General features: G+C 68.1%; 45 protein-coding genes and 3 pseudogenes (1 of these 48 running past the window's edge). 12 read left to right on the top strand and 36 right to left on the bottom strand.

The window, feature by feature from the left end; genetic code table 11:
• On the bottom strand, positions 1-562 hold the 5' portion of the coding sequence (locus tag DER29_RS29630; RefSeq protein ID WP_255421096.1) for a tryptophan 2,3-dioxygenase family protein. It extends 137 nt beyond the left edge of the window; 562 of the gene's 699 nt are visible here — the first part of the coding sequence; it begins with the start codon at positions 560-562; its stop codon lies beyond the left edge, outside the window.
• Positions 563-2547: 1985 nt separating this feature from the next.
• On the opposite strand from DER29_RS29630, the gene DER29_RS29620 reads away from it, so the two are divergent.
• Positions 2548-3054, top strand: a complete 507-nt coding sequence (locus tag DER29_RS29620) for a hypothetical protein (RefSeq protein ID WP_233600237.1) — start codon at positions 2548-2550, stop codon at positions 3052-3054.
• Positions 3055-3300: 246 nt separating this feature from the next.
• Complete coding sequence (locus DER29_RS33990) at positions 3301-5193, top strand: helix-turn-helix domain-containing protein (RefSeq protein ID WP_148710130.1); 1893 nt, start codon at positions 3301-3303, stop codon at positions 5191-5193.
• 40 nt (positions 5194-5233) lie between these two features.
• Here DER29_RS33990 and DER29_RS29610 read toward each other — a convergent pair whose 3' ends face one another.
• From DER29_RS29610 to DER29_RS29565, 10 genes are all read right to left on the bottom strand, one after another.
• Complete coding sequence (locus DER29_RS29610; protein WP_148710129.1) at positions 5234-9031, bottom strand: hypothetical protein; 3798 nt, start codon at positions 9029-9031, stop codon at positions 5234-5236.
• 683 nt (positions 9032-9714) lie between these two features.
• Complete coding sequence (locus DER29_RS36395) at positions 9715-9891, bottom strand: zinc-ribbon domain-containing protein (RefSeq protein WP_121400983.1); 177 nt, start codon at positions 9889-9891, stop codon at positions 9715-9717.
• Between the two features lie 262 nt (positions 9892-10153).
• Positions 10154-11269: a hypothetical protein gene (locus tag DER29_RS29600; RefSeq protein ID WP_121401432.1), complete on the bottom strand. Its 1116-nt coding sequence runs from the start codon at positions 11267-11269 to the stop codon at positions 10154-10156.
• Between the two features lie 436 nt (positions 11270-11705).
• Positions 11706-12887, bottom strand: a complete 1182-nt coding sequence (locus DER29_RS29595; RefSeq protein WP_121400982.1) for an ImmA/IrrE family metallo-endopeptidase — start codon at positions 12885-12887, stop codon at positions 11706-11708.
• The gene (locus tag DER29_RS29590) at positions 12871-13701 is read right to left on the bottom strand and encodes a hypothetical protein (protein ID WP_148710127.1); all 831 of its coding nucleotides are present in this window, start codon (positions 13699-13701) and stop codon (positions 12871-12873) included. The genes DER29_RS29595 and DER29_RS29590 overlap by 17 nt, the downstream gene beginning before the upstream one ends.
• 154 nt (positions 13702-13855) lie before the next feature.
• Positions 13856-15367 carry a UvrD-helicase domain-containing protein gene (locus DER29_RS29585; RefSeq protein ID WP_121400980.1) on the bottom strand — a complete coding sequence of 504 codons (1512 nt, stop codon included), beginning with the start codon at positions 15365-15367 and terminating at the stop codon, positions 13856-13858.
• Positions 15368-15381: 14 nt separating this feature from the next.
• Complete coding sequence (locus tag DER29_RS29580) at positions 15382-17361, bottom strand: ATP-dependent endonuclease (RefSeq protein ID WP_121400979.1); 1980 nt, start codon at positions 17359-17361, stop codon at positions 15382-15384.
• 227 nt (positions 17362-17588) lie between these two features.
• Positions 17589-18488 (bottom strand): hypothetical protein, encoded by a 900-nt coding sequence (locus DER29_RS34325; protein ID WP_158619098.1) that lies wholly within the window; start codon positions 18486-18488, stop codon positions 17589-17591.
• Positions 18489-18536: 48 nt separating this feature from the next.
• A complete protein-coding gene (locus tag DER29_RS33985; protein WP_148710126.1) occupies positions 18537-19031 on the bottom strand; it encodes a hypothetical protein in 495 nt (164 codons plus the stop codon).
• 150 nt (positions 19032-19181) lie between these two features.
• Entirely contained in the window at positions 19182-20012 is an 831-nt protein-coding gene (locus DER29_RS29565; RefSeq protein WP_121400976.1) for an SAM-dependent methyltransferase, read from the bottom strand.
• Positions 20013-20309: 297 nt separating this feature from the next.
• Between DER29_RS29565 and DER29_RS29560 the strand changes: the two genes are divergently transcribed.
• Positions 20310-21230: a DUF6545 domain-containing protein gene (locus DER29_RS29560; protein ID WP_158619097.1), complete on the top strand. Its 921-nt coding sequence runs from the start codon at positions 20310-20312 to the stop codon at positions 21228-21230.
• Here the strand turns inward: DER29_RS29560 and DER29_RS29555 are convergent.
• From DER29_RS29555 to DER29_RS29525, 7 genes are all read right to left on the bottom strand, one after another.
• Positions 21186-23558: an EAL domain-containing protein gene (locus DER29_RS29555; RefSeq protein WP_158619096.1), complete on the bottom strand. Its 2373-nt coding sequence runs from the start codon at positions 23556-23558 to the stop codon at positions 21186-21188. The two genes, DER29_RS29560 and DER29_RS29555, sit on opposite strands and share 45 nt — an antisense overlap.
• Positions 23559-24077: 519 nt before the next feature.
• Positions 24078-25172, bottom strand: coding sequence for a hypothetical protein (locus tag DER29_RS29550; RefSeq protein ID WP_121400973.1), 1095 nt, complete (start codon positions 25170-25172; stop codon positions 24078-24080).
• Between the two features lie 42 nt (positions 25173-25214).
• The gene (locus tag DER29_RS29545; RefSeq protein WP_148710125.1) at positions 25215-25814 is read right to left on the bottom strand and encodes a GNAT family N-acetyltransferase; all 600 of its coding nucleotides are present in this window, start codon (positions 25812-25814) and stop codon (positions 25215-25217) included.
• A gap of 47 nt (positions 25815-25861) precedes the next feature.
• Positions 25862-26704 (bottom strand): endonuclease/exonuclease/phosphatase family protein, encoded by an 843-nt coding sequence (locus DER29_RS29540; protein ID WP_121400971.1) that lies wholly within the window; start codon positions 26702-26704, stop codon positions 25862-25864.
• A 20-nt stretch (positions 26705-26724) separates the two neighbouring features.
• The gene (locus DER29_RS29535) at positions 26725-27603 is read right to left on the bottom strand and encodes a hypothetical protein (protein WP_121400970.1); all 879 of its coding nucleotides are present in this window, start codon (positions 27601-27603) and stop codon (positions 26725-26727) included.
• Positions 27604-28150: 547 nt separating this feature from the next.
• On the bottom strand, positions 28151-28897 hold the full coding sequence (locus DER29_RS29530; protein WP_158619095.1) for a helicase associated domain-containing protein: 747 nt from the start codon (positions 28895-28897) through the stop codon (positions 28151-28153).
• A gap of 179 nt (positions 28898-29076) precedes the next feature.
• Positions 29077-30165, bottom strand: a complete 1089-nt coding sequence (locus DER29_RS29525; RefSeq protein WP_148710124.1) for a hypothetical protein — start codon at positions 30163-30165, stop codon at positions 29077-29079.
• A 240-nt stretch (positions 30166-30405) separates the two neighbouring features.
• Between DER29_RS29525 and DER29_RS34320 the strand changes: the two genes are divergently transcribed.
• Positions 30406-30543, top strand: coding sequence for a hypothetical protein (locus tag DER29_RS34320; protein WP_158619094.1), 138 nt, complete (start codon positions 30406-30408; stop codon positions 30541-30543).
• A gap of 676 nt (positions 30544-31219) precedes the next feature.
• Here the strand turns inward: DER29_RS34320 and DER29_RS29515 are convergent.
• The 12 genes from DER29_RS29515 to DER29_RS29460 form a co-directional block, all read right to left on the bottom strand.
• The gene (locus DER29_RS29515) at positions 31220-32071 is read right to left on the bottom strand and encodes a hypothetical protein (RefSeq protein ID WP_233600236.1); all 852 of its coding nucleotides are present in this window, start codon (positions 32069-32071) and stop codon (positions 31220-31222) included.
• Positions 32072-32150: 79 nt separating this feature from the next.
• The gene (locus tag DER29_RS29510; protein ID WP_121400966.1) at positions 32151-32906 is read right to left on the bottom strand and encodes a class I SAM-dependent methyltransferase; all 756 of its coding nucleotides are present in this window, start codon (positions 32904-32906) and stop codon (positions 32151-32153) included.
• A 113-nt stretch (positions 32907-33019) separates the two neighbouring features.
• Positions 33020-33382, bottom strand: a complete 363-nt coding sequence (locus tag DER29_RS29505; RefSeq protein WP_121400965.1) for a hypothetical protein — start codon at positions 33380-33382, stop codon at positions 33020-33022.
• A 199-nt stretch (positions 33383-33581) separates the two neighbouring features.
• Positions 33582-35081, bottom strand: coding sequence for an ATP-binding cassette domain-containing protein (locus tag DER29_RS29500; protein ID WP_121400964.1), 1500 nt, complete (start codon positions 35079-35081; stop codon positions 33582-33584).
• Positions 35078-36070 (bottom strand): branched-chain amino acid ABC transporter permease, encoded by a 993-nt coding sequence (locus DER29_RS29495; protein WP_121400963.1) that lies wholly within the window; start codon positions 36068-36070, stop codon positions 35078-35080. Before DER29_RS29495 ends, DER29_RS29500 begins: the two co-directional genes overlap by 4 nt.
• On the bottom strand, positions 36067-36945 hold the full coding sequence (locus tag DER29_RS29490; RefSeq protein WP_121400962.1) for a branched-chain amino acid ABC transporter permease: 879 nt from the start codon (positions 36943-36945) through the stop codon (positions 36067-36069). The genes DER29_RS29495 and DER29_RS29490 overlap by 4 nt, the downstream gene beginning before the upstream one ends.
• Positions 36946-36976: 31 nt before the next feature.
• Positions 36977-37792: a trans-aconitate 2-methyltransferase gene (locus tag DER29_RS29485; RefSeq protein WP_121400961.1), complete on the bottom strand. Its 816-nt coding sequence runs from the start codon at positions 37790-37792 to the stop codon at positions 36977-36979.
• Between the two features lie 18 nt (positions 37793-37810).
• Positions 37811-39142: an ABC transporter substrate-binding protein gene (locus DER29_RS29480; RefSeq protein ID WP_121400960.1), complete on the bottom strand. Its 1332-nt coding sequence runs from the start codon at positions 39140-39142 to the stop codon at positions 37811-37813.
• Between the two features lie 36 nt (positions 39143-39178).
• Entirely contained in the window at positions 39179-39712 is a 534-nt protein-coding gene (locus DER29_RS29475) for a hypothetical protein (RefSeq protein ID WP_121401431.1), read from the bottom strand.
• A 23-nt stretch (positions 39713-39735) separates the two neighbouring features.
• Positions 39736-40149, bottom strand: coding sequence for a roadblock/LC7 domain-containing protein (locus tag DER29_RS29470; RefSeq protein ID WP_121400959.1), 414 nt, complete (start codon positions 40147-40149; stop codon positions 39736-39738).
• Positions 40149-42677 (bottom strand): ATP-binding protein, encoded by a 2529-nt coding sequence (locus DER29_RS29465; RefSeq protein ID WP_121400958.1) that lies wholly within the window; start codon positions 42675-42677, stop codon positions 40149-40151. The genes DER29_RS29470 and DER29_RS29465 overlap by 1 nt, the downstream gene beginning before the upstream one ends.
• A gap of 775 nt (positions 42678-43452) precedes the next feature.
• Positions 43453-44154 (bottom strand): phosphotransferase family protein, encoded by a 702-nt coding sequence (locus tag DER29_RS29460; protein WP_121400957.1) that lies wholly within the window; start codon positions 44152-44154, stop codon positions 43453-43455.
• 116 nt (positions 44155-44270) lie between these two features.
• Here DER29_RS29460 and DER29_RS29455 point away from each other — a divergent pair, with 116 nt between their 5' ends.
• On the top strand, positions 44271-44972 hold the full coding sequence (locus tag DER29_RS29455; protein ID WP_148710123.1) for an MFS transporter: 702 nt from the start codon (positions 44271-44273) through the stop codon (positions 44970-44972).
• Between the two features lie 141 nt (positions 44973-45113).
• Positions 45114-45889 (top strand): annotated as a pseudogene (locus DER29_RS29450) (transposase family protein).
• 50 nt (positions 45890-45939) lie between these two features.
• Here the strand turns inward: DER29_RS29450 and DER29_RS34315 are convergent.
• From DER29_RS34315 to DER29_RS35685, 4 genes and pseudogenes are all read right to left on the bottom strand, one after another.
• Positions 45940-46146 (bottom strand): annotated as a pseudogene (locus tag DER29_RS34315) (aminoglycoside phosphotransferase); the annotation flags it as partial.
• Entirely contained in the window at positions 46143-46421 is a 279-nt protein-coding gene (locus tag DER29_RS29440) for a hypothetical protein (RefSeq protein WP_121400954.1), read from the bottom strand. The gene DER29_RS29440 and the pseudogene DER29_RS34315, both read right to left, overlap by 4 nt.
• Before the next feature lie 54 nt (positions 46422-46475).
• Complete coding sequence (locus DER29_RS34310) at positions 46476-46676, bottom strand: hypothetical protein (protein WP_158619092.1); 201 nt, start codon at positions 46674-46676, stop codon at positions 46476-46478.
• 271 nt (positions 46677-46947) lie between these two features.
• A pseudogene (locus tag DER29_RS35685) lies at positions 46948-47255 on the bottom strand (transposase); the annotation flags it as partial.
• Positions 47256-47382: 127 nt separating this feature from the next.
• Here DER29_RS35685 and DER29_RS29425 point away from each other — a divergent pair.
• Positions 47383-50493 (top strand): orotidine 5'-phosphate decarboxylase / HUMPS family protein, encoded by a 3111-nt coding sequence (locus DER29_RS29425; protein ID WP_233600235.1) that lies wholly within the window; start codon positions 47383-47385, stop codon positions 50491-50493.
• A complete protein-coding gene (locus DER29_RS29420; RefSeq protein ID WP_121400953.1) occupies positions 50490-50969 on the top strand; it encodes a GNAT family N-acetyltransferase in 480 nt (159 codons plus the stop codon). Before DER29_RS29425 ends, DER29_RS29420 begins: the two co-directional genes overlap by 4 nt.
• A gap of 313 nt (positions 50970-51282) precedes the next feature.
• On the opposite strand, the gene DER29_RS29415 is transcribed toward DER29_RS29420, so the two are convergent.
• Together DER29_RS29415 and DER29_RS29410 are read right to left on the bottom strand one after the other, a co-directional pair.
• Positions 51283-51816: an NUDIX hydrolase gene (locus DER29_RS29415; protein WP_121400952.1), complete on the bottom strand. Its 534-nt coding sequence runs from the start codon at positions 51814-51816 to the stop codon at positions 51283-51285.
• Positions 51816-53147 (bottom strand): transcriptional regulator, encoded by a 1332-nt coding sequence (locus DER29_RS29410; protein WP_199729602.1) that lies wholly within the window; start codon positions 53145-53147, stop codon positions 51816-51818. The genes DER29_RS29415 and DER29_RS29410 overlap by 1 nt, the downstream gene beginning before the upstream one ends.
• A gap of 207 nt (positions 53148-53354) precedes the next feature.
• Between DER29_RS29410 and rfbB the strand changes: the two genes are divergently transcribed.
• From rfbB to DER29_RS29390, 4 genes are all read left to right on the top strand, one after another.
• Complete coding sequence (gene rfbB / locus DER29_RS29405; protein ID WP_233600234.1) at positions 53355-54431, top strand: dTDP-glucose 4,6-dehydratase; 1077 nt, start codon at positions 53355-53357, stop codon at positions 54429-54431.
• Positions 54432-54447: 16 nt separating this feature from the next.
• A complete protein-coding gene (locus tag DER29_RS29400; RefSeq protein ID WP_199729601.1) occupies positions 54448-55458 on the top strand; it encodes an ATP-grasp domain-containing protein in 1011 nt (336 codons plus the stop codon).
• The gene (locus DER29_RS29395; protein WP_121400950.1) at positions 55455-56579 is read left to right on the top strand and encodes a DegT/DnrJ/EryC1/StrS aminotransferase family protein; all 1125 of its coding nucleotides are present in this window, start codon (positions 55455-55457) and stop codon (positions 56577-56579) included. The genes DER29_RS29400 and DER29_RS29395 overlap by 4 nt, the downstream gene beginning before the upstream one ends.
• Positions 56580-56680: 101 nt before the next feature.
• The gene (locus DER29_RS29390; RefSeq protein WP_121400949.1) at positions 56681-57397 is read left to right on the top strand and encodes a hypothetical protein; all 717 of its coding nucleotides are present in this window, start codon (positions 56681-56683) and stop codon (positions 57395-57397) included.
• Positions 57398-57671 lie beyond the last annotated feature (274 nt).

Genomic DNA, 57671 nt, shown 5'->3' with positions numbered 1-57671 from the left:
GTACACCGTGGCCGATGATGCGGGTGGCGACGGTGTAGTGCTCGGTGCGCCACAACGCGATCTGCTCATCGAGGGTCACCAGCGTCTCGGCGAGCCGGTACAGCGGGTCGGAGGGTTCGCCGCGGTGAAGGTCAACCGGCGTGAGGTCGAGGGAGGCGAGCATCCGGCTGAAGGCGATGTCGAGTTCGGTGGTGGCGTCGCGCAGATGCTTCCAACCGGGGGATTCGAAGCCGGAGCCGTTGCCCAAGGCGCTGCGGAAGGCGGCGAACCGCGCCGGGTGCAGGTGCCTGAGAATGTGCAGCTGCTCGGTGACCAGCCGCAGGCTCAACGCCGCTCGCTGAATGAGGATGTCGGCCGCGCCAGGCTGGTCAGCGGCGATGTGCTGGAGCGCCCGCGCCAGGTCATCGTGGATCAGCTTGAACCACAGCTCGGATGCCTGGTGGACGACCTGGAACAGCAGCTCGTCGGGGTGGGCCCGCTCGGTGGGACCGCGTTGCAGTGACAGCAGTTCGTCGGTGCGCATGTAGCGGGCGTAGTCGGTGCGGCCCGGACCGGGCAGCACGGCGGGCAGAGATGTCGTGGACACGATGTGGTCCTCCGCGTTGATTGATTCGGCGCTGTCGCGGTGTGGCGGTGCCTGGGAGGTGTGCGCTGATCGGTGCGAGGGGTCAGGCGTGCCGCGAGGCCAGGGCGACGGCTGCCTCGTGTGGCATCGGCTCGGTATGAAGCGGCCTTGCCACGCAGGACCGCGGGCCTACACGGCGAGGCAGAGGTTGGTGTCGTAGGTGGCCCTCACGTCGTTGCGATGGGCGTCGGCGCCGAGGGTCGCGTTGTTCGTGACGGGTGGTTCTTTCGTGAGCGGGACGTTGGCGCCTGGTGGTCGCGTTCTTGCCGGGTCCATCACTTCGCCGGCGGGCCGGGAGTCCAGTACCGCGCACCACGCGTCGACGCGTCGGTAGGCAGCTTGCGGCTGGCCGCCGCCCGGCGGTGCCCGGCGAGGAGGCGGCAGACGTGCGTGCGGGTGCGGAGCGGGGCTTGGCGTCGACCCGTGCGCAGCCGATCAGGGCCAACACCGTGAGACTGAAAAGCACGAGCAGCTTGCCTGTAGCCCGGTGAAGAGGCGGGGCCGCGCGGTGTCGCCCGGTGGTGCCGACCGACACCAGTGCGGCGGTTGCCCGTTGTCGGCCGCGGCACCTCACATCCGCGGCGGGTTGAGTTACTCGAATCCTCATTCGTCGGCGATACCAATCTGGGGGCGCAGAACATCAACCCGACGCAGCAATACGACGAGCCACAGACCCACGTCCCTCCCCCCTTGTCGAGGACCGGGTCCAACCGGCAACGAATCCACCACAACACCCACGTTGGTGTCCATGAATGCGACTAAAGCTAGCCGCATATCAGGCGATGCCAACAACCTTCGAGAGACAGGTTGAGCTGCGGAAACAGCCGCCTCTCTAGCAGTTTCCGACGAAGAGCGAACTAGTGTTTAAGTCCAGGAGGCGCTAGCGTCCAACCGGCATTAGCGGTCGCGGCAGCAGCGAAACGAGCCCCACCGCATGACATTTCCGAGATGGAGAGGTACGAGTTCGTGAATTCCTATGCGTCCTGGGGGCGAGAACACCTGACTGCCGCAGCGGTCATTGCTTCTACTCTGACGGCCGTGGCGTTGTTCGCGTCACCTGCCTGGGCCGAGGCGACCCCACCGGCTGCCGCAGCCACGACCGTCGGCACCGATGAACCCACGCCGCGGCGATCCCCGGAGGAGACCAAGCCCTCTGCGGCGGCGGAGCCGACAGTCACCGAAGCTCCCGATCCGACGAACCCGCCGCCCGCGCCGGATCCCACCACTCCCCCGCCGGAGCCGACCCCTCCGCCAGGCCCCGATCCGAGCACCCCACCGCCCGACTCCCCTCCCCCGCCGGAGCCGACCTCGGCAAGCCCTCGGCCGTCAAACCAGCCGTCCCGAGGTGGGGACACAGGGCCTCAGCCAGGCGCGGGCACCGCGCAGAGCGGCGGTGGACGGGAGGCTCCCCGCGCAGACCCCGGACCGTCGCTGCCGGTCACGGGCGGCAGTGTCGCTCCGCTCGTCGGCACCGGAGGCGTGGCCCTGGTAGCCGGTGTGGGCTTGCTGATGGCCGGTCGCCGCAAGACCCGTTGAGCCGCGCTCACATCATCTGCGACAGCAAGGAGTAGCCGATGACGACGCCGCACCCGGACCGGGCAGTCTGGCCATCCTCGACCGAGGACGTCCCGGCAACCGCGCCCGGCCGGGTGCCTGCGCTCTCACCCGTACGCCCCGCGGCGTCGCCGCCACCCGACAACGGCATGGGCACAACGGCGGACCCACCGCGCCCCGACTGCCAACGCTCCGATACCTCCGCCCCTGGGCATGGCCGGCGCCGGCGGTGGGCGCGAGGAACTGCGGCACTCGCTCTGGCGGTTCTGCTAGCCGGCGCCACCATCGGATTCGGGCTCCACTCATGGGTACTGACTCAGGCCCGTCACACACCGGCGGCAACCGCACCCACCCCACCCGCCGGGGCGTTGTTCTCCCAACGTCAGGCAGCCGTCAACCGCGCCCGCCTGCCGACACCCGAAATCGCCGACTTCGCCAGCCCCTGGCTCGGCATCGGAGGCTGCTCGACCGACGCCATCAGCGAGGCCCAGCGCAGCAACGGCGAAACAACCCGCACACGCTGCACGGCCGGCATCGTCGCCAGCTACTGGATCACCTATCGCAACCTCACCGACAGGGATGCCGCCCACGCTCGATACCGCATCCAAGCGATGAGCACTCCGGGCCTGGCGGCAGGTGTGACGGCCCCGACGCAGCAGCAGATCGCCGCCGGCCGAAGGGTCCAGTACATCGAGTACGCCTATCGAATTCCCTCAGGCGATCGAGCTGGACACGTCGTGGCCGCGATCTGGTGGAGCGACCCCACGAAACCGCTCGCAGGAGTCTTCACCTGCTACTGGAATGATCTGGCATCCTCGTGGACGCCGCTTCGAGACCTGTGGACGCAGGCCGACACGGCACCCGGTCAGCGATAGCCGGCACGCGCCGGTGGCCTTACGTAGGCGATCTGACCAAATTTGCGCCGTGTCGTGTGATCGTCCGCGGTTGATCGTCGAGCGCAGTCTGGCCTGGCTGACCGCCCATGGCGACTGATCCGCAACTACGAACGCCACTCGACTTAAGTACAGGTTCAACGTCTCCCACTGTCGCACGGACATGCTGCTGCTACCCGCCCCGGGGCCCCTGCACCCGTCATCCGGCCGAGGATTCACACTGGTGCGGTGGAGACTGGTGGGATTGAGTCAGCTCGAACTTGGCTGTTGACAGGTCAGCTGGCTCGCTTTGTTGGCTTGCCCGAATCTGCCTGGCTCGATGTCAAGTCAGGGCCGTACCGGCTCGATGATCCCGGAAGCGCAGCAGAACTGGCCAAGGACGTTGCCGCGTTCGCGAACGGAAGCGGCGGCCTACTCCTAGTCGGGTTTTCAACCCGACGTGAAGGCGGCCGCGAAATCATCGAGAAGCTTCGGCCGGTGCCGAGCGGCCTCGTGGATCTTGACCGCTACCGCAAGCTGGCGCGGGAACGGGTCCAGCCGCACATCAGAGGACTCAACATCACCTTCGTTCCGATCGATGATGACAAGGGCGTGCTGGCCATCGATGTTCCGCGTCAGCACGAATCGGCCAAGCCGTTCATTGCGGACATTTTCGATGGGAGGAGAGCGCCGACTGCCGTCGGGGTGCCCATCCGGGACGGCGACGCCACGCATTGGCTCTCGCGCGGCGACCTTCAAAAGCTGCTCTCGGCAGGATGGAACGCGTTGGACGGCCCGCGGGAGAGCACCGTCCGGGCACTTCATGAAGCCGTCGCCTCAGCGCTACCGATGCGGGGGAAGCCACAGGTTCCGCTTGTCGGCGTTGGGTCAGGCGCGATGAGGCGAAACTTCGAGACCGCATATGCCGCAGCAGGCGGTGAATCAGTCCTCGGTCACCCAACCGAGGCCGTTACTCCGCTTGGCCCCGGCTTCATGCAGCCACTTTCGGGCAACAGCGAGCAACCCGGGGCAATCTTGTCCGCGTTACCCGGTCACGGCTGCGCGGTCGTGCCGGATCAGATCTGGGAGAGCATGTGCCGCGCCGGAGGCGATGCGAATCGAGAACTCAGCATCAGCAAGATCGGGTTGCCAAAAACGCCAGCCGACGGGACGCCGTTGATTATTGACCGTGATGCCACGGTAGTGGAACTCGACGGCGGAAGCTGGCGAGCAGGCCGCCTTAGCCGCTCATCGCCGCACGAGCCGTGGATGTGGCGCCCCATTCCGCAGCTTGACTTCCAAGTAGGTTACAACAGTCACTGGCCCAACGGCGGTCACGTAGACGTCGTCGTCCGTGCCGTGCTCGACATCTCGTGGCAAGGGTATCCGCAGCGCTCTCGTTCCTTGTCGAGGGCGGTTCGGGCGGACCACCAAGCTGTGCTGGCAGGCACCGGGTTCGCAGCGGTGCTGTCAAGCCTTTCCGCCCGTCGTGGCGCCAGGATCGCCCTACCGCCTTGGCAGCCAGCGGACGGGCAGCACACCTACCACTCCGGCACGACTTCACATATGCGCGCCCGCCTTGCCGCACCTGATGGCGCCCAAGCGCTGGCAGCAAACGCGATTCTCCAACTCGGCACCCTTCGCTCTTCATCGTCTGTGATCGGATATGTGGATCTGAGTATCGGTCTGGCTGCGTGGCGTAACGCCCTCATGGATTCGGGAGCCTCCTTAACAGAGGAAGCGGACATTAGGCTCTCGCTCCCAGAGGTCATCGAGGTGTTGACCTCGGCATGGAGCACCGCGCTTGCCCTGCCGACTGCCCTAGCAGTCTCCTACGACGATCTGCCACTGGCTGCACCGCCGTTCATCGAAATGCACCTGCGAGCAGGCACACGCGCCGACAGCGGTGGCGGCTATCGCCAACTGAGCCTGGCAGAGGCCGTTGATCTTTCGATCCTAGGAGAGACGTCGGAAGTATTCCGATCAGAGACAGGGCTGCGGGTCGTGGGCCCCTTCGGACTCAATCGAGCCTCACAGCGCCGAATTGTGGCCGAGGGTCTCGACGAGCTGGCCCTTGGGTGGGGACACCATAACATCGACTCGGAAGCCCTGTTCGCCGAGATTACTGACTGGCCGCTGTAACCGGCAGCCGCCGTCAGGACCTCTACGTCGCGCCTCGTCATCACTGACGCTTCGGCCAACTGACGTCGAGCACGTAGACGCTCACGTCGAACTGCGGCGCCACCTCCGCGGCCCAGCGCCGCATGTCGTCGAGGAGTTCCTCCTTGTCGGCGTACTTCCGAGAGCTGGAGCTCCGTTGTTCGGGTGGAAGCCAGTACACGAGATAGATGCCGTGCCGCTGGCCGGTTGCCGCGAGGTATCGCTGCACGAGCTGATCTCGTAGTGCGGTGGGTACCTCGGCGTTGCTGACCAGCTTCGCCTCGATGATCGCTCCAGCGACTCCGACGGGCGCTGTGTTGGTCGGGGTGCCTGCGGTCAGGTCGATGCGCGTGCCGGAGCCCTTGACCGCGATGCGTTCGACTTGAGGCTCCCGGGTGAGGATGACGCGGTCCCGACCGAGTTGGTCGGTCAGGCGGCGCCGCAACCAGTCGGTGATGTCGTCCTCGCTGCCGAGGTTTTTGCCGTTCGGTGACCACAGGTCGCGGAAGCCGTTGTTGCGCGAGAGTTCGTGCTGCAGGTCGTCGAGGTGGTCCATCAGGGCACCGATCAGGTCACCGGAGTTGCGGATGAGCCGTAGATCCGAGCGGCCGAGCAGGTCGAGCAGGCTGGTCGGGTTGAGGTGGGTCTGGGCATTGTCGGCCGCGATCTGGCGGGCCTTGCGCAGGTGGTGGCGGATGAGCGCCTGCGCTTGCGGCGGCTGCCCGTCGGCCAGCACCTTGAGCTCCGTGGCGAGGCCGCGCATGGCCAGCATCTCGACCATGTGGTTGAGCATGCGGGCTTCCCGCTGCGCCGGGCTGTCGAGCGAGTCCTCACTTTCCCGCGGGTCGTCAGCAAGCGGGAGCCGATCGAGCAAAAGGCAGATCAGGTCGGCCAGGCGGCCGTCGTCGACCGTGTCCAGCGGCAGACTCTCAAGGAGTTCTAGGAATGCGCCGGGTAGGGTCGGCTCGTTCAGCAGGCGGTTGATCGTACCGAGGCTGTCGATATGGGCGAGGTGTCGGTTCGCGGCGCGGGACAGCTGCGAGTCGTCTCCGTTCGCTACCGATCGGGCCCCGACAGTGGCCATCTGCGGGTCATGCTCGATCAGGAAGGCGAGAACGTCGGCGTTCTGGTCGTCAGGGTAGCGACGCTGCGGCAGGATGGCGGCCAGGTCGGGCGCCAGGTCCCGGGCGAAGTACTCGTAGAGGGGTGTGCGTCGCCATTCGACGCGGCTGTCGAGCGCGACCCGCACTGCGTTGCGGATCTCGGCCGTCGCCTCGGCGGGAGCGAGGTCGACGAGATCCCCGAGCAGGTCCTTATCGTCGTGGGCCCAGGCGTTGGCGATGGCAGGCGCCCATCGCGCCCACGCCGTCAGCGGGAGGTCGCCGAGGCGCTCTGGTGCGTGGCGGGCCAGCGTCGTTAGCAGGTACACCCCGGACCAGTCGCGGACGACGTCGAGCCCGATCGAGGCCCTGCCCAGCCACAGGCCCGGGTCGGGCGAACGCCCAGTCACGTACTCGATGCCCCGGTTGAGGACCTCTCGCTGCTCGTCGCTAGTCAGCAGCGACCAGCCCCGCCTGGCAGTGAGGTCGCAGGAGAACAGCGGTACAGGTTGTTCGTTATCTGGCATCAGGGCGATCGGGATGTCGGCCCACGCGGCGAGGTCCTGGCGGGCAGCCGAGATCGCTGTTCGCAGTGCCGTAGCGTCGGGCCGGTCCTCGGTTTCCTGCTCCTCGGTTTCCTGCTCGTCGTCTGTCGGGGCAGGCGGGGCAGTCAGCCGCTGAAGGCACCGCGCCAGGACATCCTGTCCGGTGGCTCGCTGATCGTTGATCGCGTCCGTCAGCCAGTCGATGTCGTCGGCGGTCACGAGACCGAGTTGGAGTAGGACGGTCCATCGTTGTTCGTCGAGTCGCGCCGCCGCGGCGAGGGCGAGATGCCGGCGCCGGGCGGTGTCTAGCACCCAGTGCGCGCCGACGCGTATGTGTCCGGCCAGGTCGACGACGAGTTCGGCCAAGGGTCCCAGCACTGCCGGGTCATCGGATGCGGCAACGGCTCGCTCCACGACCCGAATCGGCACGTCGCTCAACCATCGGCGGGACTCGACGGAGACCTGGGGCTGGAGGCTCGCACGCGCCCAGGCGAGAAACTCGGGCAGATCGGCGTTCGGAACCCTGGCGGAGAACTCCCAGAGGAATTTCCGATACGCGCCGATGAAGTTGACACGCCGCGGCCAGGTAACGAAAGGCAGCAGCCGGGTGGTGGTCATGTGCTGCGGGTAGAGCCCGTCAAGCAGTCCGGCCCGCAGCTCGTCGTCTGGGTCCGCGTCCGGGTCGAGCTTCAGGCCGTCAAGCAGGGCCGACCGCTCGGACGCTGAGCCCAGGTCGGTCACCACGGCGATCGCAGGCCTGCGGACCCAGGACGGAAGCCGATCGTCGAGCGCGATCGTCAGTGCCGCGGGGGCGACCGCCGAGATTCGTCCGGCCAGGGCAAGCCGGCAGAGCCACCACGCCTCGAGAGGCTGGTCGACCCCGGCCGCCAGCCGGTCGGTGAGCTGCCGCGCCAGGTCGGGGTGGACGACGACCGACAGGTCCAGGGACCACCGCGGTGGCGCGTCATGCTCCCGCGCGTCCGCGAGCAGCGCGTCCACGACCGCCGCCCGCGCGGCCGGCGGCAGGTCGACCTCGGACTCGACCAGGGCCGCTGCGTTGGCGGGCGCCACCAGGTCCGCGAATTCCGGACGCAGCGCCACCATCCACGCCGCGACCGCGACGATCGAGCGCGGCAGCACCCCATCGGTCAGGCCGAGCAGGGCGGTGACCTGGGACCGCGTGGGCGCTCGGTCCACCACGTACTTCGCGGCGAGATAGTCAACGTACTCCTGGTGTCGGAAGGCGACAGTGTCCCGCGGCGCGGTGTCGAACAACGCGCTGCCCAGCACCTCCGCGTAGACCCCGCCCCCAATCGTGGCGTCGGGACGGTCCGGCTCGGGCATGGTCGGCAACTCGGCAATCGCGACGGCGGCCGGACCCGCGCCAGTACGGAACGCGAACCGGCCGACCCCGCCGAACGCAGCGAAGACGGCCAGCCGGCCGGCCGTCCGGCGCCGCATGTCCGCGCCCGTCCGTAACGGCTGCCGAAGCTCCTCCCGCTCGGTCAGCAGCCGCTGGACCTCTGACTCCAGGGCGTCCGCGCGCTGGCCGGGAACACGACCCGCCTCCTGCCACTGTCGGGCCGCCGCGATGAAGTGCAACAACGAGGCGCTCAACCGGCTCCGGCCCGCCGCGGCCAGCACGTCCAGAAAGCCCTCGTCGACATCGAGGCAGGCGAGCAGGCGACGGGCCGCGTCACGCGTCATCGGCAGCAGGCGCAGTTTCTCGAAATTCTTGACGCCGTCGACAAATGCACTGGTCCAGGCCGAAGGGCGGCACGCGAGCCGCCACTTGACCCCATCGGTCCCGGGGCCGGACATCGCCCGGTTAACCAGCCGGACAAGGGCCGGCTCGGTAAGCATGGCCTCGTCCAGAGAATCGAGGTAAATCGGTTTCCCGGACGCGATCGCCGCACCGATCGCCCGGCCGATGTCAGCGCCCCGGAGCCCGACGAGGTCGACCTCGAAGCCGTCCTCCCGCCGCCGCAGACCGTCGAGGACGATCGACTTTCCGACGCCGCCTGGCGCGAGCAGGACAAAGCTTCCCGGCCGCCCGGCGAGGTCCCCCGCCAGCGTGATGCTGGCCGCCGCGCCGTCGAGAAAGCCGTCCCCGTCCAGCGGCGTGTGCTCCTCGTCCGCACCCTGGACATGGCGTTCGACTGCACCGATGGTCAACAGCCCCTCCGCTCCGCGTTGCCCATCCATCCTAGAAAGACGGCGATCGGCGGCCAAACCGAGGAATGGCCTCAGTCTCGGCAGTCGCCGCCAGTTGACTTGATCCTCGGCGGAATGGCCGCTTCATTCGTCATGGCCGGGCCGGCGGAGCCGACCCGACGAGAGCGATGCACAGGATCGGTTGCAGGCGCGGAGCTACGGGAGACGGGCTGCTTGGATGTGGGCTGGGCAGGCCCTAGCTGCCCGGCATGCCCTGACCCGATAGATGGGCAGCCGTCCGGCGCGAAGCTGATCAGTTAGCTGAGTGGCGACGGTCCATCGCAGGACTTTCGCGACGGTCTCGTCGGCGATGTCGAAGCCCAGCTGTCGCTCGCCGCATCAGCAAGCGCCGCCACATCCCCGGCGAACTGGCCGTCCTTGTCGGCTGACACGAGTATGGCCCTCCATCAAAGCGGGGGGACCTCACCCTGAGTTCGGCTGCTGACGGTGGCTTCCCAGACTGGTCTGGTCCGGCGGCGCACCGTCGCCATGCCTTCCTGATGCTGCCTGCCACCACCTCACCGGGGGTGAGCCCGTCGGTGAGCTCGGGATCCAGCTGGGCGGCGACCGCGGGGAAACCGTGTGGCGAGCGAGTTGGTCACCGACGGACGCAGTCCTCGGCAGCACGGGCAGCCGCTGGACATTTAGGTGCGGCCGGAGACGGGTGCCGGCCCGACGTGATGGGGCCCTTTCGGGCAGCGCCACCACACCTTGCGACCGCTGCCGGCCGAAAGCGCTGCGACGTCGAGATCGCCGTTCAGGTCGGGGTCAATCTGATCGAGAAGACGGGGATGGGTCTCACGCAGTGGCCTGCCGGTCATTTCCGGGCTACGGCGCGGGGCCGGCACTGATGTCACATGATCATATTTCCGAGCAGGTATGACACTCTACTGCAGATGATCCGCTCATATGCTCGACGGTCTGAGAGTTGCGGACGTGAATGCGTGATCGCGGCCCCGGAGGGCCGCCGGACCGGGACTTCGCGCAGCCGGAGCCGGCGCGCGCCGACCCGCACTACGCCATCGCCGACCCGAAGCCCGCAACCTCCAACGGTTCGCTCGGCGAGCCCGTGGGACCGTGGTGTCAGGTGCGCCGGCACCGATCCCGGACTTCGGCAAGGACCGCACGCTCCGAGCCGTTGGCCGGGCCATCGGCCACGGCGATCTCCTCCGCCATGGCGACGATGTCGCTCAAATCCCCCGGCGTGGCGTCCAGACGTTCCCACACGTCGCCGGGTCGGAAGTCAACAACGCTCCCGAGTTCGTCGACGGACATCTGGTGCTGATCACGGACCATCATGCCGAGGTACCGAAACAGCGTCTTTTCGGCGGCAGACGTATTCTGGTCTGCCCGGATAACCATCCACGCAACCCACAACATCAACTCCGGATGCCGGGTTCGCTGCGACAGCCGGCGCGCCAGTTCGACCAGCCGCGCTTCCTCCCGGAAGATCTTCTTCGCGTGCCGGCCCGCCGCCTTGGTCGTGCGATGGTTCATCACCACCGCAGTGGGCACCCCGAGCACCGGAATGCCGGTTTTGATAACGGTCCGCTGCAGGAGATGCTTCCCGACGATCGGAAAACTCTTCGCGGTGGTCAGCGCCGCACCGGAGTAGAAACGCTTGACCACCTGCCGAGCCGCTTCCGGGGCCGCTTTGATCACCACCGACCGGGTAACCTCGCCGGCTTTGACCGGCAGGATCGCCCGGACAAGCATCCACATGTCCTCAGGGTCCGACAGGTCCAGCGGAATCTGGTAGAGGACCGCGATGTCGTAGACCAAGCGGAGCTGCATCCTGGTGACGAACGCAACGTCGTAGATTAGCGACGCGGCTGCGGCTGGCAACGCGGCTCGGGATGCGCCTCCGCGGGATCCGATCGTGGTAACGACGGCAGCCGAGTACGCGCTAGCCGACAGTCCGCCTTTGATCGCCGCGTTCCGGGCCGCCGCCCTGATCCGCTCATCGACGACACCGTCGATCGGCATTCCCGGATATCGGTCCCGGAAATACTGCGCGTTGGCCTTCGCGGTGTAGGTATGCAGTGCGTGCGCGAGCAGCTTCGCGAACCAGTCACCTGACACGACGTCGTCCCAGGGCAGCCCTTGGGCGAACCTCTCAACCTCGGCCCGCTCGTACTCGACAACTGCGTGCTCAGCAGCGTCATCGTGGCCGGCAACCTCAGCCGTACCTTCGGTCATAGCGAGCTTCCCCACGTGTTCAGCACGAGATCCAATAACCTGCCGACATCTCAGCAGCGACCACCCGGGCCGGCACCTACTTCCACGATTACCGGTCGCGCGCAACGCTAGCCGGTCAGCGCCAACTGACACCGCGCGGCCACCGCACCTCACAGCAGGTCAGCACGACCATGGCCCCAATGCCAAGGAGCACCGCCCGGAAGCCCACCCTCGGGAGTGTCAAGAAGACGGCTTCGGCGAGGAGCGGTGGTCTGCGCTGCGTCCTACGTGACCGGTCGGTCCGCAATCATGACACTCGAGCGACTTGATCGGAACGGCGTGGCCTGGGTGGTGGAAGGGAAGGCGTCGCCGGGACCGCTGTCGACAGAGGCAGACAGCAGAGCAAGACCCGAGGTCGTCGCTCGGCTCCCTCACACAACCCGCGGCGGCGAGGATGTCAGGGAACCAGCCGCAGCACCGGACGCTGATGCACCAGCCCGAGGACTTCGCGGGTTCGTTCCACCGACCAGCCGAGTTCCTGAGCCAGCGCAGGAACGGTCAGCCCGGTCTCCTGTGCGGCGAGTTCGAACGCCTGCCGCAGCATGACCGGCTGTTCACCGGGATAACGGTCTACCGACTCGGTGGCGAAACCCGTCTCCTGCCGCAGCTGCGCCAGCCGGCGCCAGGCGCGGCCGGCAGCCTGATCGGACAGCAGACCGACCTCCCGGCAGCGATATAACAGGGAGTCGATGCTGACTCCCCAGATCCGCTGCAGTTCGGCGAGCCGACGCAGATCGGCGCGAGGGGGCAGTTCCGGCAGGATGCTGGAGCGGGGGGTCAGGAACTCTGCGGCGAACGTGTCGGCTTCCCGTTCATGCTGTGTGTCACCGGGTGCGGTGTCGCCGTGTAAGACCAAGTGCCCGAGTTCGTGGGCACCAGTGAACCGGTACCGGTAGATGTCGTCGGTGCGGTTCGCGGTGAGCACCATGATCGGCCTTAGGTAGGCGGTGGAGAACGCATCCACCTCCCGGTCGGCATGATCCGGCGGTGGAGTGTTGACCACGATGCCATGTGCCTCCAGGTGCCGGACCAGATGCGGTATCGGGCCCGCCCCCAGCCCCCAGTAGGCACGCAGCGCCCGGGCGGCCTCGACCGGGGAACGGGGAAGCTCGACACCGGAATGCATCTCCCCGCCGGCGAACCCAGGCAGGTCGACCAGAGGCAACTGCACGCGTTTCTCCAGCGCCAACGTGAGCTCACCCACCTGATTGACATGAGCGATCGCCTTGTCCCGCTGCCATGCCCGTGCGGTGCGGAGGCTACGGAAGTGCGCCCCCGACGCGTCGATACGGGCGTGCGGCCGGCCGGCGACGAAGAAGGCGATCGGCACGTTGAGCTCATCAGCGAGTCGCGGGAGCAGGTCTGGCCGAGGTTTGGTGACTCCGGCCTCATACTGACCCACTGCCGCGGGGGTCACCCCGACCGCCTCGGCGACCTCCTTCTTGGTCTTACCGGCCAGATGGCGTGCCTGGGTCAGCCGTGCCGGGTCGAACACCTGGGCGACCGCGCCCGGCGTCGGAGCGGCGTCGGCCTCCGCGCCGGGCAGCAGTGACAGCTGACGGTTACCGGTCCTCTTCATCAGCCTTGAGTGTTTCCGGAGCCCGCTCGATTACTGGCGGGAACACGTCGTTGTTGGCTCGCTCGACCGGGGGCCGCGCACTCAGCGGAACCGTCGGCATGGTGCCGTTGTCGAACCGGGTGTTGCCTACGGTGTCACCGGCGACGCGAGGCTCGGGAACCGATACCGGCGAACCGGTCACGGGGGCGCCGACCGGTAGCGGCTCGTAGCAGCCGGGCAGCCACCGCAGATGGCCTGCGCCGTCAACGAGTTCCCCCTCGCCCCAGGCGGCGTCGATCAAGCCGCTGTGCTCATTGCAGGCGAACGCGACCAGGATCAGTTTCGTCGTCGGCGGCAGCATGTCCAGCGCTGACCGGAACTCGTCGTCGTCGGCGCTGGGCTCGGGATCGGGGGCGAACAGCGGGAACGGATCGGCCTGGTGGGTGGGTTCGGGACCGAACCGCTGGAACAGTTCGGTGACCATCGCGCTGACCCGGCCGTCGGTTACCCGGGCGTCGCTCAGCGCGGTAGCGCCGTCCTTGGCGTACCGAAACGGATAGAACAAGTTGTCGCCGAACAGCACGAGATTGTGCGGCGATCCCGCCGGGCGGACCAACTGGACGTCGTCCATGTCCCGCAGCGCCTCGACCAGCCGTTCGTACTTGCGCACTGCGAGTGTCCAGCCGAAGGTGTAGAGCTTGTCGCTCTTGCCTTCCTTGTGGGCGTCCTGCGCGTCGATCACCGCCGCCCGCAATGCCTCTACCGCGGCATCGCGCATGTGTTCCGCGCGTTCACCGAAGCGTTGCCGAGCCCAACCGCCGATCGGATGATCCACTGTCGACCCCTTCACGTCACTTCACCGACATGCGGAAACCATAGCATTGACACTTTAGTTGATCGCGGATTTCGTTCACTTGGTTGGGCTCGGCGAGCCGTGCTCTTCGCGGTGGTCGTGCATGGCCGGTGTCGGGTGCTGACGGCGGACGTCGTCACAGCGCGACGATGGTCGACTTCGCGCGGGTCAGCGCGACGTAGAGGATGCGGTGATTGCTGTTGAGCGGGTCGAGACCGCCCGCGAGTGCTGCCTTCTCCGTGCCGGTCAGGCAGACTCCGACGGCCTCCCATTCTCGGCCCTTGGCCTGGTGCACTGTGAGGCCGGGGACAGGATGGGTGACGTTGCGGTGCAGGAACGCCCGCAGCCACTTCAGTGGTTCGGTGTAGGCGTGGTGTCGGGGCCGGAAGTGGCGGGTGGACTCGGTGCCGATCGCTGTCACGAGGGCGTCCCAGGTGTCGTTGACAGCTGTCATCGCGGGCGAACGCAGGATGTCCAGCACGTCGATCAGGTGTGGGCGCAGCCGGTCACGGGCTGCCGGGTCGGTGATGCCGAGCAGCCGGTAGGACTCCTCGGCGAACACGGCATGCTGACCGAACGCGGCGCTGGTCACCAGATCCGCCAGCAGAGTAGCGGCGGCCCGCTCGACGGTGTTGGGGCTGTTGAACGACATCGGCAGAACATCGCCGCCGGCGGTCCATAGGGTCTTCCACTCGTGGGCCAGGACAACGTCGAGGGCAGCGCCGTCACGAGGTGGCACGGCGACCGGTTTCCGGTCACGCAGATCCCGAGTGAGAGCGATGCAGTGCGGGCTGCGGAACCGGAACGAGCGGGTGAGTCGATAGGTGCGTAGTCCTTGGGCAATGACGAAACCGGTGATCAGGTGAGCGCGGGCGCCCCGGAACTCGTACAGTGCCTGCCACGGATCGCCGATCAGGGTCACTGTGACGCCGTGGTGCCTGGCCAGGCTGATCAGGTCGAGGTCGAGCTGGTTGGCGTCGAAGACCTCGTCGATGAGCAGGCCGCGGATGGTGGCCGCCAAATAGCCGCCGAGGAACGCAGCGAGGTGCCGGTCACTCAACGCCGCCGCGACGACGGCACGTACGTCGTCGTGGGTGCAGGTGCCAGCGAGGATGTTCTCCCAGTACGGCGGGCCGGTTATCCGCGCTTCGAGGGAGGCCTTCACCCGGGTCCGGACTATGGTTCGGTCACGTAGCGTCAGCGTCTGTTTCGTGGTGGTACGGGCGTGAGGGTGGGCGGTGCTCCATTTGTCGAGCACCCGCAGGTCGGCGTGTCCTTGCGGCCATGTCAGCTCCCCACGGCGCAGGAGATGATGTAGTAGTTCCACCAGCAGGGTGTCGATGGTGACGACCCGGTTCGGTGGCCGCAGAGCTCCGGGGCCCCAGGTACGTACGATGCGCTGGCGCAGTTCCCAGGTTGCGGCGCGGGTGAAGCTGACTGCGACGATCGCCCGAGGGTCGGCCAGGGTGCTGTAGTGCAGGAATCCGTACCGTTCGGCGGCCACCGTTGTCTTACCGGAGCCGGGCGCCGCCTCGATGAACACAGCCGGTTCAGTCGCGGCTGCGGCGAGCAGCTGTTCGCTGGTCAGCCCCTTACCCGTGGCCGCCGGCGTTACGGGTGTCGCGGATCCGGTCGCTGATGCGCCCATTGGTCGCCGCTCGGTCAGAACGGCAGGTCGGTGGTGACCGGGTCGGGCAGGGCGGCGTTCGGATCGGACAAGAAGTCGTAGAGCGCTGCGATGTGCCCGGGAACGGTGATCGCCGCCGGGTCGGTACGGACGCGGTGTTCCAGCAGTTGCGCCAGGTTGAGGGAGAACTGCGCCTTCAGCGCCTTGCCGGGGCCCTCCGGGCGGGTGCCGTCGGAGCTTCTGCTGGCGAACAGTCGGTAGACGCCGGCCACGTCGAGCGGCTCGGGCACGTCCAGGCCGGTCTCGTGCAGTGCGGCGGTGAACAGGTCCTCGTTGCCGGTGACGAGTGATGGTTCGAGGGTGGGATGGCTAATGAAATATCTCAGCGTGTCCTGATCGTAGCTGCCGACCCACGCGGGTGGGCCGTACGACGCGTCCGGCTGCTTGTCGCTGTCGGCGAGGACCGCGACCCGGGTCGCGAGTTCGTAGCCGGGTGTCGCGAGCAGCTGCGCCGGCCATTCGCCGACTTTCCAGCCCATCACCGTGATCGTGAGCGCGTCAACGAAGGCCGCCTTGTCGATATCGTCGCCGGCCCAGACCCGGCCGAACAGTCGTAGCACCGCGGCCTCGGTGACGCCTTCGACGAACAGGACCCGTTCGGAGAACAGCGCTGCTGACCGGGTCGCGTCCATGTGCAGCCGGGCGAACCGCAGTACCTTGTCACGGTCCCCGCGGGGCAGGAGCCCGACCGGCCGCGTCACGTGAGCACCACTGGCGGTACGGCGCACCACGACCAGTTCCTCGGGCAGGCAGGAGGCGACGATGTCGGTGGCGTGGCTCGACAGGATTACCTGCAGCTCCGGACGCTGCTCGACCACCTGGCGAAGATACCGGGCCAGGGCGTGCTGCAGCTGCGGGTGCAGGTGCGCCTCTGGTTCCTCGATCACGACGGTGGCGTGGAACGGCGTCGACGGGAAGAACGAGTCGTCCTCCGAGTCTCGCTCGGCTTTAGCCTGCGCCAATCTGGCTGTGGCAGCCGCCACCTGCGCGTCCGGATCATCCACGGGTTCCTGCACGCCCGAGACGTCTCCCTCCGGCGGAACCACCATCGGTGCATCGATGCCCGGTGTGACGGTTTCACCGCCGGGTGCAGTGCCGGTTGCCATGGCCTTGACGTCTGCGGCCGTGTCGGCCGCGTGCAGGGCTGTCGAATCCGGGATCGCGGCCAAGGTCACCGCGATGTGCAACAGGTTGACGTACCCGAGCCCGCTGATTTCGAGCTGACGGGCCTCGGCCCGGTCTGCGACCGTAGCGAGCATCAGCTCCAGCACCCGGGCCAGGTATTCGTCGTTGACCGCTTGGCCCCGCACGAACGGCCACTGCCGTGAGATCCCGGCGGTCAGATGCCGCAGATGTTCACCGACACGCTGCTCGATACTTTGCAAGATTTCGTGCTGGGCCAGCGTGTCCAGCAAGCCTGCCGCCATGCCCCGCAGCGTCCGCAAGTTACGGCTGCCGGTCAGCCGCTGCTGCTGTGCGCGCAGCAGTTCCACCAGCACACGGGCCTCTCGGCGGGCGAGGTCGTCGACTGGATTACGCCACGCCGGCAGATAGATCACCCGGACGTCGTTGATCAGGTCGGTGGCGTGTTCCAGGTTCGTGGCGACGCGCCCGAGGTCCCGGCGTAGCCCGTACGTCCAGGTTCCCGCGATGCCGGTGCTAACCGTTCCCGCTGCCACTTGCAGTTTGGTGCCCAGCGGCCCCTCGTCCATGGGGCTCGCGGCGTACGAGTACTCCACTGTGATGCTGCGGCCGCCGGGGCCGAGAGTTGTCGACGGAGGGTTGGGAAGGCGGGGAAACCGCAGCCGGTGGCCCAGGAAGACCGCATCGCAGATCGTCGACTTGCCGGCATTGTTGGCACCGAGCAGCACCGAGAACCGTCCTGGGATGGTGCACTCGAGGACGCCGTTGGCGCTGGCTCGGAACCCGGTTATCACCAACTTGCTGAGATGCATCGGCTGTATCCCCGTAACATAGCGCCGTTCGACTTGCCGATGGACCAGTGTGCCGCACCGCGACAACGACCGGAACCCGCAGAAGACGGATTAGACGCTTCGCAAGCGCTGATCTCTGAGGGCTGTGACTCTCGAACGCGGTATTGAGGTCGTCGATCACTTGGGCCTAGCAGCTCACGGTCGCCCGGAGCACCTCGATCTCCTCACGGAGTTCTCGGTTGGTCTTCTCAAGCTGCTCTCGGTGCGTGAGCTTCCACCGCTTCACGTCGGCTTCGAGAGCAAGCTGGATGACGGTGAGGTCGCCGTTGGACCGCAGCGGTGCTCCGGCCAGCAGACGTTCGATCGCCGCCTCGATCTGCTTTCGCTCCGACCTGACCTCTGCTTCTGGCGTGGTCATGCGGCTTTCCGTCGGGCTGCGAGGGCGATGCGTCGGCGTCGTGCTTCTCGGTGATCCGGTGGAGCGTCGCTTCCTCGCGCTGGTGTCGGATCGGTGGCGCGAGAGGGTCAGCGACGACATCAGCCACATGGCTGGCATCAACGCGGAGCTCATTGACGTCGCGGTCGGTCCGCGCGATGTTGCCGCAGTAGGGCCGGCAGTCGTCCAAGGCAGGTGTGCGGCGGCTGTCCGCGGTGCGTGGAGAGGGAAGCTCGCAAGCGGCGGTCGGGGCGCTGAAGACGCAGGTCATGCCTCTGCCGGGGGAGATTTGCAGGTTGAGGTTCGAGGTGATGGCGTGGACCTGTTGCCTGCTGCGTAGGACGCGGCCGGCGAAGGTCGCCTTCGCGTCACCGACTCGCTGGCGGTAGGTGTCGGCGGCCGGCCCGCTGACGTGTTCACCGTCTTCGAGTCGCTGCTGGTCCTCCAGGATCTCGTCCAGCCGTTGGAGGAACTCCTCGACGGCAGTGACGTCTGGAAAGCCGGACGCGAAGCTGCCGCCATAGCCGAGCATGATCTGGGTGCGGACGTGGCCGTACTGGATCGTGGCGCCCACCAGCCCGCGAGGGCGGCGGATGATGTGCCAGGCCAGCGTGCGCCGGAACCGGCGGCTGAGGAGCGGTCGGCCGGACGGGCAGGCAGGGATGTTGTCGCTGTGCTGATTCTCTGCGCAGTAGGCGTTGACAGCGGCCACGAACTCGCTGGGCTGGGTCGCCGCTGGGCACGGGCCAGCTCCCGCGTATCAGCGCAGGGCAACTGCGGTGGCGCCGGAGGTTGCGAGGTCGCGGATCGCTCGATGAGCGTGTTCGGCGTTCACCAGGGCCGGGCGGCCGGTGCCTGGGATCGGCAAGGTCACGTAGTGGCAATTGACGCACCAGGTGCCTGCGCGCCAGACGCTCATCGCTCGCGCCGTCGTCACGGCTGACTGCCGCGTACGTCGCCAGCGTGCAGCCGCCACGACTGCCGTCAGGGCGGCGGCCGTGGTGAGGACCGCTGCCATGAACAGCGCTGCTGAGGCGTCCTGCGTGGAAGTCGTCGACGAGGCCAGCAGCCCGTAGAGGATGAAGAGGGCCAGCGCGGCGCATCCTGCTGCCGCTGTGGCTGGGCGTGACGCGGAGGGCTGCGCGGCGGGGGGACGCAGTTGTGTCGCCAGCAGGCTCGATGACCTGGTGCGGCTGCGACTGCGGACGGCGACTGCGCCCCCGACGATGGTGGTGGTGGTGGATGTGCGCGCCATGCGTGTCCCCGCTGCGTGCACTGCGGGCAGGGCGCGGGCTGTGCCAGTAGTTCCACAGTGGTGACAGGTCGACCCGTTCGCCATGCCTTAGAGTATGGCAAGCACCTCCGGCACCGGCCAGGGCTTTCGGCACGAGTGCGGCCTCGATGCTCAGTTGGTGGCTACCGCGCCCCGCATCGGTGAGCCGCCGGGGGCCGTGGCGTAGGGGTCTGGCTCGCTCAGCTCGGGTCGCCAGTTGTTGAGGGGTACGAGGCCGGGTGCCAGGGTGCGGTAGTCGCCGAGTAGTGCGGCGATCTGCTCGTCGGTGCGCAGGGTGATCTCGGTAGCGGCGCGGGCGCGGAAGACGTTCTTCGCCGTGGTCACGCCGTCTTCGCCGTAGGTGTCGGTCACTGCGGCGCTCAGGTGTGAGATCACGATGGCGCTGCCGGGGGCGAGCCGGTCGCGGATCGGCGCGACGACGTCATTGATGCGCTCGTCGGGCACCTGCTGGAGTACGGCGCAGTAGATGAGGGCGGTGGGCTTGTTGAGGTCGATCACCGTGGCGGGGTCACCGTCGTCGAGGGCGTCGAGGATGAGGTCGGGGCGGTTGAAGTCGCCCTCGATGGCGCGGCAGCCGGGGTTGCCCGTCAGGATCTCGTTGGAGGCGACGACGGCGACAGGGTCGATGTCGACGTACAGAACTCTGCTGGTGGGGTCGATGGCTTGGGCGATCTCGTGCACGTTGCCCTGGGTGGGGATGCCGGAGCCGAGGTCGAGGAACTGGGTGATGCCGGCCTCGGCCAGCACTCGGACGGCGCGGCGCAGGAACAGGCGGTTGGACCAGGCGATGTCGGCCGCTTCGGGGACGACCTGGATGAGCTGTTGTGCCGCTTCGCGGTCGGCGGGGAAGTTGTGCTTGCCGCCGAGGAGGTAGTCGTAGATGCGTGCGACGGTGGCCCGTCCGCCGGCTGCGGCGTGTGTGTCAGGTTGCTGGTCGCTCACTGCTCCTCCGTCTTGTGGACGTGTGCGGTGGCACGTTGGTGTCGGTGGATGAGGAGGGGGAGCTTAGCCGACGTGGCTGTTCCAGCGGGGTGCGATGATCGGGTACTCGCAGGTGACCCTTTGGGCGCTACACTCTGACCTTTCGATCATCACTGATCGTAGTTTCGGGAGGTCGGTGTGGTGTGGGCTCGTGCGCGTCTGCGGCGGCGTCTGCGTAAGGCAAGAGTGCCACCGCCGCCCGAGCCCTACACAGTCGAGGGGTGGTGCCAGGCGATCGGAGATTCCCGGGGGCGACCGTTGGTCATCCGGAACGAACCGTTCGGCGCGGACTACCCCTCCGGTGTCCTTGTTCCTCTGGACCGCGCCGACTACATCCTTGTTGACGCGAGTTTGCCGACGCTTGCGCGGACGCAGAGCGTGCTGCACGAGGTCGCGCATCTCGTCCTCGGGCACGCTGGCAGTGCGATGCACTCCGACATCGATCCCGCCATGGAGGCCGAAGCGGAATTGGCCGCCGACCTGCTGTACCAGCAGATGATCCGTGCCGCCGCCAAGTCCGGCGGCGGGCCTAGCGAAAAGCCAGCACGACTGCGGGCTTGGCGGCCGGCGACGTGGTGGGCGGACCGTCGTACGGACTGGCACGTCAACCAGCTGTGGATCAAGCTGCGGGCCGGAATGCCCGACGCGACGATCGTCAGCACGACCACCGGTGTACCCCTGCCGGTGGAGGTCGGCGGGAGCCGGCATCGCCACCGCCGCGTCATCGAGGTTCACGATGCGCTGCGGCTTTTGCGCCCCTGGTGCAGCAGGCGGGTGCACGCCAGCGCGCAGCGGCGGGCGCACCGCTATCGCCTGGACTCCGCTACCGCCGCCGCGGTCGCGGACGCCGCCACACTCGCCGTCGCGCTGCGCCGGCGTCAAGCCGCGCTTCCCGTTGTCGACGACCCGCTCGACACGACACCACCTGTCGACGTGTCCGATGTGCGCGGGGAAACTCGGCGCCTCGCCCGTATCTCCTGCGCATGGCATGACTCCCCCGTGGTGGCGGCCGAGGTCGCTCGCTGGGCACCCCTGGTTGCGACCATCAACGCGAGCGACGAGCCACGCCACTCGGCTCTCGCGCAGGTGCTGTCGGTGGCGCCGCTGCCTGAGGGCGTCGCCCGGCGCGGCCGGTCATCCCGAGCGGTGCAGCCGCAGCACTCTCGCCCGCCCAGGTAGAGCCCGTGGCTGCCACAGCCGCGCGTGGTTTCTCAACTGGCTGGGGAACATTGCGCCGCCGAACAGTGAGCCGCTGCCCAAAGCACAGCCGAGGGCAGCCAACTCATCCCGTTCGTCTTCGGCTGCTATGCCGGGAGCGATGACCGCGAAGCCCAGGTCGATGGACAGGTCGGCCGCCGCGCGGATGACGGAGCGGGCGGGCCGCCAACCGGCGTCCAGCGCGTAGGCCGGGTGCAGGCGCAGGAAGCTCCAGTCGGCGGCGTTCAGTGCCTCGAAGCTGTTCTGGTCGCTGCCAAAGTTCGCCAGCAGCAGCCGTACTCCGTAGTGCCGCAGCTGCTCAATGGTGTTCCGATCGCGCAGCGCGGTCGGTTCCGCGACCTCCAGCACCAGCGATGACGCGGCCACGCCGTAGCCGCTCAGCATCTCCCGCAGAGAGTCAGCAAACTGCGGTGTCAGCGCACGTGCCGGCACCGGCACGATCAACGCTGTCCGCGGCAGCGCCTCCCGCCAGGTGGTCGCCGCCGACACCGAGCGTGCGACCACCTTGCGCGCGAGGTCCCGCAAGGCTTCCTCATCGTCGATGAGTTGGTAGATGTCCTCGTCGGCGGCAAACACGTCGTGTCGGGAGTAGAGGAATCGCGGCGTCGACTGCACCATGACGATGCGGCCGGTGGTCAGGTCCACGATCGGCTCGCAGGAAATCGACATACGTGCGTCCAGCAGCTCTCGGGCCAACGAGGTGCCGGGTACGGGGGCCGCCTGGTAGGACACCAGGCGGTCCTGTCCCGCGCGGACCGCCCGCCACATCACTCGCTCCGCGGCATCCAGCAGGTCGTGCGCCTGCGCGGCCGGTCCCGACGTCATTCCGGCGCTCGCCCGCACGCTCAACGGGCCCTGCTCGTCGGTGACCAGTCGACGCAGCGCCGCCACCGCCCAGCATGCCCGCTGGTAGGCGGTGTCCTTTGACAGGTTCCACATGACCAGCGCGAATTCCGCGTCGCCGACGCGACCGACAACGGAAGACGCGTCTCGTGCCGCTCGGCACAGCCGACTGGCGAGTTCGTTGAGCACCCTGAGCGCGCGGTCCCTGCCGATCGCATCGGCCAGGAACTGGTAGTTCTCCAGGCGGACGACCACGACGTGACAGGTTCCGGTCGCCTTCGCCGTCACGCGAGACAGCACCGCCGTCCGATTCGGTAGTCGGGTGTCGGGATCTTGGGTGGCTGCCAGCTCGTGTCGATGGGCATCTTCCGCCAACAGTCTGTAGGCGTGGACGCCGTCCAGGCTGGTCGACAGGTTCGCGGCGAAAGCCCGCAACGTTGCCCGCTCACGCACTGACAACACGTCACGCCGGCCTGTCAGGTAGAGCCGCACCATGCCCTGCAATCCGGTCGCATCGCGCCGGATCTCGTGCCGCACCACCGTTCGGGCGCCAGCTATGTCGGGAGCTTCGGATGCAGGGCCGTCGTACACGACTCCTGCCTCCCCCGCCTCGCTGTCGGCGCGCACCAGTCGCTCGCCGCCGTGAATCTCGATGTCGGCCGTCCGGGCGCCGAATAGTCCGACCGCTCCGACTGCGGCTGTGTGCAGGACGGTGTGCAGGTCCCGGGCCGACAGCGCGTCGGTCAGCGCTGCCAGGTGCTCCCAGGCGCGCCGCTCTTCACGAATGCGCAGCCGGTACGTCACCGCGAGGTGCAGTACGAGCATCACCGCAGGCAGGGCGATCATCGCCCGCTTGTCGAGCCCGATAACGACCGCGAACAGGCCGGCAGTGACGATCTCGCCGAGCGCGACGATCAGACGGGTGCGCCAGAGGGTACGCAGCACCAGCGCGAACGGTCTACTGGTTGCCAACATCACTGCGGCGCTCGTGATCAACTCTTCGATGGCGAACACGACGGCCGCCGCTACCAGGAGACCCGCTCCAAGACGTGCCAACTCTGACGTGTCCAGGTCGGCCTCGACGAAGCCGGGACGCACCCCGAAGGCATACAAAACCGCCGCTGCGGCGGCAGCCGCAACGATGTCCATGCTGGTGTTCTGGATCGCCTTGTGCAAGCCCGAGGCGCGGGGGTACCGCGTCACCATCCGTGCCACCGCCACGCCGACGGCCGCACACAAGATCACCCAAGGCGCCGGCAACGCCGCGGCACACACCAACGACGCGGTGGGCGTCAGAGTGATCCGAATTGGCATCCGTTGCGGTAATGGCGCCGAACAGATCGCGCCCACCGCCATCAGCGCCGCACCCATCAGCGGATACACGAAATAGTAACGCGCCGGTTGCCCCGCATGGGTTACCGCCCACACGAGGCACACCAGCGCCATAATGCAAACCATGGATGTCAATGCGACCAGCGCCCATCTTCCACGCTGGGTTGACATCAATCAGGCCCCCGTGTTCATCGGCCCAGTCCTCTCGTGCAAGTCGTCCACAGTAGCAGCCCACCACTGGTTCTTCAGCCCCACTCGACGCCCTTACGCATGCTGCCACCTCCCTAGGCCGGACCGAGATCAGAGGGAACATATGCCATCACATAGGCTTCAATCAACATGAAAGGTCTTTTTGGTCATCACTCGCGCACTGCGGCTTTTCCGTTGGCTAAAGAGGGGCGAAGTAGGCGGATCCCACGAAGGTTGGATCGACTGATGGGCGCCACGGGCATCGCCGACAGCAAGAAGACAGCGGGGTAGACGAATTCACCCCGGCTCTCCTGAGCAATCAGTCGGCGCCGTGACAACCACCTCGCGGTGAGGCGAAGATCGCCTCGGGGCAGCGCGGGTCGCCACGGCGTGCCTGACGTAAGAGGCTTGAGTAACGGACAGACGGTTGAGAGCCAATGAGCGTCAGGCATCGGCGGGGTGTCGGTGCTTGTTGTTGAGGCAGTGGCGGCGCATGCGGTCGAGTTCGTGTTGCATCCGAGGGCCGTCGGGGTGTTCGGGTCGCTGGGTCTTGTGGGTGGCGAGGGTGTCTGCGAGCAGTTGCCGTGCGGTGAGGCAGTCGCCGCTGTCGAACAGCAGTAGTGCGTGGGTGGCGTGAGCCGCGATGGTGGGCAGCGCGCGAGGGCCCAGCACGTGGTGGAGGTGTGTGGCGAGTTCGGCGTACAGGTCGGCGGCCTGGGAGGTGTGACCGGCGTGGCGGTGCGCGGCGGCGAGGACCTTCAGCGCGTGGCACGTGGTCGGGTTGTGGTCACCAAGGATGTTGCGCAGGGATCGGTGGCCGTAGGCGGCCCAGGCGATAGCGATCGGGGCGCGGTGGGTCGTGAGTAGAAGCTGCGCGTAGAGGACGGCGGCGGTGGCGGTCGTCTCGTCGCGTGCGGTGGCGCCCGTGCGGTGGGAATCGATCTGGAGGAGTCCGGTCTCTAGTAGTCCGAGTGCGTCAGTCATGTCGCCGGCGTCCATCCGCTGGCGGGCGAGGTCGAGCCGCTGCTGTGCGGTCAGGTCGGGCCGGTGTAGGCGTCGTGGTGCGGGGTGCCAGGTGATGTGCAGGTCTGTGGGGGCCGCGCCGACCGTGATGCGGCGGATGATGCCGGGTGCGTAGAGGGTGGCGTCGTGGGTCCGACCGCGGGGGACGAGGTGGGGGACGCGTTGCAGCATGGCCTCGGCGATAAGGGTGCTGATCTGCGCAGCGGGCAGCGGGCGGCGTGGGCAAGCCGAGCGGCACGTGTAGCACGGCTCTTGCTCAGGCAGATCCACGAGCACCATCGGCTGCGCGCACAGTCGGCAGACGAGCAGCCCTGGCGGCAGTGACACCGTCTCGATTCCGGTGGCGCGTGCCACCCATCGCCATACGGTGGCTGCCGGGATCTGGTGGTCCTGCGCCGTCAGTGTGGTGGCGCGGTAGAGGCCGGCGCTCTCGCCGCTGTTCAGGACGTCGGCTACCACGTCCGCGACGAAGGCGGGGGTCCACGCGGTCGGGCGCCGGGTCATGTTCTGGGGCATCAAGGGCTCTCGGATGGTGGAGGACAGCTCGGGCTTCGGCGGTCAGGCAGGGTGGAGGATTGCTGGACGTACCGGTCGGGCTTCCCTGCTCAGGGGCCAGAGTTTCGGTCCGTCGGGTAGGGCCAGCGGCAGGGCGGCGTGGTAGCCCTGCTCGCGCAGCAGGTCGCGGGCGGCCTCGGTGGTGACCACGGTGTAGGCCGGCCATCCGGAGCTGTCGACGACGGCGTGATGCCGTCGTAGTAGCTCGCTGGCGAGGCCCTGTCGGCGGAAGGCGGGGTGCACGGCCAGCCATGACAGCCAGTGGTGCGGCGCCCAGGAGCGGTAGCCGTCGACGACCGAGGTCAGCTGCCGCAGGCGGCGGGCCGCAGTGCCGGCGAAGGTGGTCAGGTGGTGAGCGCCGAGCGGCCAGGCAGAGGCGTCCGGGTCGTAGCGACGCCACACCGCGACTGCCGAAAGGTTCACGGCTACGTCGACGGTCCCGGTCTCGATGGCGTGGTCGACGTTAACGGCGAGCAGGCGGTGCAGGACGGTGACGCGCTGTGTCGAGTCGGGCAGCAGCCACCGCACGACGGGGTCGGCGTCGAGGGCGCTGGCCAGCAGCACCGTAATCGCGGCGACGTCGCGGGGCGTTGCCCTGCGCATCGTGGCAGTCAGGGCAGGGCTGGCCACTGCGCCTGCCTGCTCTGCGGTCACGGCTTCACCCCTTCCCTGGGTGAGGCGGAGGTCGGTGCCTGCGCCAACGCCTGCGGATCGAAGTCGACCACGATTGGCAGGTGGTCTGAGAGCCTGCGTGCTGCTGGGGTGTCGATCACGTGGTAGCTGCGCAGCGCAGCTGGCCGGGTGGTCCAGAAGACGTCCTCGCGTCGGCTCCAGCCGCCGCGGTGACCGCCGGTGGCCTTCCACGGCACCCGCAGGGTGGGGGCAGCGTCGTGGAAGCCACTGCGCTGCATCATCTGCGACGGGCGTCGGTCGGCTACCGGCGGCGCATCGGGGTCGTCGTTCCACCGGACATGCCGCGCGATCCACTCCGCGGGGAGAGCCGACCAGTTTGGCTCAGGGTCGTACTTAGGATCGGCGCCGAAGGAGTTCCAGTCGGCGCTCAGGATCGTCGCCTCCGATAGCGGTAGTTGCCCGGTCAGGGTGTAGGCGTCGGCGAGTTGCTTGTCGGGCGACCACGGGCCGAGGTGGGTGACCGCCACCGTCAGCGACACCTCCGCGCCGACATCGAGCCGGACAACACCCAGGCCGTGCCACATCAGCAGGTCATACGCCCGCTGGGACAACACGGCGTACTCCGGCCGCCACAAGATCGCCAAGTGGCAGTCGGAATGCGCTGCGGGGACTGCGATGGCCGCCATCCCGAGCGCCTCGGCTATCGCACCCACGAGCCGGTCGAGTTCCAGCGTGTCCGCGCCCACGGCATAGATCTCCTGCAAACACACCACGTCGGGGCGGAGGAAACGCAGCAGTTCGTGCTGCCCACGCCGCGTCACCGACCCCGACTTCCCATACGACATCAGGTTCCAGCTCACGGCACGCAGCGTGCGCCGGGTCATTGCCGGGCCGCCGGGTGCTGGCAGCCAGCCGCCGGGACGCGGGTGGTCGGGGTGCGGCGGCTGTCGGCATAGAGGCGGTAGCTGGCGGCCTCGGCAAGCATCACGGCTTCGCCGTCAGGCCCCATACGTGGGTCCAGGGGTGGGATAGGGCCGGTGATGGTGCTGTAGGCGGCGAGGAGGACGCCGGTGCTCGCATCGATGGTGAGGATGTCGCGCCGTGGCACACCACTGCCGTCGGTGTACGGGAGAATGACGTCCATTCCGGGCCGGTGGATGCGATCGGTGACGCCGGTCTGCACGAGCAGGCCGGGTTGCTGGACGAGCAGCCGTAACGCTGCGGCCCGGACCGGGCGGGTGAGCGCCAGGTGCTCGTAGAGCGCCGCGATCCCGCCGACGATGTGCTGGGGCTTGGTCTCCTCCGGTCCAGCACCGATGAGCAGGTGAGCACGCAGGTCAGCCGGCGTGCGTGGAGGCGTTCGCTCAAACTGGTCACTGGCGTGTCGGGTCCAACTGCTGTCAGCGTCGTGCGGGGTACAGCTGTCGGCGGCGACGAGCACGCTGAGCTGTCGGCCGCTGCGGGTGTCGTCGGTACGCCACAGCTGGTCGAACCGGACCCGCTCGGGCCACCCGGCGGGTCCGGGCGGGCCGATGATGTCGCGGTACCAGGTGCGGCGCTCGACGTACTGGTAGGCGCCGGAAGTGGTGTCGGCTGGCGCGTCGCTGAGGCGGTCGGCCAGGCGGGTCAGGACCGGGCCGGCGGCGACCGGCGGTGCGCTACTCGACGTCGAGGCGGGCGACGGAGTCGGCATCGAGACCAGCGGTTGCACCGTGGGCCTGGCGCAGGCGGCCACGAGGAGCAGCACCCCGAGCAGCATCGCGCCGGATCGGATCCGCGTCGCCGCATGACCTCCGACGGTCCGGAGGTGGACTCCTCGCGCACGGATGACGGCGAGACGCCGGCGGGGGCCGACAGCCTGGTCGAGCGGGTGGTAGCTGACGAAACGCTCGGTTCTCTGTAACAGCGTCAGGTGGAGGCCTGGGCTGGGCGGACCTACCACCGGTGGACTAGGCGACGGTGGTGAGGACATGGAAGCCGCACCCGTCGACGCTGGTGTGGGCGATGCCGCAATGCCGAGTTTCATGGCTACTCCTTCAAAAACGGTGCGGGTGTCCGTGCCAATTGGTGACGCGTGCGTGGCGTCGCCGGGCGGTGACCTGTTGTCCGCCGACTCGTCGTGCGGCGCGCTGGCCGTTGGGCAGGTGCGCGACAGTGCGCCCTCCGCACGTCTTGATCGCGTCGTGGACCGCGCCCTCGGGCACACCGGGAACGGCGTCGGCCAGCTCCACGATCGGGCCGGATGCCCCTAGGAGGGCGACGATGTGCGCGTCGGCGACTGTGGGTCAGCGGCCGGCGGGGCATGCCTAGTCCCACGTGTCCGACAGTGGCGTGGCTGGCCGGTCACGAACGTGGCCGGTCGGGGGAGGAGAATGGCTGTCGGTGTGGGGTTGGTGGCTACTGGATGTATGTGCGGTCGAGAGTGCGCAGGTAGACCCGTAGGCCGGGATCGTGGCTGGGCTGTCGATCCCGGGTGCAGGGGCCATGGCACGGCGGGCTCTCGGCGCATGGACCTGCCACTCGAAGCCGAGCCCGTCGAGGACGTCGATGCGCCACTGCGGGACCTTGCCGAGTCGGCGTTGCTTGCGGGTGTTGTGCGTAACGTAGCCGAGCTTGATGCCATCCTCACGGTGCTCGCGGGGCACTCGCAGGTGTCCCTCGCGGCGGGCGAAAGAGGCGAATGCGGGGATGTAGATTTCTGCCCACCGCGCGTTGTTGATCCGCCACACCATGCCGAGGGCGTCCAGGATCCACACCTGCTCCGCGTCGAGTTGCTCACCGTGGTCGCGTGGTCTGAGGTAACGCCTCCGCATGTTGTGGATGAACCCGCCGAGGTCGTAACCGTCCTCAAGGTGATATCGGAATACCACCAGGTGGCCTTCGCGTTCGTGGAAGGCCACAGCGGCGGAGATCCCTGCGAACCACCAGCGTGTGCGCGGATTGTTGTTGAGGCGCTCAACAACGCGGAGTCGAAGCCTTTCGCGGTCGTCGAGACTGCGGCCGTGCACGGGAGCGACGAGGTTGGCGTAGGAGGGGGGAACGTAGGCGGGCATGACGAGGGTATGGCGTCTTTCTGTCAGGGGTTGACTGAGTGCGGCGCGTGGCCGGGCCGAGCAGCACAGGCAGGCCATGTATGAAAGCCACGTCGGGATCAAGGCCGACGGTGACGCTTGACAACAGTGATGCCGCCAGCATCAGGTTCCGGATGAATGAGCAGGCACGTCAGCGGGGGTCAGGGTGCCCTGGTGGCCTGGTGATGCGGATGGTGGGCGACGCAGGTGGCGCGGATGCGGTGCAGCGCTGTACGCATCTGTGTGACGGCGGCTCGCGAGGGGCCATCGGGGTAGGAGCGGCTGTAGATGGTGATCGTGCGGACAAGCAGCCGCTGCGCCTGGTCGCAGTTGCCGGCGTTAGCGAGGACATCGGCGAGGGCTGCGTGGGCGGTCAGGGTGGCGCGAGCGGTAGGGCCTTCGGCATCGGTGTGCAGGCCGATGAGGTCCATGTAGCTGGTGGTGGCGTCGGCGAGGCGGTTGGTGCGGTGCTGCGCGGCGGCCAGGACGTGCAGCGCGGTGCGGGTCTCGACGGCAGTACGGTGGGGTTGGAGCTGACGCAGGGATTGGTGTGCCCACGTGGCCCACAGCAGGGCGGTGTGTACGTCGCCGTCGGCGAGCAGGAGTCGCGCGAGCAGAGCACCAGCTTGGGCGCTCGCTCCGTCACGCGCGGGCCCGTGGTGGGGATCGACGTACGCCAGTCCGGTGCGCAGGAGATCGATGGCACGGCCGTGCTGGCCGTCGTGGGCGCACTCCGTGGCGCGGGTCAGGCGCTGTGCCATGGAAATGCGGGGCGCGACGACCGGTAGGAGGCTCTCGCGCCAGTCGATCGTCAGGCCGGTGATGCCCACACGGACACGCTGGATGGCGCCGGTAGCGTAGTCGGCGGCCCGATCGCGCTGCCGTTTCGGCACCAGGTGCGGGACGCGGCGCAGGATCGCCGCGGCTACCTCGTCACGGATGACGGCGGCGGGCATCGGCGCCCGGCCGCAGGCAGGCGCGCACAGGTAGGCCAGGGACCCGTCCGAGTCGTGCAGCAGGATCATCTGCCGACCGCAGGGCTGGCAGATGAGCAGCCCCGGCGGGACCGGCGCGGTCTGGACGCAGATGGCACGCCCCGCCCATCTCTCCACGGTGCGGGCTGGTAGGCCGTGGGCCTGCGCCACAGCGATGATCGCGGCCGGTCGGCCGAGTTCGGCCGTGCGGTCTTCGACCGCAGCGACCATGTTGGCGACGAGCGTGGCTGCCGGCGTCTCGGTCCGTGCTGGCACGGTAGTGGTCTCCCCCGGATGGACGGTGATTGAAATGGGTCGGTCGGTGTGGTGGCCACTTGGTGGAGCCGGCAACCTCAGCGCTGACCTGACCGGTGCCTACGGTGCGGCGGGTGTGCGGTCAGGTCGATGTGGTGGGGGATGCCGCGTAGGCGGTAGGAGCAGGCGGCCCCGTGGCCGGGGATGGGGTGACGGGACGCGTAGGCGGTAGGAGCAGGCGGCCCCGTGGCCGGGGATGGGGTGACGGGACGCGTAGGCGGTGGCGACGTCGTGGTGTTCGCCACCCGGGCTGTTGGTGATGAGGTGCCGCTGCGCTGGTGTGGGTTGCGGCTCATCGGGTGCATGGTCACGCCGGTGCTCGGCTGCACGGTCGGCTGAGTGGTGTCGTAGCCGGCCTGGCGGAGAAGGTGTTGCCCGTCGGGCAGGGTGACGGTCCAGGATGGTAGGTCGATGCGGTCGTTCCGGCTGGTCAGGTGTGCTAGCAGTGCGTGGGCCCGGCCGGACTTCTGGTGTGTGGGGCGCACGGCGAGGTACGCGAGGTGGTGATGGGCGTGGGTCGGTTGCCGGCTGGCGATGATGTCGTCCAGGGCGAGGAAACGCTCTGCGTGCGGTCCGGCGGCGGTGGCGAGGCGAGTGGTGTATTTGCGCGGTGGGGGAATTGGCCCTAACCGGTGGAAGCCGACTGCGACGGCAGCGAGGTCGGTAGCAGGGCCGGTAGCGACGTAGACGTCGCCGAAGAAGAGGGCATGCTCGACCCAGATTTTGGCGACATCGGCCAGGACACGTCCGCGCTGTTCCTCGTTGGGTACCAGCCAAGCGGCAAGAGGAGTGGGCTGTAGGGCCTCGGCAATCACCGCGGAGACAAGGTGCTGCTCCGTCCATCGGGCGGCTCGAATTTTATGTGTCACCTCGTACTCCCTTGCTGGCTGGCTTGTTGCTGATGGGATGGGTGGCCGGCGGCAGGGAACGGGGGAACCGCTGCCGCCGGCCACAGGACCGGCCGCCGCCCTACCGCCCAGGGTTCGGCGACCGGTGGCGTGTCACCGCACGTAGATCACGATGGCGGCGATGGTGGCGATGGTGGTGCGGTGGGGGTGTCGGTGCCAGCACGGCCGCGCTCCAGCAGGAGGACGTAGGAGAACAGGCCTGGCCGGCGCCCGCCATCGAGCCATTCCTGAGCGGCGAGCAGCTCGCCGGTGGCCGAGTCGATCACCAACGTCGAGGTGGATCCCCCGGCGACGACTCGGAAGAGCAGTCCGGGTCGGCCGGCGAGGTCCTTTGTCGTGCCTCGGTACGTGATGCCGGGAACTGTCGCCAGGATGCGCAGGGCTGTGGCGCGTTGCTGCTGGTTGAGGTATTGGCTGGTGGCTAGGCCGACGACGCCGCCGGCCAGCAGCCTCGGGTAGGCGGGCTCGTTGACCAGCTCGGGCGGCGCGAGCAGTTTGGCCAGTTCCCCCGGGTCGGCCGGGATCGCACCAGGAAGGTAGGGATGCAGTTGTCCGGCCTCGTATCGGGTCGTGGTCTGCGTGGCCCGGCTGAACTGGTCGCGGTCGTCGGGTGTGGGCTGGTGGTTTACGCCACGCAGGTCCGGTGCCCGGCGGCTGATCTCCCGGCCTGAGCCGTTCGTGTCGTGGCGCCAGCGTCGTAGGTCGGTGCGGACGATCGTGTTGGTCGCGCGTGCCCACGTCTGCAGGTGCAGGTACGTGTAGGGCAGCTCGGCGGTGGTGTCAGCGGTTGTGGCGCTGATGGTGCTGGCGAGCAGTTCCAAGCGCTGCCGAGCAGTAAGCCCGGCGGCGGTTGCTGTCGTAACGGGTGAGGCGGACGGCTGTTCTGCGGATGGCGGACTCACGTCTCGTCCTGATGTGGCAGGGGCAGTGTCGTCGCTCTGGCACGCGGTGAGCACCACGAGGACGAGGCTGCCGCCGAGTAGTGCGCCCAGGAGTCGGCGCGCCGGTAGGGCCAGGTGAGTCATGGTTCACGCGCCCTTAGGTGCGCTCGCGGGCGTGGATGACCCGGCGTTCGTAGGAGCCCAGGAGTACGCGGGGGTCGGCCATGAGGCCGACGAATCGGTCGGCGTCCTCCTGAGTGATGTCGGTCAGGGTGGGATGTAGGTGGGTGACGATGTCGGCGAGTAGCCGGCATCCGGGTCCGCCTCCGGTCCAGGTTTCGGTGGCGGCGTGGATGCAGTGCTGCGCCAAGCCGTGGTCCAGGAGCAGGGTTTCGGGAGCGGCGGTCCAGGTTCCGCCATACCAGCCGGTGACGGCGCGTTGCACCTGGCCCATGACGGTGGAGATCAGGGTGAGGGACTCGTCGTCGGGGCTGCGGTAGACCCGGGGCGCGTTCGGTGTGATGTCGGCAAGGACGAGCCAGCCACCCGGACGCAGCCGGGTGATCATCTGCTCGACCACGTCTGCCGGGTCGCGCAGGGTGCCGTGGGGCCAGCGGGCGACGATGTGGTCGTAGCTGTCGGCCTGGCCGGGCAGGAGGTCGCGGTTCGGGTCGCGCTGCTGGACGTCGACGACGGGGGTGCCGGTCAGGTGGCTGGTGTCGGTGTCGACGGCGGTGACGGCCCCGTAGCGGCCGACGAGCTGCACCAGACGGGCGGTGATCTCGCCGGCACCGGCGCCGACCTCCAGTACCCGCTGGTTGGTCTTGATGTCCAGACGGTCCAAGAGAGTGTGGATGCTCGGGTTGAGCAGCTGGTGTATCGGCCCGGGGCGGGCCGGCAGTGTGGTCGTCATGGCAATCCTTCGGGTGTCGGCGTGGTTGGTGATGCCGGCGGCATCAGGTGCTCAGGTGGTCATCGCGGGAACTTGCCGGTCCAGCACGGCAGCGATGGTCAGGCTCTTGCGGGTCATGGTTGGTAGGCCGCGGTGGCGGTGGGTACGTGGGTGTGCCAGCGCAGGTCGACGGCGTGTGGTGTGTGGACGAGGACCTGGTCGACCATGCGGACGAGGTGCTGGCGCAGGTCCGCTCGGGTGGCTTGGTGCCACCGGTAGTAGGTGATGAGGGGTCGTTCGGTGGCGGTGCGCCGGTCGTGGGCGGCGGCGTGCCCGACGACGAGGGCCTCCAGGTGTTCAGCGTTGTAGAGGGTGAAGCAGAAGCAGACGTAGAAGCGGCGTCGTGGGGTGGCGGCGTAGGGCTGGAGTGTCTGCCAGCAGGTGGTACACGTGGCCAGGTCGGTGAGCAGCCACAGGCTGGTGTCGTCGCCGGTCACGGCGTCACCGTCCGGACGTCGTCGAGAGGTGGGGTGGTTGGCGACGGGGTCGCCGTCGCCAACCACCCCCCGCCGCCGGCTACGGGGTGTGCCGTGTGGGCGGCGGTGTCCACCGGGCGCGGCCGGGCCACCGTGCCGGGTGGACGGCGGCGAGGCACAGGGGTGGCCTCGCCGCGTCGGTGATGGTCAGGGTTCGTAGTCATGTCGGTGTGGTGGTCGGGACGGTGAGCAGGTCGTGCAGTTCCGTCGGGTACGCGCGGATGTCGGTCGTGGCGAGTTGGCGGATGATGCGAGCCCGGTCGAGCACGGCGATGTCATGTGCGACCTGGCAGGCCAGGGCAAGGTGCTGCTCGGTGAGCAGGACCGCGACGCCTTCGGCGGCGAGACTGATGATGATCGCCGCGAGTTGCCCGACCACGGCGGGCGCGAGTCCCTCGGACGGCTCATCCAGTAGCAGCACGTCGGGGGCGGCGATGAGCGCGCGGGCCAGGGCGAGCATCTGCTGCTCGCCTCCGGAGAGCTGGTGGGGTTGGTGATGGCGTCGCTGCGCGAGTGCGGGGAACAGGTCGAGCACCTGGCGGGCGTTGACGGTCCTGCGGCGGGTGGGGTGCGGTCGGGGCAGGGCGAGGTGTTCATCGACGGTGAGTCCGGCGAACAGGCGGCGGCCCTGGGGAACGAGGCCGATGCCGGCACGGGCCCGGCGCCGTGCCGGGATCTCGGTGACGGGGTGACCGTTCAGGACGATCTCGGTGCCGGGCTCGCTCGGGTGTAGGCCGGCGATGGTGTTGATCAGGGTGGTCTTGCCGGCGCCGTTACGGCCAACGACGGCGGTCACCCGTCCGGCCCGCACGTCGAGAGTGACGTCGGTGAGCACCCGCGCCCCGGTGTAGCTGGCACCCAGGTTCCGCACACGCAGGACCGGCGTACCGACCGCCGTGGCGGCGGCCGTGGCCGGGGCTGGGGTGGTGGGAGCATCGGTGCCGAGGTAGGCGCGGCGCACGTCGGGGTGTTCGCGGATGTCGGCGGGGGTGCCGGTGGCGAGGTGCTGGCCGTGGTGCAGCACGGTGACGGTGTCGGCGACGGCGGCGACGAAGTCGAGGTTGTGGTCGACCAGCAGCACGGCGATGTCGGCGGGCAGTGCGCGGATCAGCTGCGTAAGGCGGGTGATCTCGTCGGTGGCGAGGCCGGCGGAGGGTTCGTCGAGCAGCAGTAGCCGGGGCCCGGCGGCGAGCGCGACGGCGATCTCCAGGCGGCGTTGGTCGCCGTAGGCGAGCTGGCCGGCGGGCCGGTCGGCGTGTGCGGCCAGGCCGACCTGCGCCAGCGCCGTGCGGGCGGCGATCGCGGCGCGCGGCTGCGGGCGCAGCGCGGCGAGGCGCTGCCCGGGCACGGCGAGCAGCACGTTCTGCACGGCGGTGAGTGGGCGGGCCAGCGCCGGGTGTTGCCAGGTGCGGGCGATCCCGGCGCGGGCCCGGCGGTGCGCAGGCCAGCGGCCGATGTTGTGGCCGGCGTAGAGGATGCGGCCTGTGGTGGGGCGCAGGGTTCCGGCGATGAGGTGCAGCAGCGTGGACTTGCCGGCGCCGTTGGGGCCGATGATCGCGTGCCGGGCCCCGGGCGGCAGGTCGACGCTGACCTCGTCGACAGCCCGGCGGGCGCCGTAGGAGCGGCTGACGGCCTCCAGGCGTAGCAGGGGGACGCTCATGTCCGCCTCCCGGGGAGTCGGGTAGTGAGGCCGGCCAGGCGGTGCCGGGGCAGGTAGGCCAGCAGCAGGAATGCCAGGCCGAGGAGGGTGGGGCCGTGGCCGCCGAGTAGTCCGCCGGCCCAGTCGCGGGCGGCGACGAGGAGGATGGCGGCGGCGCAGGCGCCGATCATGCTGCCGGATCCGATCAGCGCGGCGGCCAGGGCGAGGGCGGAGACGCCCATGGCCGCGTCGGCGGGCGAGACGTACCGGGTGACCGCGACCAACAGGGCTCCGGACGCACCGGCGATCCCCCCGGCCAGCACGTAGGCGGCCAGCAGCAGCCGGCCGGTATGCTGCCCGGCCGCCTGCACCCGTGGCTCGTGGGCGGCAATGCCGCGCAGCAGCAGGGCGAATCGGCTCCGGACAACAAGGGCGACGGCGACGCCGATGAGCAGGGTGCAGGCCAGCACATACAGGTACACCCAGCCGGGCCGCACCATCCCGGTCAGGCCGGGCAGCGCCACGACAGGCGTAGTGTGGACGCCTTCGCTGCCGCCCGGTGCCCACTGATTCGCGGCGGCGTGGACGAGCTCACCCAAGCCGAAGGTGACCATGAGGAAGGTGGTGCCCCGGGCGCGCACCGCCAGCAGGCCGGTGACCGCGGCGGCGAGGGCCCCGGCGGCGGCAGCCGCGAAGAGCTGGACCGTGCCGAGGCTGGTCAGCATGGCGATGCTCGCGGCGGTGTAGGCGCCGACGGTCAGGTAGGCGGCCTGTCCCAGCGGCGCGAGCCCGGCGAGCCCGGACAGGAGTTGGGTGCTCATCGCGAGCACGGCCATGACCAGGGCGGTGGCGGCAAGGGAGATCAGGTAGGCGTTGACCAACCACGGCAGTCCCACCGCCGCCGCCAGGCCTAGGGCCCCGAGCGTCGGTATAGCCCAGGACGGCAGCCGAACCGGCCGGCGGGCCGGGGTGCCAGTGGACGCGGGGGCGGGGGTGAGGGTGGTGGTCATGCGGGCCGTCCCGGCAGTGCGGTGCGCTGACGGATGGTGAGCGCGGCGAGCATCGCGGCGGCGAGAACGAATGCAGCGGCCCCGGGGACGAGGGCGACGCCGAGGGTGAGGATCTGCCCGACGCCGAGGGCGGCGAGCAGGGCGCCGCGGATGCTGCCGAGGCCGCCGACGACGCAGACGATCAGTGAGTAGACCAGGATGGTGGTGTCCACTCCCGGCGAGGGGCCGATGACGGGCGCCCCGAGTACCCCGGCGGTCACGGCGAGGACTCCCCCACCCACCAACACCCCGGTCCGGACGATGCCGGTGCGCAGGCCGGTGGCGGCGGCCATGCCCGGATCGGCGACCACCGCGCGCACGATCGCTCCGGTGCGGGACCGCTCGACGATCCAGAACAACAACACCACCACCGCGAGGCCGACTGCAATGAACAGCAGCCGGTAGACCGGGTACTGGAAGCCGCTCAGGCTCACCGAGCCGGCGACCGCCCGGGGTGGGTCGACCGAGCGCGGCTCGGCGCCGAACACGGTGCTGAACTGGTCGGCGGCGATGTAGGCGATGCCGAGGGTCGCCAGCACCTGATCGAGGGGCCGATCGGTCAGCGGGCGCACTGCGGCGGCCAGACCTGCTCCCCCGAGGCTGCCGAGCAGCACGGCGGCGGCCAGCGCGAGGGCGAGGCCGGTCCAGCCGCCGTCGGCGAGGTGCCAGGCGAGGTAGGCACCGGCGAGGTAGAGAGTGCCGTGAGCCATCGAGAAGACCCCGGCCACGCCGAAGATCAACGTCAGCCCGGCGGCGATGGTGAACAGCAGCAACCCGTACGCGACACCATCCAGTGCGGTGATCGTGTAGGCGTTGACGAGCCCGCTCCAGCCCACGGCACTCCCCCTTTCTCTCTGGGTCTGCCGGTCAGGCCCGGGCGGTGCGGTGGCCGACGGTGGTGTGCATCAGGTAGCCCGACAGCACCAACTCCGGGTCCATCAGCACCTCCCGCAGCTCGGTCAGGTCCTCGCGGGTCATGCCGGCGTCGAGCAGTTCCGCCTCGCGCTGGATGGAGTTGGAGCGGTGCAGCAGGCAGATGCCGGTGCCGCCGCGCCACGACCGGGACTCGATGTGGCTGGTGACGTCGACCAGGCCGGCGCGCAGCATCGCCTCCGGTGCCCGTTTGGCCCAGCCCATGTCCGCCCCACGCGACTCGCCGAAGGCGAGCAGGGCGTCCTGGAACTGTTCGAGCAGCTCGGTGGCCCGAGGACTGGGGCTGCGGCGGATCATGTCTCGCCAGGTGCAGTCCCAGTCGGCCACCACGAGCACCCCGCCCGGAGCGAGGGCTTCAGTAAGTTGGGCGAGGACCTGCTCACGTTCGGGCAGGTGCATCAGCACCAGCCGCGCCACGACCGCCTGCTGCAAGCCCTCCAGCTTCAGGTGCCGGATGTCCCCAGCCCGCACAGTGATATTGGGGCCGGTGGGGATGTGGCGGGGGTCGAGGTCCACGGCGGTGACGTGCCCGCCCGGGGCGACCTGGTCGGACAGCCAGGCGGTCAGCGTGCCCGCCCCGGCACCGACGTCGGTGACGCTCCAGCCCGGCGCCAAGCCGTCCTCGACCAGGATCCGGCGGGTGCCGGCGTCGAGGATCTCCCCGAGGTGGCGAAGCTGGTTCTTGGCTTCGTCGGTGGCGTTGTCGAACATGTACCCGGCGGTCTGCTCGCCGGCGGTGGTCGTGGTCATCGTGTCTGTCCTTCGTTCTCAGGAGCCGAGGGTGGTGAGCGTCTGCACGGTGCGGTTGACCCACACCTGCCCGTCTTGGGCGACCTCGCGCAGGTAGTACGCCTGCACGGGTGTGTGGTTGGTCGGTCCGAACTGCCAGGGGCCCCGGGGTGAGTCGATCGACCCGACCCGCGACAGCGCCGCCAGCAGCGACCGCGAGGTCAGCTCACCGCCCGCCGCGTCGGCCGCGGCGGCCGACGCGGCGGAGCTGGCCGCCGCAGGGCTACCGGAAACCGGTGACGTCGTGGCGGTGGGAGTGGCCGCCGGGGCATCCGGGCGGGCGAGCGCTTCGGCGATGGCCTTGTCCAGCACGAGGGCGGCGTCCCAGGAACAGACGTGGTAGAGGTTCGGCAGGCGCCCGTCGTTGGCCGCCGTGTAGCGGCGCACGAAGTCCCGGTTGGCCGCGTTGTCCAGCGTCGTCGAGTAGTTCAGCGCGGTGTAGACGCCCTTCGCCTGCGCGCCCAGCGCCGCCAACGGCGCGCCCTCGGTGAGGAACCCCGAGGCGTACAGCGGCACATCGACGCCGTACTGCCGGTACTGCTTGACGAACTCGATCGCGGACGCGCCGGCGTAGAAGGTGTAGACAGCTGCCGCCCCAGAGTTCTTGATCTTCGTCAGGTACGGGGAGAACTCAGTGGTCGGGGCCGGCGCCCACGGCGTCCACGTCGGCTCCCCGCCCGGGTTGGCCAGCTTCCCGCCCGCCTTGCGGAACGCGTCGACGAACCCGCCGATCTGGTCGCGTCCGCCGATGTAGTCCGGGCCGATCACCCACACCCGGCCCTCGCCGACCTTCTGCCGCAGGTAGCCGGCAATCGACGCACCAGTCTCCTGACTCAACCACGACGTCGACCACAGGTACGTCGGATCGGCGACCGTGGAGGGCCGGCCGCCAGTGCCGATCAGCGGCACCCCGGACTCCTTCAACAACGGATACAAGGTCTGCACCGTGTCCGCGGTGCCCCCGCCGACCAAGGCGAGAACCTTGTCCTGCTCGATCAGCTTGCGCGCCGACGCGAGCGCGGTGGCTTTACCGTCGCCCTCGTCGGCCTCAATCACCTTCACCTGTCGGCCGCCGAGCTTGCCGCCCAGCTTCTCCAGCGCCAGCCGCCACCCGGCCGCCTGGTCATCGCCAATCGCCTTGTACGGACCGGACTTCGGCACGATCAAGCCGATGCGGATCTCCCCACCAGCGGTGTCCGAGCCGCCGAGGCTCGACCCGGAGCATCCGGAGACGGCGAGCAGCACGGCAGCGACGGCGGCGGCCAAAGCCAGGCGCCACCGAGCCCGGCGGGTGGTTCTTTGAGGGGTCACGGGAGTCGGAGTCCTTTCGTCCAAGTGCATTGCTGGTCAGGAAGGAAGGGGCGTCGAAGGCGGGTGACAGCTGGCGGGTATGGAGGTGATGAGGTGGTGCAGGACGTCCAAGACGGAGGCAGGCTCGGTGGCGTCGCAGGTCAGGACCGGCACCCGCCCGGCGACCCGCAGGGCCTCGCGGATCTCCCGGCGGTTACGCGCGCCACCGAGGGGCCGGTTGATCGCCGCCAGGTACGGCAGACGGCGGGCGTCGAGGTAGTCCAGCGCCGGATACGAGGCCGCCAAGCGGGTGGAGTCGACCAGCACCACAGCCCCGAACACGCCGGTGGCGAGCTGGTCCCACATCCACCACCAGCGCCGCTGATCGGGGGTGGTGCGCAGGGTGACGGTGACGCCGGTGGGCAGGGTGGCGGAGCCGGCCTCCCACACGCTGCCCGGATGGCCAGCCAGCACCAAGTGGCCGTGGCTCGCGGCCCGCAGGAAGCAGGTCTTGCCCGTCCCCGGGCCTCCGGTCACCAGAACCGTGACCGCCGAGGCATGACCGTCAATCACGCTCGGGTCCAAGTCCATGCTCGTCACCGCCGGCACCTGGGTCAGCCCGCCACGCGTGGTCCCGGTCTCGCCTGCTCACCGATGCGTGCCGCGAGCGCCGCCAGCTGGTAGGCGACGAGCGACGGGTCGCAGTCGACGCGGGCCAGCGCCGCCAGCGACGTGCCGTCGGGCACCTGCTGCACGACGAGGATCCCGTCGGCCATCATCAGCAGCTGGAACTGCACACCCCCGGTCAGCAGCAGATCGGTGGCACCGCGGGCCAAACTCACCAGCCCGGACACGATCGCGGCGAGCTGGTCGCCCCGGTCAATCTCCAGGCCGGAGGTGCTGGCCAGCAACAGCCCATCCGCGGACACCGCGACGACGTGCGCCACGGCCGGCATCTGCTGCGCCAACCCGTCCAGCACAGTCGAAAGCTGCGGATTACGGGGTGTGGCAGTAGTGGTGACGCTCATCAGCGTTCTCCTGTCGCGAGGGGAGGAGTGACAGACGCGGCCCGCAGGCCACGCATCGTTCCGGCGACCTGCGCGCGAATCGCCGCAGGATCGATCGGTGCGGAAAACTCGGAGCCGGCGCGCTGCGATGGCAGCCCACCCGGCACCACGTGCGCGTGGGGGCGACGCCGAGGAAGACCAGACGCCGTAAGCCCATCCGTGGCCGGCTCAGCGGTGGACGCCGCCGCCTGCCAGCCCGCGTCAGCGGCAGTGTGGAACGCGCTTGCGTCGTCGGTCTGCGGCCACAACCACGGCGAGCGGGCCGCGACCTCACGAAACACCGGAGTGTCCGCCGGACGGGACCGGCCCGCCGGCAACGACCGTGCTGCCCGCTCACGGCGCACCGGCAGCAACTCCACCGTCACGTCCGGCGGTGGCGCCGGCACCGTCGGCAATGGCCGGGTCGGGCCCGCCCAGCCGTCGCCAGTCCGCGGCACCGCCGGAACCACAGGCTGCACCGGGGCAACCGGGTGGGATGCTGGCACGAGTTCGGGACGGGCGTGGCGCTGAACCTGGCTGGGCACCACAATCTCGCGCACATGAACACGGGTCACGTACTCAGCCGGCACGGTCACCTCAGCCGTGATACCAGTCGGTCGGGTCAAGTTCAGGCGCACACGGACCCCGAACTCGCGGGCGAGCCGCGAGATCACGACCAGGCCCATCTGGTCGGTGACCGTGACCTCCACCTCCGGGCTCGCCAGCAACGCGTTGGCACGATCCAACTGCTCCGCGCCCAGCCCGAGACCGGAGTCGAGCACAAGGATCTGCAGGTCACGCCCCGTCCACCCCGACGACACCCGCACCTGGTCAGCGGAGAAGCGGGTCGCGTTGTCCAACAGCTCCGCCAAGATGGACTTGACCGCATTGACCGCACGAGCATCGATCTCGACCCCAACCAGCTGCTCAACCCTGATACGGGCGAACCCCTCGGTCTCTGACAACGCGGCGTTCACCAGGTCGCCCAACTCCACCGGCTCGCGCTGCGGCTGTCCCAGGCCACCACCGGCGACGGTCAGCAGGTTCAGCCCAAAGCGGCGCAACCGAGTCGCCAGCTGGTCAGCTTTGAACGCCATCGCCAGCCGATCCGGATCCTCCTCGTCCCGCTCCAGGAGATCGATGCTGTTCAGCAATTGCTCCGTGAGCGCCTGCACTCGCCGCCCGACTGAGGTGATCATCGCGCTGACCAGGGCGCGACTTTGCGCCTGATCCGCTGCCGCGTCCACCGCAGAGCGCAACACCAGGTTGAACGCACCCGCGACCCGGCCCACCTCGTCCTGACCGACGACCGGCACCGCCACCCCACCGGCGCCATCGGCCAACCGACGCGCCGACGCAGGATCCGATGTCGCCCGCAGCCGTCTGACCAGGCTCGGCAGCTCCACGTCCGCGACTCGCCGTGCACCCTGTTCCAACAACGACAACTGGCCGATTAGCGACCGCGCCACCCGCACCGCGGTGACCACGGCGACGACCAGCATCACTATCAGCACAGCGGCCTGGAGCGCGGCAGACCGAACCTGCTCCATCCACAGGTCATCAGCGGCAGCCTCGATGTCACCGTTCACGGTCGACTGCACCTGGGCCAGCAGGTCCGCCCGGGTGGTCATCACGCGGCTCCACTGCTCAGCGCCGCCCGCCAACCGGACCGGCTCATACACGCCCGTGCCGGACACCGCCCCATCCAGCCGCACGGCGGCCAGCACGTCCAGGCCAGTCAGCGTCCGACCCAGCAACGCCTGCCACGACGGCCGCGCCAACGCGTCAAACTCACGCAACGCCTCGTCCTGCGCGGACCGGGCGGCCACGATCTCGGCATGCAGCGCCGGGGTCAACCGCCTAGCCGCCAACGCCTGCAACACCGCCACCTGCTGCTGACCCACCGACTCCCGAGCCCGCGACAACGCCACCGCCGCGCGCATCTCGTCAGCGAGCTGAGGAGTAACGCCGCTCTGCGCCACCGCGGGCAGCAAGTCATCAAGATCAGCAATCACCCCGCGGTAACCGAAGGCCACCGCCGACAACGACACCAGCCCATCGCCTCGCACCCGCTGCCGCTGCGCCCCCACGTCCACCAAGCCGGCGTCCACCCTGGTCAACACCAGTCGCACAGACTCCGGCACGTCATCAAGCCGGTCACGCTGCTCGTGAAACCGAGACACCGCACGATCCGTGTCCTGAACCGCACGCTCGAAAGCGGCTGGAGTGACCGTCGAGCCCGGCAGCAGCAGGCCCACCGCAGCGATCCGCTCAACCTGAAGCCGCTGCGTCACCTCCGCAGCGGCCCCACCCGCGGCGAACATGTCCCCAGCGCGCTGCGCCATGCTTGCCTCCGCGACCGAAGACCAGAGACCGAATCCCGTCGAGAGCACTGCCGCCAGCGCGATCGGCACAACGATCAGTGCCGCCTTGAGCCGAACGGGCCAGTCGACCAGTCGACGCGTCCTCACGCGGGAGCCCTGTCTCGCAGTGCTCTCGAAACTCGTCACCCTTCCCCCTGGTTTCTGCTGGTAATCAACCTTGCTGGCCTTGACGGCCAGGATGGTCACTACCGGAGCCCCGCTCGCAGTGCTCGCAGCGCGGGGAGTCGCCACATCCTGGAAAAGCCGATAGTGGCAACGCTGGCCACTCGGCCGATAATTCGGCTGACCAAAACCGCAATCATCCGTTGTCGCAGCGCTAGATCACCGCCTGAGCCGACAATCCCGCTCAGCGCTCCATAGCCCAACCTGAACGTTCACGTCATCCATGAAGATCATGCCGGCCCGACAGCCTTACTGGAACCGGAGGATGCACCAGCCTTGTACTAGTCTTGTACCAGTCTGCCTCCCTGCCAGTCATGATCAAGAACGCGTCCGCCGACCTACACTGGGAGACAGCCCCATCACAATGACTGCAAAATGGACTGGCCAGGAAACTCAGGCTCTCCACGCAGCAAGACGCACGAGCAAACGGATCCACTTCAGAGGCGATTTAATCTTTCCCTACTGCGGAAACTGCGCCTTGTCAACGCCGCCGGCTACCGAGAATTTGTGCACCGGGACAGTGAATGAAGCAAAAGGATGCGGAAGCCGTCGCATTTTCAATCAGAGGAGATACCTACAAGAGCACGCCACGAGAAGGGAGCCGGGGTGGCGATCGTAAAGCGTTGGACAGGCCGAGAGGAAGCAGTGCTTCGTCAAGCGTGGCGGATGAGCATCAGGGCCTACGCCGAGCATCTCGGCGTCGCTAAAGCCACAGTAGTCAATTGGGAAGGCCGCGGCATCAGCGTGGGAGATCGCCAAACGCGGTCCATCGCATGCCGGTGTCGCCGGTGCGAACTGATCGCAGCCGTAGCTGGAACTCGTCAGCCACGCCTGGCGCACTGGACAGCAGCGGTACGGCCGCAGCGATCATCTTCAGTTCACGTGCTTCTTGCAACAAGGGCCAGGATGGATCCTGAGTGATGTCGTAACCGTAGGCGGCTGCCAGTTTGCGGTGTCCATCAGTACGACCGAACCGAACTTCGTTCGCTGGAGGCGGAACGAGGTCGACCTGCCACGGTCCGATGCAGGTCGCATCGAAGTCAAACAGCAATACCTTGCCGAAAACGTCGCGAAGCAAGTTTTCCTCGTGCGCGTCACCATGCACGAGTCCTGGCTCGACGCCCGCCGCGAACTCTTGAAGGCGAGGTTCAAGCTGGTCGCACCAGGCGAGCAGATAGTCTCGGTCACCGTCGGCGAGCCCTTCGGCGTCGTCGAGCCGGCGCCGAGCGTCGTCGATCGGATCCCACACGGGCAGGTGCAGCGGAGGGACGCCGAGGCCATGGAACGCCCGCAGCGTAACGCCGAGGTCACCGGCGTCGGGAGGAGGCTCCTGCGGTGCGACGTAGCGCCACACAGTGGCGAGCAGATCCCCGCCGGCAACAGGCTGGTCAATACCGGCGGCGAGCCGGATGGTCGGTGCATTGACCTCCTCGAACCACACACCTAAGGAGTGTCTCGTAACTCACCGCTAACCTCAGTTAACTGCACCACCCAGCGGCCGGCGAAGCGAATCCCGCGCGCCGTGCAGCGTTGTACTGGCGCTCTACACTTCGGCTCGTGTTGATTCGCGATTTCCGGCCGGTGAATCAGCTCGGCGCGGAGTATCTGGGCGTGTTGACCGTCGTGTCGGCAGCCGGCGGCGCCTTGGTCGCGACCACGTGGATCCGCGCCGACGTGGCGGCCCTGCCGGGCACGATCCTGTGGTGCCTCGCCTTGATGGCGGCGGCGCTCGTGACCGCCCCCGCACAACCTCCCCGCATGGGCATGCTGTGCCTGGCGTGGCTCTTGTCCGGGCTGCTCATATTCGCCAGCGCGATGGGCTTTTACACCGCCGTCCTCGAAGCGCGCGGCAAGCGGGTCGAGGCCACCGTGACGCAGGTACGCGACGGTAGGGAGAAGGGGCGCCACCTCTACTACGCGTTGGCGGATCCGGAGGGGACACGCATTCCCGGCGAGCTGGGCGTGTGGCCGGGCGCGGAGATCGGTGCGAGCCACAATCCCGAAGGCGAGGTCGGCGCGCGGGTCACGGTGATACGGGACCCGGAGGGCCTGGTCGATCCACGCCTGCCGGACGACGTCGATGGTCCTTCCGGGGTGTTCATCTGGCTCGTGGCCTTCACCATGACCGCCGTGGCCTGCATGCTCGCTGGACGACCGCTGAAGCCCAGGGTCGTGGTGCGCCAGCCGCGCGAGGCTTCCGAGACCGGAGGTAGTCGAGCCCGGCGGCGACGGCGTAAGCGACGCCTCCGTCGGTCCTGACCTCGCCAGGCGGTGTACACACCGTCACATTCCAACCGCAGGGACCGCACCACACACCGACTGCCGCCCCCGGGCCTTGTCGTCCGCATCTAAGGGACGTCTCGTAACTCGGGGATCGGTCCATGGTGGATCATGTCGGGGGTGCAGGTGATTTCGGCGGCCCGCCAGGAGTGGATCTTTCCGTTCACCGGGCTGCAGCCCGCCCAGTTCCGCAGGCTGGTGCGGCTGGTCGCCGAGCGTGGCGGGGACGCGATCGCTGACGGCCGGGCCGGCAGTGGTCGCTTGACCTCGCCGATCGGGTGTTGCTGGTCGCCGCGTACTGGCGCACGAACCTGACGATGCGGCAGATCGGCCCGCTGTTCGGGGTGTCGCACTCCGCCGCGCACCGGGTCATCGACACCGTCGGACCCCTGCTCGCTCTGGCGCCGGGGCGCCGGCGTCGGGTCGACCAGGTCACCATCGTCGACGGCACCCTGGTCCCGACCCGGGACCACCGGCTGGCCGCCCCGAGCAAGAACTACCGCTACAGCACGAATCTGCAGGTCGCCATTGACGCCCACACCCGCCTCGTCGTGGCCCTCGGCGACCCGCAACCCGGCAACCGCAACGACACCATCGTCTACCGCACCTCGGGCATCGACCAGAAGCTGGCCGGACGGCCTGTCATGGCCGACGGTGCCTACCGCGGCAACCCCGACGTGATCATCCCGTACCGCAAGCCCGCCGACGGCAGCGAGTTACCCGAGTGGAAGAAGGAGCTGAACAAGCAACACCGCACCGTCCGCGCGCAGGTCGAACACGCCCTGGCCCGCATGAAGTGCTTCAAGATCCTGCGCGACTACCGCCGCGCCGCCAGCACATTGACCGACACCGCTTCCGGCATCGCCCATCTCCACAACATCATCCTCGCGGGGTGACACCAGCACCGTTGCCAGGCAACGCCTTCACTGGGTTACGAGACATCCTTTAGCTCCGCGACCTTGTGCACGCGTGCGTGCAACCGATACGTGCGCGTGATTCGCACAACCAGCCCGGCGGCCGGCAACGCGAAGACGGCGTTGTTCGTCAGCCTCAACAAACGAGCGTCCGCGTCATCGACGCCGAGCTGGCCGGAGATGTTCGCAAGTGCACGCCGCATCGCCGCTGCGGTGAACCGGCCATCTGCGCCTGTCATGCGACTGAGGTGGGTCGAGGCAGAGCCCGTATGAAGTCGGCGACCTCCGGCAAATGCATGTGTTGCGTGGCGTCTCGACGTAGGTTGGCGATCCGTTCAATCACGCGCGGCGAGGTCAGCGTCTCGGCCTGTTTCTGGGCGGTGTTGCCGGCGTGCATCGCTAGGTCGGGAGCGTCTGCCAGGAAGTACGCGCTGGCCAAACCGACCTGGTTGAGGACGGTGCTGCGCGTGTTCTGTGGGCCAAAGGCGTTGATCGCGTCGGTGACCCAGCGCACCGCGTCGCATCAAATATGGCGCTCGGTTCCGGACTCTCGCTATTTCGCACCCGACTAATCCTCACCGCCCTCGACCTTTCCCCCGACCTTCCCACAGCCGCCGCAGCCGCCGTGATCGATCGGCTGGCCACAGAGGTATTCCAGGAACAGGATGCCAACGCCGCGCGTGAACTCCTCAAAAACCCAGCCGTCGGTCCCGAACACCACGGCCCACTGCGGCAGATGATCAGCGCAAGCGGCCTCTGCCTCGGACAACTTCCTGACTCAGCCCGCCGCACTCTATCGTCGGCACTCGCCCTGGCCGCAACCGTGATACGCCGCACCCAATCCAACCATTTAATTCCATTTCCGAAAAACTGCTGAGTCGATTTCACGCCTGCGCGACGGTGATGCTCATGGTGGCAGCCAGGCGCTCACGGCCTTCCCCCGAAAGGGCGACGGGTGGGAGGCCAGGGCCCTCCCCACGAGGCAGCTCCAGGACGGGCGCGTTTTGTCACATGCACCCAATGAGATGCTTCTATAGCTGTCAAGTGGGGGGGATGGCTGGGTTGGCGCCATTCAGAGTCCGGAAGAATTGTCTGCTGATGTAGCGCTTGAGGCTGCGCATGATCTCGCGTTTGGTGCGGCCCTCGCTGGTGCGGCGGGTGACGTAGTCGCGGGTGCGGGCATCGTGGCCCATGCGGACCAGCGCGACGGTGTAGAGCGCTCGGCTCAGGCGTCGGTCACCGCCGCGGGCTGAGCCGGTGTCGGATGGTATTGCCTGACGAGGCCGGTAGGGGCCGCACCGGCCAGCGCGGCGAACGCCGCTTCGGAGCGGACTCGTCCAGGGTGTGACCGGGTCAGGCTGGCCCACCCCCGAACCGGCCGGACACGCAGTCGCGTGTCCATGTCGCTGGGGCATCGTGCAAACTGATCAGCGGATAGTCGCTTTGACGCTGAGTGCATGGCCTGGGGGATACCCGTGGAGACGGTACGGCGGTGGACGGGCCGCGAGGCGAAAGCATTGCGCCTGGCGCTGCGTATGAGCGTGCGCGGCTTCGCCGAGCACCTGGGGCTCACTCCGACGGCTGTCTCCAACTGGGAAAAACGCGGCGCCACAAGCCGAATGCGCTACGAGACCCAGCAGATGCTCGACGTCGACCTTGCACGGGCATCGACCGAGGTCAGGCAGCGCTTCGCTCAGGCCCTCCAGGCGGCAGCCGCTACCGTGCCAAGCCAACCGCCGCCACCCGTCGACGGCCCTCAGCCGACAGGGCAAGACCTCGGTACCCGCACCAGAGAACGGACCGCTGCCGTGCTCGCGGCGTTCGGTGTCCAGCATCCCGACGACCTTGGCTATGTGCCGCCGGCCGACGTCCAGCGGCTGGTGGCGGACTTGTTGGCCTCGACCTCCCGCGTCTTCCTGGTCACCGGTCCCCCGGGCTGCGGCAAGTCCAGCTTCACCCGCCACCTGGCGGCGCAGGTTCCCGGTGTGGATGTTCAGCTGCTGACCACGGACTCGTGGAGTGGGGACCTCGATCTGGCGCGAGAGATCCTCCGCTACGGTTCCCTGCCAGCCGGCGAGGATCCCCTGTTGACTCTGGAAGACGAGAGCCAGAGCCTGTCCCGGCCGCTGTTGGTCGTCATCGACAGTCCGCAGTCCCGCGCTGTGGTCGACAAGGTCTGCCGCCAACTGGACGCCACGCTGCGGCAGGTGCTCTCGAAGAATTTGCGGTTTCTCCTCGTGCTGCGTACGCCACCGGAAATCGAGCTCGCGCCCTATCCCGTCCTGGCGGCAGCGGTCGTCCCCGGTCAGGATCCCGGCGTTGGTGCCTCGCTACCGCTCGGACGCTGGGACACTGGCACCGCTCGGCAGGTGTGGAACGCCCGGCGGCACGAGGGCGAGCCCTCGTTCGACACGCTACCCGCGAAGATCCGCAACCTGGTGCGTCTGCCGCTGTACATGAGCCTCATCCGGGCCGCCAAGTCGACTGAACCGCTCGGAGAAACCAACGCCTACCGGCTCGTGGAATTCTGCGTCGCTTCGATCTTGAAAGCCGCAGGCCTGGATGTCGAACGCGCCACCGCGGCCCTGACCGCCCTTGCGCGACGGCAGCTCGCCGCAGCATGGCCTCACCACCTGCTCCCCCCGATCCAAGCCGACTCAGACAATGCTGATGATGTCACCGCGTCCTCGGCGACAGGGCTCGTGCGGTCCGGACCGACCAGCGGCCTGACGTTCTATCACGACGTCATTCGCGAGTTCCTCTTCGCACGCTGGCTCGCCCAGCTCATCGAGGCCCAGGGGCGCTCGACCGTCACCATCGAGCTGCTCAACGACCTGGCCACCCGCACAAACCAGTCAGGCGACCTGCGAGGCGTCCTCGAATTCGCCTTGCAGGGCTTGGACGCCACGACACCGGAGCTGCTGGCCGCCGTCGCCCAGTCACCATCGGTCAGCATCACCGAAACGCTGCCGATGATGCTCGAACTCACCGGCGATGCCCCCGCCTTCGCCACCGCCGAGGTGCTGCGCGTATGCGCCTCACGGTGCCTACACGACAATGGGCTTCCCCTCGCCAGAGCCCTCCTGCACACCAGCGCAGCCGCCACAGCCCTCGGCTCGGAGTACCCCCGATGGATGCTCCGAGTGCTGCGCCGCTTCGGCCCGACAGTCTGGTCCGACATCGTGGCGTGCGTCGAGAGGCAGCTACCCATCGCCGCTGTCCACGACTTCGTTCGCCTCGCACAACTCGACGCCGTAGAGGATGCGGTGTTCATCGCCCGGCATTTCCACGTCTTCCTCGCCACCGACAACGGCAGTTCTCACGAGCTGAAGGCACTCCTGGCCCATCCCGACTGGCGAGCCCGCGCCGCCCTCGTCGAAGGAATCCGAGCAGGCCGTGCTGTCCCGCTCCACACGATCACCGAGGTCCTGGAAGCGTTGGTCGCGGACCGCGACTACAAGGTTCGCGCCGCCGTGGCCGACACTGTCGGCCGCTCGACCGCATCCGGCACGAAACACCTGCTCACCACTCTCCTCAACGACCGCAACTGGCACGTCCGCGAACGCCTCCTCCAAGGGCTCGCCGCCCGAGCCGGGCACGACGACTCCGCTGCCGACCTGGTCATCAGCAACCAGGACGCCTGGCGACACGGCCCTCGAAACGTCCGAGTCGCCGCACAGCGGCTTCTACTCAAGTCCGGCAGACAACCGATCCACGACGAAGACTCAGCTCGTGGTGCCCTGTTCGGCCTACTTCGAGAAGCCCGCACCGGTGCCCTACGGCTCCCTCCGGATGTCAAATCCGCCCTGATTCGCCGGGGCGGCACCTCAACCGACTGGCTCGTCCGCACCGAAGCCAACCTGCTCGACGGACATGACACAAGCACGATCACGACCGCAGGCATCAGCAAGGAAGCCTTCCGCCGTCTCCGAGACCGACGCGCACTCCAGGTCGCACTCGATGTCCGCGACATCGACTACGCCATCAGCGTCGCGCAGGCCGCCGTCACCGCTGGCGTGCGATTCATCGAGATCGGCGACCCGCTCATCAAGAGCGTCGGCGTCCAGGCAATCAGCGCCGTCAAGCAACAAGCACCAGGTGCATGGATCGTCGCTGAGATGATGTCGGCAGACTGGGGACGCGACCAGGTGGTCCTCGCGACCGAGGCCGGAGCCGACGTCGTGCTACTCATCGGACCCGCCAGTATCGCCAGCGTCTCGGCAGCCGTCGAGGCCAGCAAGCGCCTCGCCGTCCCCGTCATCATCGACGTCCCCACCGGCCGGCTGAATCAAGGCTGGGTCCAGGACATGGAACGCGCGGGAGTCGACGGCTTCGCCATCACCACGAACATCGACCTGGGCGTAGCCGGTTTCCACCCCCTCGACCAGGCGCAACTGATCAGGTCGTGGACCAAACTGCCGGTCGCGGTCTCCGGCGGCTTCGAACCCACCGACGTCGAAGCCAGCCGACGACGCTCCTGGGACATCCTCGTCGTCGGTCGCGGAGTCACCGACTCCCTGGACCCCGCCGTCGCCGCACGGGACCTCGCCGCATCGATCGAGCTTGCCGAAGGACACCGATCATGATCATCACTTCGCTCACGGTCGACCGCATCCCCGACCTCGAAAAACTGCTCGCGCTGGGAGAGCCACATATCAGGCTGCGGGGCTCATCGGACTACTGGCTGTACGCCACGCTGTTCGCCAACACCTGTCCACTCGCCATCGTCAACGGGCAGGTCGTCGGCAGCGTGATCGCCTTCCGCAGCCAGGTCGACCCGTCAGAGATCTACCTACAGGACGTCATGACGCACCCCAGTCACCGTCGGCAAGGGGTCACGCGGGCGCTCGTGAAGGAAGTCCAAGGCCAAGGCGCTCTCTGGGGATGCCGACGCCTCTACCTCACCTCGGAACCTGACAACGGCGCTGCGCATCGGGCTTGGCTCGCCTTGGGATTTACCAACCTCCCTGGCGATGCCGTCGAGCAAGGAGTGTCCGTAGCCCACGACTACAAGGGGCCCGGGAAACACCGTTCGGTGTACGAACGTCAACTTGAACCGTGACCTGTCCTGGGCGTACACCAACAGGCCATGTGCCGCACCAACCTGCGGTCGAGGTGGACGATTGACGCCCCATACAACGCGATTGATGGAATAGTGGAGAATGGGAATTCTCCCGACGACAACTGGCGGCCTGACGCCAGCATAGTTGTTTCGTTAGCGGCGAAGCGAAAGCAAGGGCGGGATTGATGCCAGCGGCATCACCAGCGGCGCATTGCCGGATACGCCCTTGCGGTACCGTTTCCTGCGATTCTATCTGAATGGCTAGCCCGTGACGCAGCCGGCATCGCTTGCGACGTCCGCAATAGGTAGCAGCCTATTTAGTGCGCGTGTGAAGCAGGAGGCAAAGAGCGGCCACCGTTGTTCCGGCGACGATGTCGCGTTTGGCGATGAGGTGAGGGATTTCGGTGAGGGCGATCCAGTTAACTGATTGACTTTCGTGGTGGTCCTCGGGTGCGCCGAGGTGTTGTGCGTGGGTCGCGGTGTAGATGTGGTGTTCGCTGGTGAGTAGTCCGGGGGAGGGTTGGACGTATAGCAGCGGTGTGATCGGACCTTCGGCGCGCCATCCGGTCTCTTCTTGTGCCTCGCGTACGGCTGCGGCTGGGGGCGTCTCGTCTGGTCGGATGCTGCCTTGGGGGATTTCCCATCCCCAGGTGTCGGTGATGAAGCGGTGCCGCCAGATTAGGAGCACTTTTTCGTTGATGATGATGGCGAGGCCGGCGCCGGGTGCGGCGGTGCGGATGAGGCGGTGGTCGAGGTGGCGGCCGTCAGGTAGCTCGACGTCGGCGCTGGCGAGGTGGACCCATGGGTCTTGGTAGAGGGTCCGTTCGGAGTGGATCGTCCAGCGCATCAGGGTCCTGTCGGGTCGTCGGCGTGGTGGTGTGCTCGTTCGAGGAACGCGGCAACGGCAGGTTGGGTTGCGTGTGGCTTCAGAGCTGTGGTGACCTGCCGGATACGGTCGGCGAGCCTGCCGGATTCCATGCCGGTAAGCCGGTCGAGCATGCGGTGGCCGGTCGCGATGGCATGTTCGAGGTCGCCTTGGGCCGTGAGGACGAGGGTGAGGCCGGCGTGCCGGTGGACCTGTCCGCGTAGGTGGGTGGTGGTGGCGGTGCGGACGGATTCGTCTGCGTAGCTACGGGCGGCGGTGAGATCGCCGAGGCGGCGGAGGGCTTCGGCGACTTGGGTTTCGATCAGGCCGGGTTGAACGTAGGACACTTCCACGGGCCCGGAGCTGGGGTCGAGACGGACGGCGAGGGCTTCGGCGCGGCGGAGGTGGTCGTGGCTGCTGGTTGTGTCGTGCATGCGGGCGTATGCCTTGCCTGCGAGGGCATGCAGGTCGGCGGCCAAGGCGTGGGAGATAGCGGGGCCGCTGGCGCGTAGGGCGGCTTGGGTGTACTGGACGACGAGCCGGTGTTCGCGCAGGTGGAGTGCCTGGTTAGCCATGACGGCGACGATGTAGGCGCCGAGCGCGCGATCGCCAGAGGCTTTGGCCAGCCGCAGCGCGGTGAGTAGGTGGCGCTGAGCCAGGGCTTGCCGGTTGGCGTCGTAGGCGCAGACACCGGCAAGCGCGGCGAGTCCGGCGACGGCTTGGAAGAGGTCCCGGCCGCGGCTGTTGTCGTAGGCGGCGCGCAGCAGGGGCGCGGCCTGGCCAGTGAGAGTGTCTACGACGCGGGCTCGCACCGGTAGGCCACCGACGCGCCGATACATCTCCTGGTAGCGGGTACGAGCGAGCCGCAGACGGATGACGTCGACCGGGTCGACACGCCGGGGCCCGGTCCGAGTGAGGTTGTCGTTGTCGGGTGGATGCTCCCACTCCCACAACGGTGCGGTGGCTTGGGCGCCGATCAACGGCTTGGTGGGGTGGCGGCCTTTCTGGTCACCGCGCCACACGGCGGCGGCCCGCTCGATCAGCCCCGCCACTGTCGCCGGTTCGTGGTCATGGTCGGGCGCCATGCCGATGTCGGCCAAGGTCACGGTGGTACCGAGCCGGTCACCGATGATCCGGCAGATCAGCAGCGGCACCGGGTGACGGGGGATGGCCTGGTCGCGGATCCACCGGGCGACGGAGGCATGGTCGTAGCGCAGCGCCGTGTCGAGTGCATTCAGGTGCCGGGCCAGGCTGGCGTGGGACATAGCGGCGCGGTCGAGGAGAGCATCGAGCAGGATGTTCGCCTCCGTCATCTGTTCAGCCTAGAGACAGCAGCGCTGCGGGCGTAGGGGTGTGGGCTACTCACACCCTGTGTGAATCCGTCGCACCTGCCGCCGGGAACACACGCTGCCTGCCATCGGTGTTGCTCCATACCGTCGACGTATCGGCGCGGTGGCCGACGCACAGGGAGGCTCGGCCACCGCGACCGCCGGTTCTCCACATCAGTTGAGGAAAGGGTCATGCACATGACGGTGCAAATGCCGGCCGCGGAGGCGGTGGGTGCGAGGACGGCGCAAACCCCCAACGAGAGGACAGTGCAGAGGGTTCTAGTCACCGGCGGTGCGGGGTTCATTGGCTCGCATTTCGTCAAGCGGTTGCTCGCCGCCGGCGACAGCACGATTACCGTGGTTGACGCGCTCACCTATGCAGGGCACCTGGGCAACCTGGGTCCTGTGCTGGATGACTCCCGGGTCACGTTCGTCAAGGGCACGCTGGACGATCGGGCGTTGATCGATGGTTTGGTCTCCGACAGCGATATCGTCGTGCACTTCGCCGCCGAGTCGCACGTGACGCGGTCGCTCGGCGATGCCGGGTCCTTCGTCCAGACCAACGTGGTGGGTACCTTCCACCTGCTGGACGCGGCCCGCACGTACGGGGTGGACAAGTTCGTGCACGTTTCCACCGACGAGGTGTACGGCCCGCTGCGCACCGGCACGGCCCGCGAGGACGACCCGCTGTGCCCGACGGTTCCCTACGCGGCGTCGAAGGCGGCTGCGGAGCAGATCGCGATGTCGTACTTCCATACCTACGGGGTGCCGGTGTGCATCACCCGATCGGTCAACAACTACGGCGCCGGCCAGCACCACGAGAAGCTGGTGCCGTTGTTCATTACCCGGCTGCTCTCCGGTCAGAACGTGACTCTGCACGGCCGGGGCCAGCACGTGCGCAACTGGCTGCACGTAGAGGACAACTGCCAGGGCATCGACCTCGTCATGCGCCGAGGACTGCCCGGTGAGGCCTACAACATCGGCGGCGGCACCGACCTGACGAACAAAGAGATGACAGCTCTGCTTCTCGCCGAGGTCGGTGCGACCTGGGATCGTGTCGAGTACGGCCCGGACCGTCTCTCCAACGACATCCGGTACTCCATCGATTCGAGCAAGGTCCGCGCTGACCTCGGCTACCACCCGACATGGGAGCTGACGGCTGGCTTGGCCCAGACCGTGCAGTGGTACCGCGACAACTGCGACCGGTGGGACACCCCGCAGTTGGCCGCGATGGGTGCCAGCGCGAACGGGCACGGCTATGTCGGCTGACCTCACCGATCGGCCGTTGCTGGTCACCGCCGTCGGTGGCGCCCCCGGCTTCGACCTGGCGCGGGTCCTGCACCTCGCCGGCTACCAGGTCATCGGCACTGACACGAATCCGCTCGCCGCCGGACTGTTCCTGCCCGGCCTCACCCCCCGGGTGGTTCCGCCCAGCCGTGACGCGCGATACACCGGCGCCCTACTCGACATCTGCCGGTCAGAACGCCCGGCAGCGCTCATTCCCACCGACGAGAGCGAGATTCTGCGGCTCGTCGAGCTGCGGGACCAACTCCATGCTCTCGGCGTACGGACCTGGCTCCCCTCGCCCGCAGCGATGACCGCCTGCCACGACAAAGCCGAGTTCCACCGGCTGGCCCGCCTGCACGGCGTCCCGACACCGCGCACGTGGCTGCCAGCCGAACTCGACCGGATCCCCGAAGGCATCGATCTGGTCGTCAAACCCCGACGGGGCCACGGCGGCAAGGGCCTGCACATCTGCCACACCGTGCGCCAGGCGCGCGTACTGTGCGAACTGGTCGACGACCCACTCGTGCAGGAACGAATCTCCGGATCGGAGTTCACCGCCGACTGCCTCATCGACCACGACGGGAACGTCTCGGCAATCACCCGCCACCGGCTCACAGTCCGCAACGGTTTGTCTGTGGCCGCGCGCACCTTCCACGACGACCAGGTGGCCAAGACGGTTACCGCCACCGTCGCCGCCCTCGGCATGACCGGACTGTGCTGCGTCCAGGGATTCCTCACCGACGACCCAGGCCGAGTCCTCATCACCGAGGTCAACGGGCGGATCGCCGGCGCGTTCCCGATCAGCGAAGCAGCCGGCGCCGATCTCATCGGTCAGTTCCTCAACGGCATGTTCGGCCGGGCCGTCAACCACGACCGGCTCCGCTACACCCCCGACATTCACCTGATCAAGTACGTCGACACGATCGTCGCCGGCCCCACGCCGTTGGCCGCTACCCGGCCGATCCCATCTCCCGTGCCATCGCCGAGCCCCAACGGAGGCCTCCGATGACCATCGCACTCCCCGGCGGTGCCAGCCGCAACGCCGGCCCCATCCTGTACGGACCCGAAATCAAGGCCGTCACCGACGCTCTGCTCGCCGGGCACTACGGCCACGGCCCGATCACCGAACGCTTCGAGACAGACCTCGCCAACTACCTCGGCGTTCCCGACGTCGTCTGCGTCGCCACGGGCACCGTCGCGATGCAGCTTGCACTGCTCACCGCCGGGATCGGCCCCGGCGACGAGGTGATCGTCCCCTCGCTAACGTTCTGCTCCACGATCCAAGCAATCATCGCCACCGGCGCCAACCCGGTATTCATCGAGGTCGACAAGAGCAGCCTCTGCGTCCGCGCCGACGACATCCTCGCCGCAGTGACCTCGACGACCAGGGCAGTCATGCCCGTGCTCTACTCCGGCCGAGCCGTCGACCTCACCGGCATCCAGGAGCATCTGAACGACAGCGGCATCCACATCATCGAGGACGCGGCGCAAGCCTTCGGCTCCAACCTCGACGGGCGGCTGGTCGGCACCAACCGACGCATCATGACGTGCTTCTCCTTCGGCCCGATGAAGAACCTCACCTGCGGCGAAGGCGGCGCGATCGTACCCCGCACCCCTGAGCAGGCCGAAAAGCTGCGCCGGATGCGGACCACCGGCATCGCCCAGACCCTCGCCCAACGAGCCGAGGCCACCACGTACGACGTCATCGGCTTCGGTGTGCGGGCTCACCTGCAATCGATGAATGCCGCGATCGGCTCGGTGCAGCTCGCCAACTTCGATCAGGCACGCATGATCCGCCAGCAGCTATGGCACCGGTATGCCGCAGCTCTCGCTGACCTGCCCAACGTCGAGCTTACCGACGTCGACATCGACCACACCGTCCCGTTCAACTGCGTGGTGCAGATACCCGACCGCAACCGGATCTTCCACCAGATGCGGGCCGCAGGAATCGGAGTCGGTGTCCACTACCCGCCCAACCACCTCCAGCCGGCCTTCGAACAGTGGACGACCAGCCTGCCGGCCACCGAGGAGATCGGCCAGCGCATCCTCACCCTGCCGTTCCATCCCTCGCTGAGTTCCGACGACATCGACCGAGTCGTAGCCGCTCTGCACGACGCCCTCGCTGGCTGACGCCGGTACTCGCACGGCACCCCTCGGTTTGGCCCCTTCATGGCCCTCACCCACGAACGGACGTCACCATGCTGTCCTCGACTCACCACCTCCCCCCGCCTTTGATCGCCACGGCGGCCAAGGTCCTCCCTCCCGGATTCGCGGCTGAACTGGAACGGCTCGCCGCGCAACCGGTGAACCAGCTGTCGGCCATCCGAGAGTTCGTCGCCGACCCCGGCCTGCCGTCCTGGGCCGTGGACACCATCCAGCAGATCCTCAACGACGAGGACCACCTGGCGGAGATCGCCCACCAATCCTTCGCGCACCCTAACGGCTTCGACTCCATCCCCTTGGAGAACAGCCACCCGAGCCACCGCGTCCGACTGCACGTGTGGTGGCCGGAGGCACCGCTGCTTACCGAAGACATCCACAACCACGCCTGGAGCTTCGGCTCCCGCCTCCTGTCCGGTGCACTGAACTTTCAGACCTATCGGCAGTCGGACGAGGGCTCGCCGTATCTGCACTACCCGTGGCAGCTCGGCGGCAGCTTCGCGTACGACAACAGCGCCGTGACCACCGTCAAGCTCGCCCCGGTCCTGAACGCCACCTTCGCCGAGAACACGTACTACACCTTCGACCTGACTGAACTCCATCGCGTGGCACCGGTCAAAACCCAGCGGCCGGTCAGCACGCTGGTGATCATCGGCAGCTGGCAGCGCGACGGGTCGGATGTCTACACCGAGAAACCACGCCACGGCGAGGGCTACCGGCCGCTCAAGAACCCCTACCCGCCCCGCAAGCTCGCCGAGCGGCTACGCCGCTACCTCGACAGTCTTTGACCTCTTGCCCGGCTCGCTGAACCGAGGACGCGGCACACAGCGAGCCGGGCCCGCATACCGTCAAGCCGGCCACGTACGGGTGCACATCGTGACGGCGGCCCGCGAACCAGAATGCGCAAGGGTCGGACACTGAGCACCGATCGCATTGGTGCAGTCGTAGCGGCCCTCGGAACAGCTCACTGCCCGGCCTCATATAACGACCCGCCCGGCCCGCCCCCAGCAACCGTCGAACGGAGCAACCGCGATGCCGCCAGCATCACCAGCTCATCGAATC

This window comes from Micromonospora sp. M71_S20 (assembly GCF_003664255.1).
Lineage (GTDB): Bacteria > Actinomycetota > Actinomycetes > Mycobacteriales > Micromonosporaceae > Micromonospora.
The sequence above is the reverse complement of the archived record's forward strand: the minus strand, read 5'-3'. Positions and strand labels throughout refer to the sequence as shown.

Excerpts from the sequence above, each read along its gene's own strand:
- DER29_RS36395 (WP_121400983.1), bottom strand. The coding sequence starts at position 9,891 with ATGACCGGCAGGCCACTGCGTGAGACCCATCCCCGTCTTCTCGATCAG.
- DER29_RS29600 (WP_121401432.1), bottom strand. The coding sequence starts at position 11,269 with ATGACCGAAGGTACGGCTGAGGTTGCCGGCCACGATGACGCTGCTGAG.
- DER29_RS29595 (WP_121400982.1), bottom strand. The coding sequence starts at position 12,887 with ATGAAGAGGACCGGTAACCGTCAGCTGTCACTGCTGCCCGGCGCGGAG.
- DER29_RS29585 (WP_121400980.1), bottom strand. The coding sequence starts at position 15,367 with ATGGGCGCATCAGCGACCGGATCCGCGACACCCGTAACGCCGGCGGCC.
- DER29_RS29580 (WP_121400979.1), bottom strand. The coding sequence starts at position 17,361 with ATGCATCTCAGCAAGTTGGTGATAACCGGGTTCCGAGCCAGCGCCAAC.
- DER29_RS33985 (WP_148710126.1), bottom strand. The coding sequence starts at position 19,031 with ATGGCGCGCACATCCACCACCACCACCATCGTCGGGGGCGCAGTCGCC.
- DER29_RS29555 (WP_158619096.1), bottom strand. The coding sequence starts at position 23,558 with ATGGCGCTGGTGTGCCTCGTGTGGGCGGTAACCCATGCGGGGCAACCG.
- DER29_RS29550 (WP_121400973.1), bottom strand. The coding sequence starts at position 25,172 with ATGCCCCAGAACATGACCCGGCGCCCGACCGCGTGGACCCCCGCCTTC.
- DER29_RS29545 (WP_148710125.1), bottom strand. The coding sequence starts at position 25,814 with ATGCGCAGGGCAACGCCCCGCGACGTCGCCGCGATTACGGTGCTGCTG.
- DER29_RS29535 (WP_121400970.1), bottom strand. The coding sequence starts at position 27,603 with ATGCTGCTCGGGGTGCTGCTCCTCGTGGCCGCCTGCGCCAGGCCCACG.
- DER29_RS29530 (WP_158619095.1), bottom strand. The coding sequence starts at position 28,897 with ATGCCCGCCTACGTTCCCCCCTCCTACGCCAACCTCGTCGCTCCCGTG.
- DER29_RS29510 (WP_121400966.1), bottom strand. The coding sequence starts at position 32,906 with ATGACGACCACACTGCCGGCCCGCCCCGGGCCGATACACCAGCTGCTC.
- DER29_RS29500 (WP_121400964.1), bottom strand. The coding sequence starts at position 35,081 with ATGAGCGTCCCCCTGCTACGCCTGGAGGCCGTCAGCCGCTCCTACGGC.
- DER29_RS29495 (WP_121400963.1), bottom strand. The coding sequence starts at position 36,070 with ATGACCACCACCCTCACCCCCGCCCCCGCGTCCACTGGCACCCCGGCC.
- DER29_RS29485 (WP_121400961.1), bottom strand. The coding sequence starts at position 37,792 with ATGACCACGACCACCGCCGGCGAGCAGACCGCCGGGTACATGTTCGAC.
- DER29_RS29475 (WP_121401431.1), bottom strand. The coding sequence starts at position 39,712 with ATGGACTTGGACCCGAGCGTGATTGACGGTCATGCCTCGGCGGTCACG.
- DER29_RS29470 (WP_121400959.1), bottom strand. The coding sequence starts at position 40,149 with ATGAGCGTCACCACTACTGCCACACCCCGTAATCCGCAGCTTTCGACT.
- DER29_RS29420 (WP_121400953.1), top strand. The coding sequence starts at position 50,490 with ATGATCATCACTTCGCTCACGGTCGACCGCATCCCCGACCTCGAAAAA.
- DER29_RS29415 (WP_121400952.1), bottom strand. The coding sequence starts at position 51,816 with ATGCGCTGGACGATCCACTCCGAACGGACCCTCTACCAAGACCCATGG.
- DER29_RS29410 (WP_199729602.1), bottom strand. The coding sequence starts at position 53,147 with ATGACGGAGGCGAACATCCTGCTCGATGCTCTCCTCGACCGCGCCGCT.
- rfbB (WP_233600234.1), top strand. The coding sequence starts at position 53,355 with ATGCACATGACGGTGCAAATGCCGGCCGCGGAGGCGGTGGGTGCGAGG.
- DER29_RS29395 (WP_121400950.1), top strand. The coding sequence starts at position 55,455 with ATGACCATCGCACTCCCCGGCGGTGCCAGCCGCAACGCCGGCCCCATC.